We start from the raw sequence: 57,542 nt of genomic DNA on the forward strand, positions 1-57,542 counted from the left end.
TCGATGAATTCCGTGCGGCGGCCAAGGCTCTCACGAAGGGCGATGTCTCGGGCTTCGGCTTGCGTGGCGGCGCAGGTGGCTTCGACCACTGGGGGCCGTTCGTGCTCGGCGGCGGCGCCAGTTTCGAGAAGGGCGGAATGGTCAGCGACAAGGCGCTCGCAGCCAACCGCTGGTTCGTGGACCTCACCGTCAAGGACAAGGTGGTGCCGGCCTCGGCACCGACCGACAGCTTCCGGCAGATCGTCGATACCTTCAAGGCTGGCCGGACCGCCATGACCATCCACCATGTCGGCTCGGCCAACGAGATCGTCGGCGTGCTCGGCGACAAGGTTTCGGCTGTACCGGTCCCGCGAGGCCCGGACGGCAAGGGCTGGACCTATTTCGGCGACGAGTCCAACGCCGTCTTCGCCGCCAGCAAGGCCAGGGAGGCAGCCTTCAAATGGTGCGCCTTCCTCTCCACGGCCGAGAACAACGTCGTGCTGAACAAGTTCACCGGGCAGTTGCCGATCGCGACGTCGGCGGCGAAGGACTGGACGCTGCACCCCAAGCGCTTCGTCGATGCGAGCGCGGCCTCGCTGCCATTTGCGGCCTCGTTGCCGGATTCGCCCAAGACGCCGGATTTCATCGCCCGGATCTGGCCGGCCAACATGCAAAGGGCGCTGCTCGGCCAGATCCAGCCTGACGAGATGATGCGTGCGATCGAGCAGCATTTTCACGGCTGACGGGTTTGGCGGCAGACGGGCATCCGGCTGCCGCCTCCAGCCCTCGCTTCGACAGGTTTGAAACGTGACGTCGCTCACCCTCGCGCACAGGCAGCCTCTCGGCCGCAGCCTGACGCCCTTCTGGTTCCTGCTGCCGGCGATCCTGGTCACGGCGGGCGTCGTCCTGATTCCCGTCGCGCAGACGGCCTGGCTCAGCCTGCAGGACTACCTGCTCTACGATCCCGACAACGCCCGCTTCGTCGGACTGGGCAATTTCTCCAGGATCGCGCGAGACGAGGTTTTCTGGATCTCGCTGGGCCAATCCTTCATCTGGATCACTGGCGTTGTCGGACTGCAATTCCTGCTCGGGCTCGCGGCCGCCCTCCTGCTCAACCAGAGCTTCTGGTGGCGCGGACTGGCGCGCTCGCTCGTCATCATTCCCTGGGCGCTGCCAAGCGTCATCATCGGGTTGATGTGGACCTGGATGTACGACTTCAATCTCGGCGTCATCAACGACATCGCGATGCGGCTCGGCCTGATCGCAGCGCCGATCGCCTGGCTGGCCCGGCCCGATACCGCACTCTACGCCATCATGCTGGCGCTGATCTGGCAGGGCTTCCCCTTCTTCGCCGTCACCATTCTGGCCGGCCTGCAGACGGTGCCGGCCGAACTCTATGAGGCAGCCGAGATCGACGGCGCCACCGCCCGACAGCAGCTCTTCTACGTCACCCTGCCCTCGATCGCCGATGTCATCGCAACCGCACTGCTGCTGCGCACGATCTGGGTGGCGAATTCGCTCGACGTCATCCTGGTCATGACCGGCGGCGGACCAGGCTACGCCACCCATACCCTGCCGCTCTACGCCTTCCTGCGCGCGTCGAGCAGCATGGAATTCGGCTATGGCGCGGCGCTGGCATTGATCCTCACGGCGATGCTGCTGGGTGTGGTCTATCTCTATGTCAGGCGGGCGGCCCGGGGCATCGAGACATGATCGAACGACGCACCCGAAGCCGGCGGATTCTGGAGGTGGAGCTTCCCGTCCTCCTCATCGTCCTGTTCGCGCTCGGCCCCTATGTCTGGATGATCCTGACCTCGCTGAAGCCGCAGGCGGAGCTTTCCGCCTGGCCGCTCCACTACTGGCCACGAGAGGCGACACTCGAGCATTACCGCGATCTGATCGCCCGCACGAGCTTTGCCGGCAGCCTGGGCAACAGCCTGATCATTGCAGTCGGCGCCAGCGTACTTGGCCTCGGCGTCAGCATCCCCGCGGCCTATGCCTTCTCGCGCTTCCGCTTCTCCGGACGCAGGGGCCTTCTGACCGGCTTCCTCGTCATCAACATGTTCCCGGTCGTGCTGCTCATCATCCCGCTCTTCCTGATGATGCGCCGGCTCGGGCTGATCGACACCTATCTCGGCGTCATTCTCGGTCATTCGACCTTCTCGATTCCCTTCGCGATCTGGATGCTGACGAGCTATTTCAATGCGATCCCCAAGGATCTCGACGAAGCGGCGATGATCGACGGCGCCAGCCGCCTGCAGACCATCCGCCTCATCATCCTGCCCCTGTTGATGCCCGGCGTCGTCACGGCCGGCATCTACATCTTCATCACCTCCTGGAACGAATACCTCTTCGCAATGATGCTCTCGGGCCAGGCGGTGCGCACCGTCACGGTCGCGCTCCAGCTCTTCATCGGCGAGTTCACCATCCAGTGGGGCCTTCTCACGGCCGGCGGCACGCTGATCGCGCTGCCGGTCACCTTCCTCTTCCTTCTGGTGCAAAGGCGGCTCGTGGGCGGGCTCACAGCCGGTGCGGTGAAATCATGACGACAAATCCGATCGGGGTTATCTCGATGTTCTATGCGCGGCCGTTCACGCGCGAGCATTTCGGCTGCTTCCAGCGGATGAAGCGGGCCGGAGCCGATGTCGTCGAGTTGCTGGTACCGGAGCCGGGTGAACTCGATCTGGGCGAGACCCGCGCCGCCATCGCCGATGCCGGCCTCTCCTGCGTGCTCGCTGCCCGGGTCAACCTCAACCGCGACCTCGCCAGCGCCGATGCCGGCGCCCACCACGCGGGCGTCACCTATCTCGAAACATGCGTCGATGTGGCCGCAGCCCTCGGCGCAGCCATCGTCGGGGGGCCGCKCTATGGCGCCCCTCTCGTCTTCGCAGGCCGAGCTCCCTCCCCCGTCGACGACGAAGAGCGCAAGCGCCGCATCGATGCGATCGTCGTCGGCCTCTCGCAGGCTGGGAAGCGCGCCGCCGACGCCGGCATCCAGTTCGGCGTCGAGCCGCTCAACCGCTTCGAGACCGATATCTGCAATACAACCCGTCACGCGCTCGAAATCGTCGAGCGCGTGAACAATCCCACTGTCGGCGTGATGCTCGATACCTTCCACATGAACATGGAGGAGTTCGATCTCACCGATGCCATCCGGCAGGCAGGATCGAAACTCCTGCATTTCCAGGCCAACGAGAACAATCGCGGCTTCGTCGGCTCCGGCCATATCGACTGGCCGGCGATCGCCCGTGCATTGCGCGACGTCGCCTATCGCGGGCCGATCGTGCTCGAGCCGTTCCGACGCCGCGACGAGCGAGCCGGCACTCCCCTGGCCCAGTGGCGCGCGCCCAGCGAGAACGAAGACGAACCGCTGGCCGCCAGCATCGCCTTCCTGAAGGCTGCACTCGCATTCGCCGGGAGGACGGCATGACCGGTTCAAGGACAGGTGGGCTTCGGGTCGGCTGGATCGGCTGCGGCGTCCACGCCAACGAGATGCTGCTGCCGCAGCTGACGCGGCATGATGTCGAGATCACCGCGCTCTGCGACACGGATGATGCGCGGCTGAATACGACCGGCCGGCGCTACGGCGTCCCCGAAACTGGTCGCCTGCGCGACTGGCGCAGTCTCCTGTCCCGTGGCGATCTCGACGCGGTCGGCCTCGCTGTCGGTCCTGCCCTGCATCACGAGATCGGATTGGCAGCGATCGCGCGCGGCTTGCCGCTCTTCATCGAGAAGCCGCCGGCGCCGACGGCGCGACAAGCGGCCGAACTGGCCGAAGCCGCCGCGAGCCGCAAGGTGCCGGTCGTGCTCGGCTTCATGAAGCGCTATTCGACGGCCAACCGCATTGCCGCCAACGTCATCCGCACGACGGAGTTCGGCGCAACGGCGAGTTTTCTCGGCGAGTACATGACCGCGCCGACCTATTTCGCCGGGGATCCGGATTATTCCGGCTTTTACCTGCATCATTGCGTGCATTATTTCGACCTCGTGCCGCACCTGATGGGCGAAGTCGCGAGCGTGAGCGCGAGGCGGCACGAACTGGCGCCGGGCAAGCTGCTGCTCCATGTCGATTTCCGCTTTGCCAATGGCGGCATCGGCACCCTGGTCTTGGGCACGCATCAGTCGCGCGGAACGCCGATGGAATGGTGGCAGGTGATGGGCGACCATACCCGCGTCGAGGTCCGCAATGTTCATGAGGTGCGCTATTTCAGGGCGCCCCCCTTCAAGGTCTCACGGGCCGAGGCCAGCCTGATCGACGGTGAAGACACCCTGGTCTGGGAGCCGAATCTGACGGCCGCCGCCAACGAGGACCACAAGGGCTATCACGCGCTTCTCGGCGACTTCGTTCGTGCGGCACGCGGCGAGCCGACGACCGCACCGAACGCGGCCGATGGCGCTGCCGCCATGGCGTTGCTCGAACAGGTCGTCGCCGAGCGTTGAGTCTGTTTGCGCCCCCTTCTGGACGCTGCGCCTCTGCGCCTGGGAGCCTGCTAGGGGGCGAGGAGCGGCCGGATGCTGGATAGGTTCTCGATCGTGTGGCCGAGATGTTGCCGCAGCCTCTCGGCCGCCTCCTCCTGGCGGCCGGCGGCCAGGCTATCGAGAATGGCGAGATGCTCCTCGCATTGCCTCCGATAGCGTTTGCGGTCGAGCATCGAACGATAGGACAGCAGCCGGCGGATGCGGTTGATCCGTCGGATCGTCTCCAGAAAGAACGGATTTCCGGAGCCGGCGACGATCGTCTCGTGGAAGCGGACACCGCGTTCGTGGAGCGCGTCCGCGCTGTCTGTCTCGATCGCCCCTTCGAGGAGCCTCCGCTCGGCAGCCCTGCAAGCAGCGATGCTCTCGGGCGCAAGATGATAGCCGGGTTCGAGCAAGGCGGCAGGCTCCAGCGCCAGCCGCAGACGGTAGGTCTGCTCGAGGCTCTCCGGGGTGGTGAGAACCGGCGTGAAGCTCCAGCCATAGCCGGCGCGGCGCTCGGCCCAGCCCTCCTGGCTGATCCGCGTTAGGACTGCATTGAGTTCGGCACGGGTCAGTCCGTAGCTGTCCCTGAGATCGGACTCGGTGACGTGTTCGGACAACCGGCCGCGCAGATGGTCATCGGCGATGCGGAAATAGGCCTTCGTCACGCCGTCCGGCTCGGCGAGGCCAAGGGCTTCGCCGGAGGGAGGCGTCCCCTGAGCGACAAAATAGCCGCGATTGTGCTCGTGGCTCAGGACGCCCTTGTCGGCAAGCAGTTGCAAGGCCTGACCGACGGGAAAGCGCGACACGCCGAAACGCGTCGCGATATCCTGTGAGCGCAGATGTGTCCCGGCGCCCAGATGCCCCTCTCGGATCTGATCGAGAATCCGAGCTGCGAGCGGGATCGCCAGGTCTCGTCTCCCACTGCCTGCCATCGTCCCAGCCCTGCCGGCGCGAGCGCCCCCGACAGTGGCTCTAGGTGATGACACGTCTCGCAGGCAAGGTGCCTATTTCACCAGACCGATCGTGCGCAGGATGTCACCGACCCGAACCTGCTCTTCCCTGAGGAAGGCTGCGAAGGGCTCCCCGGCAAGATAATAGTTACCGTCCAGCCGCTTGCCCGAGGAAATGGCCAGCGCGCGCAGCTTGCCGGCCTTGATCTGGCCCTCGAATTCGCCATAGCCGGAAACGCCAGCCGTGACACGGCCCCCGAGCATGGCCGCGAGTGCCTCCCCGCCACCGGAGAATGCGACATAGTTGACCTTGCCGGCATCAGCGCCGGCCACCTTCGTTACGAGCGCAGCAAGAATATGGTCGGCGCCTCCCGCGGATCCGCCGGCCCAGGTCACGCGAGCGACGTCGGCTGTGATCGCGGCGAGGAAGTCCTTCATCGACTTGTGTGGAGACGTCTCGGGAACGACGATGACCAGCGGATCGCCGGTGAGACGCGCAAGCGGCGTCACCTGGTCCAGCGTGACCGGCGACTTGTTGGTCAGGATCGCCCCGACCATGGTGATGCCGTTGACCAGGAGCTGGTTCGGATCGCCCTTGGCGCCGTTGATGAACTGGGCAAGCCCGATCGTGCCGCCGGCACCGGTGACATTCGTGACCTGGACGCCGCGGACCACCTTCGTCTCGGTCAGCACCTGCTGGATCGAGCGGGCGGCGCCATCCCAACCACCGCCTGGCCCGGCGGGTGCGATGATCTTGAGTTCCTGCAGCGGCGTCTGGGCCGTTGCCAGTTCTGGCGTCATCGCCATCGCGGCAAGCAGGCCCGCTGCGAAAATTCTGCCGATGGTCATCTCGATCCTCCCCGATCGTGTTGGATTGGGCGCGTTTGCGCCGGTTACGCCCGCGTTTGGCTGGGCAACTCTTCGCCGCTGACGGTGAAGGGCTTGGCGGGTGCCGTCGCGTGGCGCCCGAGGATCAACGGGATGATGCCGCCCGCGCGTAGCGTCGCGCATTCAAGTGCTGTTTCGACGGCGGCGCGCAGAACGAGCGGTTGGGTATGCCCGGCCTTGCGATGGAGCCTTGCCGGAACCTCGCAGCGCGGAAGGATGGCGTGCGGCATGGCTTCGATCTCGATCATGTCGCCTGGCGCAAGCGCCAGCGCTTCCACGCCCTCCCCGGCCGAGAGCGACAGCGGCAAAATGCCCATCCCGATCAGGTTGGACCGGTGGATGCGCTCGAAACTCTCGGCCAGAACGGCCGCGACACCGAGCAGGCCGAGACCCTTGGCCGCCCAGTCGCGCGATGAACCGGTGCCGTACCGCTCACCCGCGACGACGACCATCGCCTCGCCTGACTGGCGATAGCACTCGGCCACTCGCCAGAGCGGCAGGGTCTCGCCGCTCGGAACATGGATGGTCGAGCCGGGCGCGATGCGTGGCGCGAGACGGTTGACGACCGTGCGGTTGGTAAAGAGGCCGCGCAGCATGACCTCCCAATTGCCGCGCCGCGAGGCATAGACGTTGAGGTCCTGGGCATCTTCGCCCTGTGCGATCAGCCATTGCGCGGCCTCGCTCTCAGACGGGATCTGGCCTGCGGGCGAAATATGGTCGGTCGTGATGTCGTCACCGAGCACGATCAGGGGGTGGGCGCTGTAATGGCCGAGCCGGCCTGGCTGATCTGCGCGGGCGAAGGGTGGCGGGCGCAGATAGGTCGATGACGGATCCCAGGGGAAACCCGCACTCGCCGGAGCATCGAGTTCCTTCCAGCTCCTGCTCGCAGAGGCCTGCGCAAACGCCCGTGCGAAATCGACGGGATCAAGCGCTCGCGCAAAGGCGGAATCGATCTCGGCCCCGCTCGGCCACAGTGCTGCCAGGTCGACAGAGGTTCCCGCGGCCGTGGTCGCGAGAGCGCCCTTGGTGATGTCGCGATCGGCATCTCCCGCCAGCGCATAGGCGACGACCAGCGCCGSAGAGGCCAGGAAGCCGGCATCGATCTGGCCATGGACGCGGCCGGGAAAGTTGCGGTTGCCGGACAGGACAGCAACAGGAAGGACTGTGCCCGCGCGAGCGGCTTCATCCATTGCAGGACGAAGTGGGCCGGAATTCCCGATGCAGGTTGTGCAGCCGTAACCAACGATCCCGAAGCCGAGCGCTTCGAGATCCTCGAGCAGGCCGGCACGCCGAAGATAGCGCTCCGCCGCGGGTGAGCCGGGGGCGAGTGATGTCTTGACCCAGGCGGGGGGCTTGAGGCCGAGCTGGCGTGCCTTGCGCGCCACCAGGCCGGCGGCCACCAGCAATCGCGGATCGGACGTATTGGTGCAGCTTGTGATCGCGGCAATCGCGACGGGAAAGCGTGGCAATCCGGCCGCGGGCGCGGGCGTCTTCGCCTGCGGCATCGCCTCGAGCGCGGGAACCACCTCATCCGGCGCGACCAGATCCTGCGGCCGTCGGGGGCCGGCGAGGCTGATCGAGATCGCCGCCAGATCGATCTCGACGATCTCAGTAAAGCGTGGTTGCGCCTGCGGGTCGAACCACAGCGCCTGAGACCGAGCGTAATCAGAGACGAACGCGATATGATCGGGTTTGCGCCCCGTCTGAGCGAGATAGGCCAGCGTCGCTTCATCGATCGGAAAATATCCGGTCGAGGCACCGAATTCCGGCGCCATATTGGCGATGACAGCGCGCTCACCTCCCGACAGCGTCGCGGCTCCTGGCCCGAAGAACTCGACGAATGCGCCGGCGACGCCCTGCGCACGCAGCCGTTGCGTCACGGTCAGCGCAAGATCCGTGGCACTGACGCCTTCACGCAGGCGGTTGATCAGGCGCACGCCGATCACCTCGGGGATGCGCATCATCACCGGCATGCCGAACATCACGCTCTCGGCCTCGAGCCCGCCAACGCCCCAGCCGAGGACACCGATGCCATTGATCATCGGAGTGTGGCTGTCGGTGCCGATCAGTGTGTCCGGGACGGCCCAGACCCGACCGTCGACGGTTTGGGTCGCCACGACCGTCGCGAGTTGCTCCAGATTGATCGTGTGCATGATGCCGGTGCCGGGCGGATGCACCCGGACGCCGTCAAGGGCCAGCGTGGACCATTTGAGAAAGCGATAGCGCTCGCCGTTTCGCTTGTATTCCCGTTCGAGATTGACGCGCATCGCGTCCGGCGACGCCGAAAGATCGACGCCCAGCGAATGGTCGACCGAGACGTCGACCGACAGGACCGGGCTGAGCCGCCTGGGATCACCGCCGCCTTCGGCGATCGAGTCGCGCATGGCGGCGACATCGACCAGCGCAGGCGTGCATGTCGTGTCATGCATGAGAACACGACCTGGCTGAAAGGCGATCTCGCCATCCGAGCGTCCGCCCGCGAGCCAGCCGCGAACGCCCTGCAATGCGGCATTGCGCTCGTCCGCTCCCATGGGCTGGCGAACGACGTTCTCGGCGAGAATGCGCAGGACATGCGGCAGGCGCAGGAGGTCGGTCCCCATCGTCGCCTGCAAGTCCGCAACGACATAGTCACGGCCGGCAAGGCGGCTTGTCCTGGAAATCGAGGATGGGTTTGGAATCATGCCTCATGATGCATATTGACGACTATAAATGCAATATCACCGATGGTGCCTCGACCTTCCCTGAACGCCCTGGCATTGCGGGCGCTGCTACGGACGCAACAGCCATAGATTATCGCCGGGTCGCTGGCGGTGACGGCCTGCAGGGTACAGCGGCAATCGCCGCCACCGTTTCCGTGCCGGACGCATCAGGCGCCCTGTGAAGCCATCGCTTCCTCACGGGGCGCTCGGACATCGGTCCCGGACAGATCAGGCAAGCTGAACCAAGGGTCCGGGATCGCTGAAAGGCGGAAGGCGACAGCCGGAGAATTGATCTGTGCTGGGATCCCGCTCGGGCAGGATCACTTCTTGCAGGCCACGAGGCAGAGCAACTGGAACAGAACCTGCGCCGCCACTTGCGCGGTATTGGTGGTTGGATCGTATTGTGGAGCGACTTCGACGACATCGCCGCCGACGATGTCGACGCCTGCGACGCCACGCAGGATCTCCAGCACTTCGCGCGGCAGGAGCCCTCCCACCTCGGGCGTGCCAGTACCAGGGGCGAAGCCCGGGTCCAGGCTGTCGACGTCGAAGGAGACATAGACGGGTCCGGAACCGACGACGGCCTTGGCCTTCTCGATTACCGCCTGCAGCCCCATGGTCCCGACCTCCTCGGCATGGATCACGGTCATTCCGGAATCGAAGGAGAACTCCCAGAGATATTCGCCGCCGCCCCGAATACCGATCTGGATCGTCCGCGTGGGATCGAGCACGCCGGCCAGGACCGCCTCCCGGAACGGGCCACCGTGATGGAATTTCGAGCCTTCATAGGGCCCGGCGGTGTCGCAATGCGCGTCGATATGGATCATGCCGACCGGGCGCTTGGCGCCCAGTCCCTTCAGGATCGAGCCGGTGATCGAATGATCGCCGCCAACCGAGAGCGGAATCGTCGCGGTTTCGCCGATCATGCGATAGCAGGCTTCGATGTCTGCATGGCAATCAGCCAGACTGTATCGACTGCTGAGCGCGATATCTCCGACATCGGCGACGCGTAATCTGCCGAGCGGCGCAACGCGCAGCACATGCTCATACGGTCCGATGCGCTCGACGGCGCGGACAGCGCGGGGCCCAAGCCGGGCGCCGGCACGGTTGGTCACGCCCAGATCCATCGGCACGCCAATCAATGCGACGTCGAGCCCGGCCAGTTTTTCAGCCGAGAGCCCGTCCGCCAGAAAGGGAGCGTCGAGGAAAGTTGCCGGATCGGCAAACGGCCATTTGCGCCGGTCCGCGCCCTGAAAAATAGTGTCCGCGACGGCCTTGAAATGAGGATCGTACATCTCGCCACCRCCGGCCGAAGCGTAGCGCTGGCGCAAGCGGTCGAGGGCGGCATTGTCGAAGGGCATGGCAACCTGCAGGGAATGATGCGGAAGCCCGGAAGGCTGGCAAAAGAACGAGGCGGCCGGAACGGCGAAAAGGCACGCGGCCCTATAAGCGAAACTGAATAGCGCCCCCTTTGCCTCCTCCCGGCGGCGGGCGGACGACGCTCGGGTCAGGCGGCTGCAGGCCAGCCGGTATGGCTGCGTAGAACCAGCTTCGATGATATGGTGCGGGCGCGATGCTGGAACTGGACCCTTATCTGCTGCGCGCCTTCCTGACCGTCGCTGAAGTCGGAACGGTCAATGGTGCCGCCTTGTCGCTGAACCGCACTCAGGCGGCGGTCAGCATGCAGATTCGCAAGCTTGAAGAACTCCTGGGCAGCGACCTGTTCGAGCGCTCGTCGAAGGGGCTTGAGCTGACCAATAATGGAGTCCTGCTCACGCCCTATGCCCGCGAAATCCTGAGGCTCAACAGCGAGATCGGAAAACGCCTCAACGGCAAGATGATCGAAGGGCGGGTCCGGCTCGGGGTCGTCGAGGATTTCGCCGCGACGCGTCTGATTGAAATCCTGAAAGCCTTTCGCGACCAGAACCCCAAGGTCGACATCGATATCATCGTCGAGCCCAACAAGCGCCTTGCCGCGATGTTCGAGAACGAGAAGCTCGACATCGCAGTCTGTGACACGACACGGCTCAACCGCAAGCCAACCCTGGTCTGGTCGGACCGGCTGCTCTGGGTCGTGCGCTCGGACATGGTGATCTCGACGAGTTCGCCCTTGCCGATCATCATGTTCGAGGAATCCTGCCCGTGGCGCACACCTGCGCTGGCCGCGCTGTCGGGGCATGACCTGCAGTGGAAGATCGTCTGCGAAGCCTCGACGCTGGTTGCCATGGCGACCGCCGTGCGCGTCGGGATCGGCATCGGCCCGATGATCGCGGCAACGATCCCGGAGGATTGCCGGGTGCTCGACCATGCCGCCGGGCTGCCTGAGCCGGTCGAGGTCAGCATCGGGCTCTATTCCCGGACCGGCGCGCCAGGCGAAGCGCGCTACCTCTCGGACTTCATCGCACAGCAGAGCGACCTGCGCCGCCCCTGAACCGGTTCCGGCATTCACGCCCGCTTATAGCCGGACAAGCATTTTCGCCGTACCGCCGCGCCCTGCTTGCGAGTGCAATCGTGCCTCTGAACGGCTCGGGAGCCTGATCGTCCCGCACGATCGGCACAGCCTGTGGCCCCTCGACCCTCTGGCGCGAAGGACCTGACACCATGACGATGACACGCCGACATCTTTTGTCCCTGATAGGCGCGAGCGGCGCCRCAGGGCTCGCCTGGCCGCATGTGGCCGGGGCCCAGACTGCGAGCGGCCTCACGGCTGTCGAATGGGGCGGCGACGTCGTCGAGGCGATGAAGCAGGTCGCCGCCAGGCAAACCGCCGCCCAGTTCAACTGGGTCCTGCATCAGGGCGGAGCCGGAGCGATCCTCCCCAAGATCAAGGCGGGTTGGCCCAGGGTCGACTACGACTACATCGCCGGCTGGGAGGGCTCCTTCAACAGCATGATCACCGAGGATTGGGTCGAGACCATCACGGCGGCCGACGTCCCCAATCTGGCCGATATCCCGGAAAAGATCATGATGAGGGACGCCAAAGGCAATGTGAAAGCGGTGCCTCGCGCCATCGGCGGCATGTATTTCGGCTACCGGACCGACACTGCCCCCTTCGCCATCAGCAAGGTGGACGATCTCTTCGACAAGCGCCTCAAGGGCGCGATCTGCTGGCCCGGACCGACCCAGAGCATGRTGCTGCAGATCGTCGCCCTGGCCCTGCAGGGCGGCGGCAACGAGTCCAATATGGAGCCGGGCTGGAAGCTGATGAGGGACCTGGCGAAGTCCGGCAATATCGGCCGCATTGCCGTGACCGACGTCGATTTCACCAACTCTTTCACCTCCGGCGAGACCTCAGTCGGCTTCTTCGCCGAACCGAGCTGGGCTGCCGTCGCCAAGAACTTCAAGATCACCCGCCTGACCAAACAGGCCGGCATGGCGACCTTCCTCTACCAGAGCGGCTTTGCCGTCATGAAGAACCGGTCGAACCGCAAGGCGACCTGCGATTTCATCAATTTTGCGATCAGCCCCGAAATGAGCACGCTCTACGCAAAGGTGGCTGGCGAAGCGCCGCTTAACAGCAAGGCAGCCATCCCGCCGGAGCTGGCTCATCTCTCCTTCACGCCGAAGGAGTTTGAGAGTTTCGTGCATGTGCCGGACTACAAGGTCGTGCTCGGCCAGCAGGATGCCTGGGCCAAGCGTTGGGAGTCCGACATCGCGCCACTGCTGTGAGTGTCATGACCGCTATCCCAGCCCAATACGCGCCGCTCGCGATCCCTGCGCCGCCCCGCACGACGCTCTTCTTGCTCGCACCGGGCTTGCTGCTGCTATTCGCCATCTTTGCACTCCCCCTGTTCGGGCTCGTGCTGGAAAGCCTCAAGCAATATGTGCCGGGCCGGGTCGGCTCGGCCGTCGATGCGCCTCTGACGTTGGAGAATTATCGCGAGCTCGCGACGCCGTCATTCGCCGGCGTTCTCTACGAAACCTTCAAGCTGAGCGCAGCGGCATCGTTTGTTGGACTGCTGGCGGCGTTTCCACTGGCCTATTGCATCGTGCGGCGGTTTTCGCCGCGCCAGCGCGCCGCCTGCATCGGCTTTCTGGTGATGCTGGTCCTGCTCAGCATGCTGGTGCGCACCTACGCGCTGGAACTGGCCTTCGGCTCGGTCGGGGTTGCGCGCCCACTGCTTCTGGCGCTCGGGATTTCGCCGACAAGYCGCTGGTACACTGAAACCCTGGTCGCGGCCGGCCTACTCCATGCGGTCGTGCCGATGTGCACGCTGACCCTTCTGGGAACGATCCAGAATATCGATCCTCGCTTCTGCGATGCGGCGCAATCGCTGGGCGCTCCGGCCTGGAAGGCGCATCTCGGCATCACCGTTCCGCTGGCCCTGCCCGGGCTGGTATCGGCATTCCTGATCGCCATGACCTTTTCGATCAGCGCCTTCGTCATTCCGATGGTGCTCGGAAAGGGGCGCGTATTGTTTCTCTCGAACACGATCTACACGCGCTTCAGCGATGTCGCGAACTATCCCAGCGGCGCCGCGGTCTCGATCGTGATGCTCGTCATCACGCTGTTCGTGCTGTCTCTGGTTTCGCTGGTGCAGCGTCGTAGGGGCTCGCGCACATGACCGGTACCACAAAGCGCCTTGGCGACCGGCTCCTCGGTGGCGCGATGATCGCGATGCTGGTTCTGGTGCTCGCCTTCCTGGTGACGCCGCTTCTGGTCACCTGCCTGCTCGCCTTCGACGCCCGCAGCTTTCTTGGCCCGTTGCCGCCGCCGGCGCTGTCCATGCGCTGGTTCGAGAAGCTGGTTTCGCTCGACTACGTCACCACCGGCCTGGCGACCAGCCTCAAGATCGCCGTCCTCACGACAGCGGTCGATGTGCTGGTCGGCACGGCCGCCGCGGTCGCGCTCGATCGCAGTAATTTTCACGGTCGCTCGCTGCTGATGGCCGCGTTCCTTTCGCCACTCATCGTGCCGGCGGTGGTGATCGGTTTTGCCTTGCTGCTGTTTCTGTCGCGCATCGGCATCGTCGATGGCTTCACCAGACTGCTCTGCGGCCACATCGTGATCACCCTGCCCTATGTCGTGCGCACCGTGCTCGCCAGCCTGACCGGTCGGGACAGGCGCCTGACAGAAGCGGCGCTGGTCCTTGGCGCGACGGAACGCCAGGCCTTCTGGAACATCACCCTGCCCCTGATCCGGAGCGGTATGATCACAGGCGCAGTCTTCGCCTTCGCCGTGTCGTTGGACGACGTTGCAGTCAGCATGTTCCTGACGGACMCGTCGACCTACACCTTGCCGGTCGCCCTCGTCAGCAACATGCGCGCGTCCTTCGATCTCACGATCGCAGCCGCTGCCGTTCTCCTGATGGCGGTCAGCGCCGTCCTCATCATCGTTCTGGAGCGCTTCGTCGGTTTCGACCGCCTGTTGGGCCAGGGGCTGTTTCGTTCATAGGGGTCAAACCGTGAGCAACGCCGTCGAATTTCACAGAGTCAGCCGTCGCTTCGGTGCCGTTACGGCCGTCGATGACGTTTCCTTCTCGATTGCCGCTGGCGAAACCGTTGCCCTGCTCGGGCCGAGCGGCTGCGGCAAGACCAGCATCCTGCGGGTCATTGCCGGCTTCGAACGGCCCGACCACGGCACGGTCAGCATCGGGGGGCGCGACGTCACTGCGCTCAAGCCCTATGAGCGCAATGTCGGGCTGCTGTTCCAGCACTATGCCCTGTTCCCGCACATGACCGTTGCGGAGAACATTGCCTACGGACTGCGCCACCGCGGCACTGACAGGCGCGAGATTCCCGATCGTGTCGAGGCGATGCTGGCGCTCGTGAGGTTGCAGGGTTTCGGCAGCCGCCGGCCGCATCAGCTCAGCGGAGGCCAGCAGCAGCGCGTCGCCCTCGCCCGCGCCCTGGCCACGCGGCCAGGGCTCATCCTGCTCGACGAACCGCTTTCGGCGCTCGACGCCAAACTGCGTCAGGATCTGCGCGCCGAACTCAAGCAGGTTCTGGCCGCCGTCAATTCGACGGCGATGGTCGTCACCCATGACCAGGAAGAGGCGATGAGCCTGGGTGAACGCGTCTTCCTGATGCAGGCGGGCCGTATCGTCCAGGTCGGCGCCCCGTCAGACGTCTATGGTCGCCCAGGCTCGCGCTTCGCCGCCGATTTCATGGGGCGCRCCAACTGGATCGAAGCCCAGGTGACGCGGCGCGAAACCGGCCTCGCCCGGGCCCTGAGCCGATCGGGCCTGTCGCTCACCGTGCCGGACTGCCCATCGGACGCCATCGACATCTGTGTCCGCCCCGAGAACATCATCCTGTCCACCGCCGCCGACGCTGATCCGGCTGGAATGGCCAACAGTGCGAAGGGCCGGATCCTCAATGTCGCCCTGCTCGGCTCCACCCGCCAGATCCTGGTCGAGATGGCCGGCGGCGAGCAGATTCTCGTGATGCAGGCCAACCGTGTCGGCGACGGTCTAGGCCCAGGTCAGGCCGTGACGATCGGCTTTCCGGTCGATGCCTGCATCACCATGCCGTCCGGCAACGCGACCGGGCTTGCCGCCGCACTCTAGCGTTCTCAGGGAAGGATGAACGATATGACCACGACCTCCTCGATCAAGACATCGCTGCTGGCACTCAGCCTGCTGGCCGGCATCGGCCTTGCGACGGCCCCGGTTCGTGCCGACGCTCTCGACGACATCACGAAGGCAGGCACCCTGAAGGTCGGTGTCTTCGCGGATTTTCCGCCCTTCTCATCGGCCAGCGCCGATATGAGTCTCAAGGGCTATGACATCGACATCGCCGAGACCATAGCCAACGCGCTGAAGGTGAAGCTCAACCTGGTCAACGTAACCGGCCAGAACCGCATTCCGTATCTGACCGAGCGTCGCGTCGACATCCTGCTCAGCGTCGGCCACAGCGCCGAACGCGAGAAGGTCATCGATTTTACCGCCGCCTACGCCCCTTACTACATCGCCGTCATCGGACCGCAGGCCGTAAAGGTCGAAGGCAAGGCAGACCTCGCCGGCAAGTCGATCGCGGTGAGCCGCGGCACGCTGGAAGACACCTCGCTCACCGAGGCTGCGCCGCCCTCCGCCGACATCAAGCGCTTCGATAGCTACAACTCAGTCATCCAGGCCTTCATCTCGGGCCAGGCGCAGCTGATGGTCGTCGGCAACGATGTCGGCGCCCAGGTGCTCTCGCGCCAGACCACGTTGAAGCCAGAGCAGAAATTCCAGCTGATGACGTCGCCGGACCATATCGCGCTGAACAAGGACGAGCCGCGTCTCAAGCAGGCACTCAACGAGATTGTCGCCAAGCTGCTTGCCGACGGCACGCTGAACAAGGCCTCGCTCAAGTGGCTCGGCAAGCCGCTTGATCCCAAGGATCTCTGAAGCTTGGCCTACAGCCTCAACTTCGACTGGCTGAGCCAGGCCTCCGAACCCATCGCGCGCGGCGCGATGGCGACGGTGGGGTTGATCGCCGTCACGACCGTGCTCGGTACAGTCTGCAGCGTGTTGGGGGCAGCGGCGGTGCGCAGCCGCTCTCCCTGGCTGCGCGGCATGGTCGGCAGCTATGTCGAGCTGATCCGGAACACGCCGTTTCTGGTCCAGCTGTTCTTCATCTTCTTCGGCCTGCCCAGCCTTGGCCTGCGGCTTGATCCTGCAGTCGCAGCAATCCTCGCGATGACGATCAACCTCTCGGCCTATGGCACCGAGATCGTCGCCGCGGGGCTGGATGCCGTGCCCAACGGTCAGAGGGAGGCGGGCTGCGCCCTTGGGCTGCGACCCGCGCTGGTCTTCGTCAAGATTGTCCTGCCGCAGGCGCTGAAGGTGATTTTCCCGGCGTTGCAGAGCCAGGTCATCATCATGATGCTCGAATCCGCGGCGGTGTCGCAGATCTCGGTGCGCGAACTGACCTATGAGGCGGACATGCTGCAGGCGCGCAGCTTCCGCGCCTTCGAGACCTATTTCGTCGTCACCATGGTCTATCTGGCGTTGAGCATTGGGTTGCGCCGCATCCTCGGCCTCTCCGGACGGAAATTCCTGATCGGGGGGGCATCCTGATGGACTTCACCTTCTGGGACATCCTGCGCAACCTGCTGCTCGCGACACGCTGGACGGTCCTGCTCTCGATTGTCGCTTTCATCGGCGGTGGCGTGGTGGGGATGGCGATCCTGCTGGCGCGGGTCTCATCCCGTCACTGGCTGCGTCATGTCGCCGATCTCTATATCGGGCTCTTCCAGGGCACGCCCCTGCTGATGCAGCTGTTCCTGGTCTTCTTCGGGCTTCCGCTGATCGGTTTCCGCATCGAACCCTGGTCCGCTGCCGTCGTCGCCCTGACCCTTTGCGCCAGCGCCTATCTCGCGGAGATCTGGCGCGGCGGGGTCGAGGCCCTGCCGAAGGGCCAATGGGATGCCGCCAAGAGCCTCGGCCTGCACTATCCCCATCAGATGCGGCTGGTGATCCTGCCTCAGGCCTTTGCGATCACACGGGCGCCCGTGGTCGGCTATCTCGTGCAGCTCGTCAAAAGCACGGCGCTGACCTCGATCATCGGTTTCGACGAGTTGATGCGAACCTCCAACGCCATCTCCAACGCGACCTTTGAGCCTCTCACCGTCTACGGCCTGGTTGCATTGATCTATTTCGTCCTCTGTCTGCCGCTCACCCGCTACGCCCGCCATCTGAAGGCTCACGCCCCGGCCTGAACAACGACAGCCTGGCTGACGCCCTCGGAGCGCGGTGTCTATGCAATGCCGAGCGCGAAGCGTTAGATCTGTCCCATGTGGATCCCTACGCCGCAAAGGCTTCCAGCGAGATGAGCGAGCGCATCATTCGCAAGCTCGAGATGCTCGAAGTCGAGCAACTCATGGACTGGGCTGCCGCGGAGGGCTGGAATCCCGGCCTCAATGACGCGGCCGCGTTCCGTGCGACCGACCCTGAGGGTTTCATCGGCGGCTTCGTCGATGGCGAGATGGTCGCCGGCATCTCGGCGGTTGCCTATGGAACGACCTATGGGTTCATCGGCCTCTACATCTGCCGCGCGGACATGCGCGGCCAAGGCCATGGCAAGGCCGTCTGGAACGCAGGCATGGCGCGGCTCGATGGGCGCATAATCGGGCTCGATGGGGTCGACGAGCAATTCGAGAATTACCGACGAAAGGGCTTTGCGCCCGCTTACCGAACCATTCGTTTCGGAGGCACTTTTGCGCGCGGCCTGGCTGATAGCCGGACGGTGGACGGCGTCACCCCGGATCTCCTGCGCGAGATCATGGCCTTTGATCGCAGGAGCTTTCCGGAGACGCGGGAAACCTTCCTGACGCACTGGCTCATGCCMCCGCATCATGCGCGCGTCGCAATCTCGGATGGCGCGGTCACCGGGTACGGCGTGATGCGCAAGTGCCGCTCGGGCTGGAAGATCGGTGCGCTCACAGCAGTCGACGACGCGACGGCCACCGCGCTGGTGCAGAATCTGGGTTCTTCTGCCGAAGGTGATCTCCATATCGACGTTCCAGCCGCGCGGCAGCGGTTCATCGACACGTTGGTCGGTGCCGGCCTTCGGCCTGGTTTCGAGACGACGCGAATGTATCTGGGCACACCGTTTCCTCTGGCGCCCGAGCTGTTCGGCGTGACCACCCTGGAGCTCGGATAGGCGCACCGCACTGCGAGCGCGGCGGCGATATCGGCGAAACCGGTCTCGACCTTGCGCCAGGCAAAGGGCCTGCGGCTGCGCGGTCGCAGGATCTTACCCTCGACGCTTGCCTGAACCGCGAAAATAGAGTGCCATCTCCACGCCGGCAGTGGCCGGGCATTGGGAGACCAGACCATGGCTAGACAAGTGATCCTGGCAGCCGCGTCGGCATTCGTGCTCGCGACCGTCTTTTCCTCACCGTCCCAGGCACTGACGATGAAGGAATGCAGTACGAAATATCAGGACGCCAAGAAGGCGAATACTCTGAAGGGCCAGAAGTGGAACGATTTCCGCAAGGCTCAGTGCGGTGATGACGATGCCGCAGAGAGCGATGCGGCCGCAACTGTCCAGGATGCTCCCGTAGCTCCGGCTCCAGCTGCCGCGCCGACAACGCCCGGAGCCAAGCCGACCGCCGCTCCTGCGCGGGCAAAGGCGGCAGTGTTCCCCAAGACCGTCGCGCAGAAATACTCGGATGAGTCGCCCGGCAAGGCTCGGCTGAAGACCTGCGCGGATCAATACAATGCCAACAAAACCGCCAACGCCAACGGCACCCTGAAATGGATCGAGAAGGGCGGCGGCTACTGGAGCCAGTGCAACGCCAAGCTCAAGAGCTGACCCAATCTGGCGGCGGCCCMGGCCGCCGCCATTTTGCCAACTGTTTCCATGTAGAAGCGCGCTTTTGCGCGATCAGAACATGAAGTCTTGAGTTCATCGCAACCAGGCCGCCCCGGCGCGCCAGCTTCCCTGGATTGGTGCCCGGTCCACGGCAGCATCGTTGCAGAAGATCGCGTGATTGCGATGGTCATTTACCTCTCATTAACCCTTTTCGCCCCCTTTTGGATCGTCTTCTGAGTTGGAGCTGGGGGCTCACAAAGGGAAGATGACATGCAGGCTTTCGACCCTGAGAACGGTGCCGAACATCTCGTCGGACGACCTGTCGCAGATGTCGAGCGCGATCTGATCCTCGCTACCTTGAAGGAAACCGGCGGCAATCGCACCCATGCAGCCGCCATGCTTTGCATATCGATCAGAACGCTCCGCAATAAGCTGGGCGCCTATGCCTCTGACGGCTACGAGATTCCAGAGGCCGGCCAATCCGCGCATTGAGGGATTTTGCGGCGATAAATGGGCTGCTCGCATTGGCGCGGCAGCCCATCTAGCCATATCTTGGCCATCAATGCGGCAAAAGCTGTCAAGCCGTTGCCTGCGTAGGAGCCGCATCATGAAGAGAGCCTCGTTACTCGCCATGGTGTTGATCTCCGGCGGCCTCGCTGCCTGCCAAACCATCACTGCGGCAGAACAGCGTAGCGCCGACGAAGTGCGTTGCCGATCCTATGGCTTCCGGTCAGGCACCGACGCATTTGCCAAATGCCTGCTCGACGTCGATTTGGCACGCTCGGCTGCACGCCTCTATCGCTTCGAACAAGCAGGAGGGCCCGGGTGGGGCTATTATCCCTATGGGGGACGCCCCTTGTACTGGTGAGTGCTGCTTCGAGCCCCCTGCACACGCGGCGCGGCGTGCGTTGGGCCTAGCCCTGGAACTGCTTCCACAGCACCATGCGCTCGCGCAGGTCGATGATCTTGCCATCGACCGCAAAGGTACCGTCGCCGCGATGATGCAGGGTCCGGCGTTCCTTCCGTTCCGGGTCAACCCAGATCCGCACGGCTTCGAGAATGAAGAGATTGTAGCGCTCGATCATACTCCGATCGGCAACGCGGCACTCGATATTGGCGAGGCATTGGCCGATCAACGGCGCCGTGACGTCCTTCGCGGGCCTGGCAGTGAGCCGGAAGCGCTTGAACTTGTCGATCTCACCGCCCGAGCAATTGCCGATATCGACCGCCTTCCTGGCTAGGTCGACGGTCGGGATCGCTATCACGCACTCGCCGCTCGCGCGCAGCGCCTTGTAGCTGTGATCCCACGGGCCGATGATGCAGCCGATCAACGGTGGCGCATGCTGCATCACCATGTGGAAACCCATGGTCATGACGTTCGGCCGCCCCTCGTCCGATGTCGTGACGAGAACGATCGGTCCGGCCTCAAGCAGGCGATAGGCCTTTGATGCCGGCATCTCCTGAATGGTCATGACCATCGCTCCGCGGGCCCCTGCAAGGCCCAACGCCAGTGACCAGCGAAAGATCGTTGCTGCAGGCGATCTTTATGGAACCCTTATGCCTCTCCCCTGCCTTTCCCCTCGACCCCTTACTGCCCCAGGCACCACATCTCCGGTCTAACCTGACTGGAGATTGGCCATGGCCGACATCGTCTTCATTGCGCTCGGGCTCGGAGCCTTCGGGCTCTTCGCGGCCTATGCTGCGCAGTTGCGCAAGGTCTGACGACCATGGCGCTCACCTGGCTTTACGGGGCCGCGGCGCTTGGGCTCGCGGTCTACATGGTCGCTGCGCTGCTGCGCCCCGACCGCTTCTGACACAGCTTTCATAAAGGAGACCTCGCATGGACTGGCGGGGCTGGGCCGAGATCGTTTTCACGATCGCGCTGACTGTGGCCGTGGGTTGGCCACTTGGAATCTTCATGGCTCGCGTCTGGGCGGGCGAACGAACCTGGCTCGATCCGGTGCTGAAACCGGTCGAAGCCGTGGCCTATGCAGCCTTCGGCGTCGACCGCAGCCGGCAGCAAGGGTGGTTCGGCTATGCCGGCGCGCTGATTGCCTTCAGCGCCGCCGGGTTTGCGCTGCTCTACGGGCTGCTGCGCCTTCAGGGCGTGCTGCCGCTCAATCCGCAAGGCTTTGACGGGCTGTCGCCGCACCTCGCCTTCAACACCGCCGTCAGCTTCGTCACCAACACGAACTGGCAGTCCTATGGCGGCGAGACAACGATGAGCAATCTCAGCCAGATGGCTGGGCTCACCGTGCAGAATTTCGTCTCGGCCGGCGCTGGCCTCGCGGTCGCCGCTGCATTGTCGCGCGCCTTCGCGACGGATCGCGGCGAGGGCCTCGGCAATTTCTGGGTCGATCTGACCCGTTCGGTCCTCTACGTCCTGCTTCCGCTGTCCATCGTCACGGCCCTCGCGCTGGTCGCGGCCGGTGTGCCGCAGACACTGCTCGCCAATGTCGAGGCTTCGACCGTCGAAGGCGCGAAGCAGGTGATCTCGCTGTTCCCGACCGCGAGCCAGGAAGCCATCAAGCAATGGGGCACCAATGGCGGCGGCATCTTCAACGTCAACTCGGCGCACCCGCTCGAGAATCCGACTCCGCTGACCAACCTGATCGAGGTGGTTTCACTGAACGCGCTCGCCTTCGGCACGGTCATCGCCTTTGGCCGTGTCGCCGGTGCACGCCGCGAGGCGCGCGCGCTGATTGCGGTCATGGCGATCCTCGTCGGCGTCGCGGCCTCGGCCATCTACGCGTCCGAGACGCTGACGCCGCAGCCGGCAATGATCGCCGCTGGCATCCCCGATGCCTCCGCCAACATGGAAGGCAAGGAAGTCCGCTTCGGCGCCGCCACGTCGGCCATGTGGGCCGCCCAGACCACGGGTGCCTCGAACGGCTCGGTCAATTCCATGCATGGCAGCTACATGCCGCTCGGAGGCGGCGTTGCGATGTTCCTGATGCAGCTCGGCGAGATTCTGCCCGGCGGCGTCGGTTCCGGCCTTTACGGCATGGTGGTGATGGCGCTGCTCGCGGTCTTCGTCGCCGGCCTGATGGTCGGGCGCACACCGGAATATCTCGGCAAGAAGGTGGAGGCACGTGAGATCAAGTTCGCGATGCTGGCGGTGCTCATCCTGCCTCTCTCGATCCTCGGCTTCTCCGCAATCGCTGCGGTGCTGCCGGTCGCGCTCGAGGGACTGCTCAACAAGGGGCCGCGCGGTCTGACCGAAATCCTCTACGCCTACTCCTCGGCGACGGGAAACAACGGCTCGGCCTATGCCGGCCTGACCGCCAATGCGCCCTGGTGGAACACCACGCTCGGCATCGCGATGCTGCTCGGCCGCTTCGCCTATGCCATTCCGGTGCTCGCCATCGCGGGCGCCATCGCGGCCAAGCCGAAACTCCAGCCCACCGCCGGCACTTTGCCTTCTGACAGCCCGCTCTTCGTCGGCCTGCTGATCGGCATCATCCTGATCCTGGGTGGCCTGCAATTCTTCCCGGCGCTCGCGCTCGGACCAATCGTCGAGCACTTCCAGGTGCTTGCGGCGGCTCGTTGAGCCGACAAAGGAAAGCTTCCATGAGTATGTCCTTCGTCAAATCCTCCAGCTTCGATCAGGGCGTCGTGCTGACGGCGTTGAAGAGCGCCTTCGTCAAGCTCGACCCGCGCAAGCTCACCGGAAATCCCGTGATCCTGGCCACGGAGGTCGTCGCGGCGCTCGCGACGGTTTCCGCCGCGGTCGCCCTTTCCACCGGCGCTCCTGCCGGATTTTCGATCCAGATCGCGGCCTGGCTCTGGCTCACCGTGCTCTTCGCCAATTTTGCCGAGAGCATTGCCGAGGGGCGTGGCAAGGCGGCGGCGGATTCGCTTCGTGCCGCCCGCGTCACCACCAAGGCCAAGCTGATCATCGACCCTGAGCGGAATGCGATGATCCCGACCCCGGCCCACAAGCTCGTTCCGGGCGATCTCGTGCTGGTCGAGGCCGGCGATGTGATCCCGGCCGATGGCGAGATCGTCGAGGGTGTCGCGTCGGTCAACGAGGCCGCGATCACCGGCGAGTCCGCTCCGGTGATCCGGGAGAGCGGCGGCGACCGCTCGGCCGTCACCGGTGGCACCACGGTGGTCTCCGACTGGATCAAGATGAAGGTCACGTCGCAGCCGGGCTCCTCCTTCCTCGATCGCATGATCGCGATGGTGGAAGGCGCCGACAGGCGCAAGACACCCAACGAGCTCGCGCTTGCCGTGCTGCTCGCCGGCCTGACGCTGGTCTTCCTGGTGGCCGTCGTCACGCTGACCGGCCTTGGTGCCTTCTCGGGCATCTCGCTCGATCCCATGGTGCTCGGTGCGCTCTTCGTCACGCTGATCCCGACCACGATCGGCGGATTGCTCAGCGCGGTCGGCATCGCGGGCATGGACCGGCTGCTCAAGGTCAACGTGCTCGCGACCTCCGGGCGCGCAGTCGAAGCCGCGGGCGACATCGACACGCTGCTGCTCGACAAGACCGGCACGATCACCTTCGGCAACCGCATGGCGGTCGAGGTCATCCCGGCGCCGGGCGTTCGCCCGGACAATGCGCTGCGCGCCGCGCTCATGGCCTCTCTCGCCGACGAGACCCCCGAGGGCCGCTCGATCGTCGAGCTGGCGCGGGAGCAAGGCATTACCGCCAGCATTCCGGACCATGCGACCGCGATCGCGTTCAGCGCGACGACGCGTCAGTCGGGCCTCGACGATAACGGGCAGTCCTGGCGCAAGGGCGCTGTCGATGCCGTGCTGACCATGCTCGATCTGCGCGACGGCCAGGTTCCGACCGAGATGCGCCACGCGGTCGACCGCATCGCCCGCTCGGGCGGTACGCCGCTCGCGGTCAGCGAGAACGGTGCGCTGGTTGGCGTCATCCACCTCAAGGATGTGGTGAAGCCTGGCGTCAAGGATCGCTTCGCCGATCTTCGCCGCATGGGTGTGCGCACCGTGATGATAACCGGCGACAATCCCGTTACCGCTGCGGCCATCGCCTCCGAAGCCGGCGTCGACGATTTTCTCGCCGAGGCAACGCCGGAAGACAAGCTGCGCATGATCCGCACCGAGCAGGCCAAGGGCCGTCTCGTCGCGATGTGCGGCGACGGCGCCAATGACGCCCCGGCGCTCGCGCAGGCCGATGTCGGTGTCGCCATGCAGACCGGTGCGYAGGCCGCCCGCGAGGCTGGCAATATGGTCGATCTCGACAGCGATCCGACCAAGGTCCTGGAGATCGTCGAGGTCGGCAAGCAGCTCCTGATCACGCGTGGAGCACTGACCACCTTCTCGATCGCCAACGACGTCGCCAAATATTTCGCGATCATCCCGGCCCTGTTCGTGGCCGCGCTGCCGGCCTTGGGCGCCCTCAACGTCATGGGGCTCACGAGCCCGCACAGCGCCATCCTCTCTGCCGTGATCTTCAACGCGCTGGTCATCATCGCGTTGATCCCGCTGGCCCTGCGCGGCGTGCGCTATCGCGCCATCGGCGCCGCCAAGCTGCTTTCGCGCAACCTCACCCTCTATGGCATCGGCGGGCTGATCGCGCCCTTCGTCGGCATCAAGCTGATCGACATAATCGTCACAGCCCTGAAGCTCGCCTGACGCCGCGGACAAGGAGCACCACCATGTTGTCCCATCTTCGTCCCGCCATCGCCTCGATGGTGTTCTTCACCCTCCTCCTCGGCCTCGCCTATCCGCTCGGCGTGACCGGTATCGCCGGCGCGGCCTTCCCGTCCCAGGCCGGCGGTTCTCTGATCCGCAATACCCAAGGCGAGATCGTCGGTTCGCAGTGGATCGGCCAGAACTTCAAGGGCGACGCCTATCTGCGTCCTCGCCCCTCCGCCGCCGGCAAGGACGGTTATGATGCCGCCGGTTCGTCGGGCTCGAATTTAGGCCCCTTGAACGAGGACCTCGCTGCGCGGATCAAGGCCGATGCCGACGCGCTGCGGGAGGCGGACGGGAAGAGTTCCCTCCCGGCCGATGCGGTTACCGCTTCCGCTTCGGGTCTGGATCCCCATATCTCGCCGGAGAACGCGGCCCGCCAGGTCGCTCGCATCGCCAAAACCCGCGGCATCGCCCCGGACGAGGTTGCGGCGATCATCGCAGCGAACACGCAGGAGCCGACCTTCGGCTTTCTCGGTCGCTCGCGTGTAAACGTGCTGACCGCGAATCTCGCCCTCGACGCGCGTTATCCGAAGCCGCAAGCTAAGGTGCCATGAGCCCAGAGTTATGACTGCAGACGAGACCAGATTCCGGGAGCAGGGACGCCCCGATCCCGATGCCCTTCTGGCGCAGGCCGGCCGCAAACGCGGCCGGCTCAAGATTTTTCTGGGCATGGCTCCAGGYGTCGGCAAGACCTACGAGATGCTGTCCCAGGGCCGCCGCGCCCAGGCCGAGCATGGCGAGGTCCTTGTCGGCGTGGTCGAGACCCATGGGAGGCGGGAGACAGAGGCCCTGCTCGACGGTCTCGAGGTCATGGCGCGCCGACCGATCGAGCATCGCGGCCGGACCTTGCTGGAATTCGACCTCGATGCGGCGCTGGCCGTCAAACCGCGCCTCCTGCTCGTCGACGAATATGCCCATTCCAACGCTCCCGGCAGCCGCCACCCGAAACGCTGGCAGGATGTCGAGGAACTGCTCGAATCCGGTATCGACATCTGGACGACGCTGAATGTCCAGCATCTGGAGAGCCTCGTCGACGTGGTCTGGAAGATCACCGGCGTGCGCCAGCGTGAAACGGTGCCGGACAGCGTCCTCAGCCGGGCGGACGAGATCGAGCTGATCGATATCACCCCGACCGAACTGCGCCAGCGCATGGCAGAGGGCAAAGTCTATCTGCCCGAGACGGCGCGGCTCGCCGCCGACAATTTCTTCAAGCCCGAGAACCTGACTGCGCTGCGCGAACTGGCCTTGCGCCGCGCCGCCCAGACCGTTGATGACCAGCTCAGCCAGGCGATGAAGCGTGCCGGCGTCGAAGGCCCCTGGGCGGCCGGCGAGCGCATCCTGGTCCTGATCGGGCCGGACGCCATGGCGAGTTCGCTGGTGCGCGCGGGACGGCGCCTCTCCGACATGATGATGGACGCGCCCTGGACGGTGGCGCATGTCGAGCGACCGAACCGCGTCGAGCCGGATTCCGCTCGCGGCCGCAGCCTGTCGGAAGCGCTCAAGCTCGCAGAACAGCTCGGCGCAGCCAATGTCGTGCTGACAGGCGACGATCTCGTCGCCACCGTGCTGGACTATGCCAGGCGCAACAACGTCACCCAGATCGTCGTCGGCAAGTCGCACCGCCGGGGCTGGCGCGCCTGGTTCCACCGGTCGCTGGCACCAGCCCTGCTCGAGGCACAGAACGGCGCGGCGCTGCACATCATCACCGAGAGCGCGTCCGGGCCTGCCGTCCCGTCGTCCCCAGTTCCGAAGCGCGCGCTGCAATGGGGCGGCCACCTCGCCTCCGCTGCGCTGGTCGGTGGCACGATCCTTATCGGGGAGATGATCCAGAACCGTGTCGAGAATGCCAATCTCGCCATGCTGTTCATGGTCAGCGTGCTGATATCGGGACTCGCATTCGGTCTCTGGCCAGCCGTCACGGCCGCAGCCTTCGCCGCGGTTGCCTATAATTTCTTCTTCCTCGAGCCGCTGCTGAGCTTTTGGATCGGCCATCCAGCGGATGTCCTGACATTCCTCGTCTTCTTCGCGGTGGCGATGACGACGGGTGGCCTGACGGGTCGGGTTCGCGATCAGGCCAGGGCGACGGCGCGACGAGCCTCGGCGATCACCGCATTGCTCGCCGCGAGCCGGCGGCTGTCGGGAGCCGCGCGCAAGGAGGATGCAGCCACGATCCTGGCCGAGCAGCTTTCGGCCGCGACGTCCGGCAAAATCGTCGTCTTCCTGCCGCATGGCGAGGAAATCGCCGCGGCGGCCGGAGCGCCTGCGCTCGAGGCGCTCAGCACAGCAGACATGACCGCGGCGCGCTGGACCTGGACGCGCGGCGAGCCTGCCGGCGCCGGCACCGGCACCTTGCCCAATGCTGCCTGGACATTCCGCGCGCTGCAGGGCGTGCGCTCGCGCTCGGGCGTCGTCGGATTCGAACCGCAAGCGCTGCTCGATGCCGAGAACGAACGCTTCGCGCTGGCGCTGCTCGATCAGGGGGCTATCGCGCTGGAGCGGGCCGAACTGGCCGCCGCGGCCGTCGATGCCGAGGCGCTCCGCCGCAGTGATCGGCTGCGCTCGGCGCTGCTCAACTCCGTCAGCCATGATCTGCGCACGCCGCTGGCGACGGTGCTCGGATCGGCGACGACGCTGATCGACTTCGGCAAGACGGTCGAGCCCGCGGTGCGCGACGACCTGCTGCTCTCGATCCGCGAGGAGGCCGAAAGGCTCAATCGTTATGTCGGCGATCTGCTCGACATGTCGCGGCTGGAAGGCGGAGCGCTGGTGACGCGCCGCGACTGGACGGATGTGCGCGACGTGATCGCGGCTGCGATCGAGCGCGTCTCGCGCCGCCTCGATCACCGCCGCGTCCAGCGCGATTTTCCCGCTGCGCTTTCGGCCGTACGGGCCGACCCCGGCCTGCTCGAGCAGGCTCTGGTCAACATCCTGGAAAATGCCATCACCTATAGCGAGGACGGTTCGCTGATCGAGACGGCGGCCTATGAGGACAGGGGCAATGTCGTGATCTCGATCGAGGATGAAGGTCGCGGTATCCCCACTGCCGAGCTGGAACGCGTCTTCGAGAAGTTCCGCAGGCTCGAGGAATCGACCGACCGTGGCGGGGAACGCGGCAAGGGCGCCGGCCTCGGCCTCGCCATCTCCAAGGGCTTCGTCGAGGCGATGGGCGGGCGGATCGCAGCCGCGAGCCCGATCCAGGACCGTCCGGACGGAACACCCGGCGGCACCCGCATCCTGATCAGCTTGCGCAAGGACAGCGCGCCCGGAGTCACGACATGACAGCCTTTCGCCCTCGTATCCTCGTCATCGACGATGAACCTCAGATCCATCGCTTCCTGGCTCCGGCGCTCGATGCCGCCGGTTACGAGCCGGTTCGCGCCGATGACGCCGCAGCCGGCCTGCGCGAGCTTGCACGAAAGCCGCCGGATGCGGTGGTGCTCGATCTCGGTCTGCCCGACATGGACGGCAAGGAGGCGCTGGCCAAGGCGCGGGCCTTTTATGACGGCCCGGTGATCATCCTCTCGGCGCGGGATCGCGAGACCGAGAAGATCGATGCGCTCGATGCCGGTGCCGATGACTATGTCGAAAAGCCGTTCGGGGTCGGCGAATTGCTGGCACGGCTGCGCGTGGCGCTGCGTCACCGCATCGAGCGTCAGGGTGCGGACGCGGTGATCCGCTCGGGTGCCGTCGAGATCGATCTCGTCAATCGACGCGTCAGCCGCGACGGTACGCATGTGAAGCTGTCACCAAAGGAATATGACCTGCTCGCCTCGCTCGCCGGCGGCAATGGCCGGGTACTGACCCATCGCCAGATCCTCACTGCCGTCTGGGGGCCGGCACATGAGCACGATGTGCAGTATCTCCGCGTCTTCGTCGGTCAGCTCCGCCAGAAGCTCGAGCAGGACCCGACGAGCCCGAAGCTGATCGAGACCGAACCCGGCGTCGGTTACCGGCTCGGCGGACTGGTCTAGCGTCATCTTGGCGGTGAGAGGATTATTTCGCCCCCGCCCCTTCTGCAGCTGCGGCAAAGACAAATATCCTCCTTTTCCACGGGAATAAGAAAAAACACGCTACCAAACGTGAATTGAACCCACCGCTGCGCTGCCGTATTTGAGATGTTCGGAATAGCGAACAAGGTGAGCGCTGAAGGTGGCCATTCTCAACGTCATCGACCGGCAGGGTCAGCCGCATGARCTCGAGGCCGTCGAAGGCTGGCGGGTCATGGAAATCCTGCGCGACTATCGCGTCGGGATCGAAGGCGTCTGCGGCGGTTCCTGCGATTGCGCCACCTGCCATGTCATCGTCTCGCCGGAATGGGCCGAGCGCCTGCCCGAGCCGCGCGAGGACGAGATCGACGCACTCGATACGCTGCCGCTGATTGAACGGACCTCCCGGCTCTCGTGCCAGATCATCTGGTCCGATGATCTCGACGGCCTGACGCTGACCCTGGCGGAGGCTGCGTGATGGCCGCTGCCCCCAAGCGCCCGCCTCTTCCGGCAATCCTTCTCGCCAATGATCTGCTTGATGGCGATGTCGTTTTCGCTTCGGTTGCTGCCGCCGGTGCGCTCGCCTGGACGCGCGATCCCGCGCTTGCGCTGGTCGCAGCCGACGATGCGGCAGCGGCGCGGCTGGAGGCCTATGCCGTCAGCGAATTCGCAGCCCAGCATGTCGTCGATGCCTACCTCGTCGATGTCGCGATCGAGGCCGGCGGGCCGGTGCCACGGCATTATCGCGAACGCATGAAGACGCTCGGACCGAGCAACCGTCCCGATCTCGGCAAGCAGGCCGGGGACGGTATCGCAGCCGAGCGGAGGGCCTGAGACATGTATCGCTACGATGAATTCGATGCGCGCTTCGTCCGCGAGCGGGTCGCCCAGTTCCGGGATCAGGTCGGCCGCCGGCTCAATGGTTCGCTGACCGAGGACGAGTTCAAGCCGCTGCGGCTGAAGAACGGTGTCTACCTGCAGCTCCACGCCTATATGCTGCGCATTGCGGTGCCTTACGGCACGCTGTCTTCGCGCCAATTGCGCCAGCTCGCCCTGATCGGCGAACGCTATGACCGCGGCTATGGCCATTTCACCACGCGCCAGAACCTGCAGTTCAACTGGCCGAAACTGCGTGACATCCCGGAGATCCTGGATCTCCTTGCCGAGGTCGAGATGCATTGCATCCAGACCTCGGGCAACTGCATCCGCAATGTCACGGCCGATCATTTCGCCGGCGTCGCGCAGGACGAGATCGAGGACCCGCGCCCGACCGCCGAACTGATCCGGCAATGGTCGAGCCTGCATCCCGAGTTCAGCTACCTGCCGCGCAAGTTCAAGATCGCGGTGACAGGGGCCGAGCATGACCGGGCCGTGATCAAGGCGCATGACATCGGCCTGCGCCTGCGGCGGCACCCGGACACCAATGCCATCTCCTATGAGGTCAGTGTCGGCGGCGGTCTCGGCCGCGCGCCGATGATCGGCAAGGTGGTGCGCGACTATCTGCCCAAGGCCGACCTCCTCGCCTATCTCGAGGCGATCATGCGGGTCTATAATCTCGAAGGCCGCCGCGACAACAAGTACAAGGCTCGGGTCAAGATCCTGGTCCACGAGATTGGCGCCGAGGAATTCACGCGGCGCGTCGAGGAGGAGTTCGCACGGCTCGACGGTCCCTCCGTCAATGCCGACCCGGCGGAAGTCGCACGCATCGCCGCCTATTTCGCTCCGCCAACCTACGAGGCCCTGCCCGCCGTCAGCCGCGTGCTGGAAGCGACCAAGGCCACCAATCCGGCCTTCGCGCGCTGGGTKGAGGTCAACACAGCTCCGCACAAGGCCCCTGGCTATGCAGCGCTGACCATTTCGCTGAAGCCGATAGGCCAGGCGCCGGGCGACGCGACCTCTGAGCAGATGCGGCTCGTCGCCGACCTGGCCGAGCAGTATTCGCATGACGAACTGCGCGTCACCCATGCGCAGAACCTCGTCCTGCCGCATGTGCGCCAACGCGATCTCTTTGCGATCTGGCAGAAACTCGGCGAAGCGGGCCTGGCCTCCGCCAATGTCGGGATGATCACCGACATCATCTCCTGCCCCGGGCTCGATTATTGCGCGCTGGCGACAGCGCGCTCGATCCCGATCGCCCAGGCCATCCAGCATCGCTTCGCGGATGCCGAGCGTCAGCGCCAGATCGGAGAGCTGAACATCAAGATCTCCGGCTGCATCAATGCCTGCGGCCACCACCATGTCGGCCATATCGGCATTCTCGGCCTGGAGAAGCGCGGCATCGAATCCTACCAGATCACGCTCGGTGGCGACGCAACCGAGAACGCGGCCATCGGCGAGATTCTGGGCCCAGGCCTTGCCGCCGAGGACGTGCCCGATGCGATCGAACGCATCGTCAATGTTTATGTCGAGACGCGCCAGGCGAACGAGAGCTTTATCGATGCCGTCCGCCGGCTCGGCCTTGGACCTTTCAAAGCCGCTTTCCAGGAGACCGCCCATGCTGTTGCTTGATCGCTCCGGCACCAAGACGGATGTCTGGACGCGCAGCGAAGGGGCTGCCATCGACAACCTCTCGCATGCCCTCGTCGACTGGGAGGCTTTGCCGGACGCGCTGCGGCAGAAAGCCCGTGACCAGCGCATCGGCGTGAGCGTGCCCAATCATATCCGGATCGCCGAACTCAAGCTTGTCCTCCGGCAGCTCTCGCTGGTGAGCGTTGCCTTCCCGGCCTTCTCGGACGGGCGCGGCTTCAGCCTGGCCAAGCTCATTCGCAACCACGGCTTCACCGGAACCCTGCGCGCCAGCGGCCCCTTGATCGCCGACCAGTTCGCCTATGCGCTCTCATGCGGCTTCGACGAGATCGAACTGCCGGAGACCAGTGCAGCGCGCCAGCCGGTCGATCAATGGCTGAGCGCGGCCGGCCGGATCAGCCATGGCTATCAGCGCGGCTACGGCGACGGCCGCAACATTCTCGACCAGCGGCGCGCGGCCCGCGCTGCGGCAGGTTGATTCATGGCCAGGTTCTCGCAGAGCGAGGCAGGCTGCCAGCGCGCCCGCGAGGGTGAGGATTTGAGGGAGGACTGCATGGACGGCGACCTGTTGCGCGCGATTCCGCCTCGCCCCTATGAACGCTGGTTCGATATTTGCTTTCGGCTTATCATCCTTGCGCTTGCCGGATTCTGGTTGTTGATGCCGCCGGCTGGCGCACCGGATCGGCCGGTCGACCTGAAGGCGGCAGAAACCACGCGATGACGCAAAGAGCGCCCGAACCGACGACTGCGCGCCGCATCGAGCGGCTGGCAACGTTGCCGCTGTTCCACAAGCTGGACGGGCGCAAGGTCTTGCTGGCGGGCACGGGCGAAGGTGCGCTCTGGAAGGCCGAGCTGCTCGCGGCGTCTGGAGCCGRTCTCCTCATTCTTGCGGGTGTGGAGACGGACCTGTTCGACAGTCTCGTCGCTGACCCGCCTGCTGCCGGGATCACCCTGTACAGCCGCCACTGGCAGCCGGGCGACTTCGATGGCGCGGCGCTGGCCATCGGCGAGATCGAAGAGGACGAGGAGGCACACGCCTTCGCGGCCGCCGCACGGCAGGCCGGCGTGCCGGTCAACGTCGTCGACAAGCCGGAATTCTGTGACTTCGCCTTTGGGTCGGTCGTGAATCGGTCCCCGCTGATCGTCGCGATCTCGACCGACGGCGCCTCGCCCGTTTTTGGCCAGACCATCCGTACCAAGATCGAAGCCCTGCTTCCCGCCGGTCTCAAGGACTGGGCGCAGGCCGCCAAGGAGTGGCGGCCTGCAGTTCAGGCCCGCGACCTGCCCTTCGCGCTGCGTCGTGCCTTCTGGGAGAAATTCACCCGCCGCGCCATGGCGGAACCGGAACGCGCGCCGCAATCCCACGACGAAGCGGAGCTCTTTACCGAACTCGACCGTCTCGAGAGCGGCCATCAGGGCATCGGCAGGGTCACGCTCGTCGGCGCTGGCCCCGGCGATCCGGAATTGCTGACCCTGAAGGCGATCCGCGCGCTGCAGAGCGCCGACATCATCCTCTATGACGACCTCGTCTCCGCGGGCGTGCTGGAATTCGCCCGCCGGGAGGCCAAACGCATGCTGGTCGGCAAGACCGGCTATGGTCCCTCCGTCAAGCAGGACGACATCAACACGCTGATCGTTTCGCTCGCGAGCCACGGCAAGCATGTCGTGCGGCTGAAGGGCGGCGATCCCGGCATTTTCGGCCGCGCCGGCGAGGAGATCGAAGCCTGCGCCCGGGCCGGTATTCCCGTCGTCATGGTGCCCGGCATCTCGGCGGCTCAGGGGGCGGCGGCATCACTCGGCCTCTCCCTGACCCACCGCGACCATGCCAGGCGGTTGCAGTTCGTGACCGGCCATGCCCGCACGGGGACGCTGCCCGAGGATCTCGACTGGCGAGCTCTTGCCGATCCTCATGCGACGACCGTGATCTATATGGCGCGGAACACCCTGGCCGCCTTCCGCGAGCAGGCGATTGCCGCTGGTCTCGCCCCCGAGACGCCGGCGATCGCAGTGGTCGCCGCGACGCAGCCCGGCGAAGCGCGTTTGCGCGCAACGATCGCCACCCTGCCGGAGCGGCTTGGCGAGCTGCCGCCCAAAGGGCCGCTGCTTGTGCTGATCGGACGCGCGCTCGAAGGTGTTGCAGCCGAGGCGCTCGATCTGCAGACTCTGCGCAGCGCCTGACCGGCCGATCGAATCGGCGGACGCCCGATATGCGGGTTTGTGTCCGGCCTCGCCTGAACGACGCGATTGCCGCATCTGCCTTGGAACGCCTTGAAAGGAGAGACGTTTTCTCCGGACGGGGCAAAGTTTGGAAGGGGCTACCTGCACCGGTAGGTTGAGGAAATACCGCCAATTCAGTACGCTTTGTTTGTTATTCAGAACGGTTGCCCGCTCATATGAGCTGACGGCATTGATTTCGACGGAGCACTGACATGACGCAAGAGCGCATTCGCCGGATAATCCAGGCAGCCCTGATCGTCGGCGCCTTTTCCATCTGCTTCGGTATCGTCAGCGGCGCTCGCGCCCAGAGCGAGTTGCTCAACGTCTCCTATGATCCGACCCGCGAACTCTACCGCGCCATCAACACCGCCTTCACCGCCGAGTGGCAGAAGAAGACGGGGCAGAAGCTGACGATCCGCCAGTCGCATGGTGGTTCGGGCGCCCAGGCCCGCACCGTGATCGACGGGCTCAATGCCGACGTGCTGACATTGGCGCTGGCGGGCGATATCGACGCCGTTGCCGAGCGCTCGAAGAAGATCCCGCTCGACTGGCAAAAGCGCCTGCCCCAGAACTCCTCTCCCTACACCTCGACGATCGTGTTCCTGACCCGCAAGGGCAACCCCAAGGCCGTCAAGGACTGGGGCGACCTCGCCAAGCCCGGCATCAGCGTCATCACCCCGAACCCCAAGACTTCGGGTGGCGCACGCTGGAACTATCTCGCGGCCTGGGCCTGGGCCGAGAAGGCCTATGGCAAGGACGAGGCGAAGGTGCGTGACTATATCGCCGMCGTGCTGAAGAACGTGCCGGTGCTCGACACGGGCGCGCGCGGCTCGACCACGACCTTCGCCCAGCGCGGCCAGGGTGACGTCTTCCTGTCATGGGAAAACGAGGCCTTCCTCGTGCTGCAGGAATTCGGCGCCGACAAGTTCGACATCGTCGTGCCCTCGCTTTCGATCCTGGCAGAGCCGCCGGTGACGATCGTCGACGGCAATGTCGATGCCAAGGGAACGCGTGCCGCAGCCCAGGCCTATCTCGAATTCCTCTATACGCCGGCTGCACAGGCCATCATCGCGAAGAACTTCTACCGGCCGCGCAATACGGAGGCCGCGGCAGCTGAGGACCTCGCGCGTTTCCCCAAGCTTGAGCTGATCACCATCGACACCGTTTTCGGTGGCTGGACCAAGGCACAGAAGGATCATTTCGCCGATGGCGGGACCTTCGATCAGCTTTACAAGCCGGCGCGGTGACCGCGTGGCGGTAACGGCCAGCTCCTGGCGGCAGCCTAGCATCCTTCCCGGTTTCGGGTTGTCGCTCGGCATCACGATCAGCGCCTTGTCGCTGATCGTGCTCATCCCGCTCGCGGCACTCTTCCTCAAGGCGGCAAGCGCTGGCCCCGCTGATATCTGGGCGATCATCACCTCGGCCCGCACCCAGGCTGCCTTGAAGCTGTCCTTTGGCGCTGCCCTGTTTTCCGCGATCCTCAACGCCATCTTCGGGCTGATCATCGCCTGGGTTCTGGTGCGCTACCGCTTCCCCGGCCGGCGGCTGCTCGATGCCGCGGTCGACCTGCCCTTCGCGCTGCCGACCGCTGTCGCAGGCATCGCCCTCGCCTCGATCTACGCGCCGAACGGCTGGATCGGTGCCCTGCTGGCTCCCTACAACATCAAGGTCGCCTATACCCCGCTCGGCGTCATGGTGGCGCYCGTCTTCATCGGCCTGCCCTTCGTGGTGCGGACCGTGCAGCCAGTGCTGGAGGAAGCCGATGCGGATATCGAGGAGGCCGCCGCACTGCTTGGCGCCAGCCGGTTGCGCACCATTTTCAGGGTCATCCTTCCCGGTATCGTGCCAGCGTTGCTGACCGGCTTCGTCCTCGCCTTCGCCCGTGCCGTCGGCGAATACGGCTCGGTGATCTTCATCGCGGGCAACGTGCCGATGTTCTCCGAGATCGCCCCGCTCCTGATCGTGATCCGGCTGGAACAGTTCGACTATGCGGGGGCTTCCGTCGTCGCGACGATCATGTTGATCGTCTCCTTCGCGCTGATCCTGGCGATCAATGGAATCCAGTCCTGGAGCCGCGGGAGACTGGGTCATGTCTGACACGCCGCTGCCGGCCGCCATCTACAAGACCGACCGCGCGCTGCGCGACGGCTTCTGGATCCGCGCCCTGCTGTTGAGCCTGGCACTGGGCTTTCTGCTGCTGTTCCTCTTCCTGCCGCTGATCGCGGTCTTCATCGAAGCCTTTGCGAAGGGATATGGGCTCTTCCTGGAGAGCATTACGGAGCCGGATGCCCTGAGCGCCGTTCGCCTGACCCTGCTGGTCGCCGCCATCGCGGTGCCCTTCAATCTGGTCGTCGGCGTCGCCGCCGCCTGGGCCATCGCCAAGTTCGAGTTCCGGGGAAAGAGCCTGCTGATCAGCTTCATCGACCTGCCCTTCTCGGTCTCTCCGGTGATCTCGGGCCTGGTCTATGTTCTGCTCTTCGGCGCGCAGGGCTTTCTCGGGCCCTGGCTCAAGGCCCATGATATCGAGATCATCTTCGCGCTGCCCGGGCTGGTGCTGGCGACGATCTTCGTCACGTTCCCCTTCGTTGCGCGCGAGTTGATTCCGCACATGCAGGCGCTCGGCTCGAGCGACGAAGAGGCGGCCCTGACGCTGGGCGCCTCGCCCTGGCGCACCTTCCTCACCATCACGCTGCCGAATGTGAAGTGGAGCCTGTTCTACGGCGTGCTGCTCTGCAACGCACGCGCCATGGGCGAGTTCGGCGCCGTCACGGTCGTGTCCGGCCGGATCAGGGGGCTGACCACGACGATGCCGCTGCATGTCGAGATTCTCTACAATGAATACAACAGCGTCGCTGCCTTTGCCGTCGCCTCGTTGCTGGCCGGGCTTGCACTGGTGACGCTCGCCCTCAAGACCTATCTCGAATGGCACTTCGCGGATGCGATCTCCGCCAAGTCGCGCCATTGACGGAGGCTACCAATGTCCGTTGCCGTAACCATCGAGAGCGTCCAGAAGAGCTTCTCGAATTTTGCCGCCCTCCGCGGCGTTTCGCTCGACGTGCAGCCCGGCGAACTCGTCGCGCTGCTCGGCCCATCGGGCTCGGGCAAGACCACGCTGCTGCGGCTGATCGCAGGGCTCGAACAGGCCGATGATGGCCGCGTGCTGTTCGACGAAACCGATACGCGCCGACTCAGCCTGCGCGAGCGGCGGATCGGCTTTGTCTTCCAGCACTACGCGCTGTTCAGGCATATGGATGTCGCGTCCAACATTGCCTTCGGCCTCAAGGCCCGGCCGCGGAGCGAGAGGCCGAGCGCGAGCGAAATCTCCAGGCGCGTCAGCGAACTGCTCGAGCTCGTCCAGCTCGGCGGGCTTGAGCGGCGCTTCCCGACGCAACTATCCGGTGGCCAGCGCCAGCGCGTCGCCCTTGCCCGCGCGCTCGCCATCGAGCCGCGCGTGCTGCTGCTCGACGAACCCTTTGGAGCGCTCGATGCCAAGGTCCGCAAGGATTTGCGCGGCTGGCTGCGCGACCTTCACAGGCGCACCGGCCACACCACCCTCTTCGTCACCCATGACCAGGAAGAGGCCCTCGAGCTGGCCGACCGCGTCGCGATCCTGAACGACGGGCGGCTGGAGCAGGTCGGTTCGCCCGATGACGTCTATGACCATCCAGCGACGCCCTTCGTCTGCGAATTCCTGGGCGAGGCGAACAAGCTCCCTGTCGAGGTCGTCGGCGGGCAGGCCTTCTTCGGCAATCGGCCGGTCCTTGGCGGCCTGCAGCAGAACCAGGGCGGGGCCGCCTCGCTCTATGTCCGGCCGCAGCATATGCGCATCGTTGACGATACCCCGCTCGCCCTCCCCGGCGTGGTCGAGGATTTGCGCCGCAACGGGCCRCTGCGGCGCGCCGAGATTGCCGTTGAAGGCTTGATCCGGCGGATCGATGTCGATCTCGCAAGCCAGGTCGCACCGGCCATCGGCGAACGGGTGCGCTTGCGGATCACCCATGGCAGCCTGTTTGCCGCGGCGTGACACCACCCTCGCCTCATCGCCGCCGACCGTTTAAGTCTTTCGCCGAGTCAGGCTTTGAGAGGACACGACGATGAAAGCACGGGCAAGCTGGGTCGAGGGCATGGCCTTCATGGGTGAGGCCGGCAGCGGCCACGCCATCATCATGGATGGCGCTCCGGAATATGGCGGGCGCAATATCGGCATCCGGCCGATGGAGATGCTGCTGATCGGTCTCGCGGGCTGCACCGGCTTCGATGTCGTCTCGATCCTCAAGAAGGGCCGCGAAGCCGTCACGGGGTGCGAGGTCGAAGTCGAGGCCGAGCGCGCGACTGAAGACCCGAAGGTCTTCACCAAGATCCATCTCTCCTATCGCGTGACCGGCCGCGGGCTGGCGCAAGCCAAGGTCGAGCGCGCTGTCACATTGTCGAAGGAAAAATACTGCTCCGCCTCGATCATGCTCGGGGCGACGGCCGAGATGAGCTACGCGCTCGAAGTTGTCGATGAACTGCAGCAGGTGGCGGCGGAATGAGCGATACCTTCTCCGGACTGACCACGCCTGAGGCCCTGGCCCGGCGCCTGGCCGACAGCAACCTCGTCGTTCTCGACATCCGCTCATCGGTCGATGGTGGCGGAAAGGCGGCCTATGAGGCGGGACATATCCCAGGCGCCGTGCACACCAATTACGTCGCCGACGGCTGGCGCGCCAAGGTCGGCAATGCACCGGGCATGCTGCCGCCGCTCGATCATCTGGCCGGGCTGGTCGGCAGCCTCAGCATCAAGCCGCATGACGATGTCGTCATCGTACCGGCAGGCGTCAGCGCGACCGACTTCGCCGCAGCTGCGCGGGTCTACTGGACCTTGAAGCTGATCGGCCATGGCCAGCAGGCCATTCTCGATGGCGGATTCCGGGCGTGGAGCGCCGACCCGTCGCGACCGATCGAAGCCGGTCCATCCGCGCCAAAACCGGCCGAGCCTTATCCCGTCGTCGTGCAGCAGCGGCTGCGCAGCACTGCCGATGCCGCCCTCGTCGCCTCGAAGAGCAGGCTCGCGACCCTGGTCGACGCCCGTTCGGCGAGCTATTTCGAGGGCCGCGAGAAGGCTGCGGAAGCGACGCGCGCCGGGCATATTCCAGGCGCGATTTCGCGTGACTACGCAGAGGCCTTCGATCTCTCGACCGGTCGCCTGAAACCTGCAGGCGACCTGTCGGCCCTGTTTTCCAGCGTGCCGAACGGACCTGCGATTTCCTATTGCAACACCGGCCACACTGCAGCGCTGAACTGGTTCGTGCTTTCCGAACTTCTGGGGAACGACGAGGTGTCGCTCTATGACGGCTCGATGACCGACTGGACGCAGGATCTCGAACGCCCGGTTGCAACGAGGGATAGTCAGGCGGCCTGATGACGCAGAGCGGAGGCGCGCGTTAACTGTCGTTCGACCTTTTCAGACCAGACTCGACCGCGAGGGGCGATGCCGGGCAATCCGGTAAACTGCCGCCGGCGGGATGTTGCGCAATGTCGAGCCGATCCGTGTTGCGCGAAGGCCGAGGCGATCCAGGATTGGCTTCGGGATGGGGCAGCGCGTCGTATAGGTGACCTGATAGAAGGCGCCGCCCGGCCGCAAATAGCCAAACGCGCCCCTGAGAATGGCGATGACCTTTCGTGGCGGCATCGAAAGCACGGGAAGGCCGCTGATCACGGCGCCAACCCCTCCTGCTTCGTAAAGAGCGGCTTCGCGAAGGCGTGAAGCGTCCATCCAGCGCACACGGGCCTCGGGAAAGCGCATTTCGAGCAGCCGCGCAAAATCGGGCCCGAACTCGACGAGGGTCAGGTCGTGCTCGGGCACGCCTCGCCTGATGAGCGCCTGGGTAAATGCGCCGGTTCCAGGTCCAAGTTCAATGACAGGCCCGGTTTCCGGCGTGACCTCCTGTGTCATCAGATCCGCCAGGGCGGTGCCCGACGGCGTCACCGAAGCGACACGCAACGGCGCACCGATCCAGGCGCGGAAGAAAGACCAGTTGTCGGAGGCCAGCATGCCGGTCCTCCGTCCCAAGGCGTCTTCAGGCGCAACGCGGAGGCTTCGCCCGGCGCCGGGTAGCATTCTCGATGACATGTGCAGTCCATCCCAGTGGCGGCCACCGCAATGGTTGAGCGGGCCCGGAGCTTCCATGAGTGCACCGCTCTGTTTCGCGGCGCCGTCGGCATCGATGCCACGACGGGGTTGAGCCAGCCTGTCATGCGGAGGCGCAGGGGCGTGCCGGGCTCGATTAGGCCGGAATGAGCTCTCGCCGGCGAGGTCGGGACCGACCTTCCATGCAAGGTTGGCGCAATCCGCACTCGATAGGCGGTTACCCCCGAGGAGCGGGAGATTCCGCCTTGCGCATCTTGTTGGTCGAGGATGAGCCGGCAATGGCTTCAGCGCTGCGCACTGCGCTGACCCGTCAGGACATGGTCGTGGACCATCTGCCAACCAGAGCGGATGCAGAGGCAATGCTGAGCGAAAGCTGCGGCATCTATGATGCAGTGCTGCTTGACCGCCAGTTGCCCGATGGCGACGGCCTGGACCTGGTCCGAAGGCTGCGGGCAAAGGGCGACACGGTGCCGGTCCTCATGCTGACGGCGCGTGGGGACTTGAACGACCGGGTCGCGGGTCTTGACCATGGAGCCGATGACTATCTCGGCAAGCCTTTCGCCTTCGAGGAACTTCTGGCGCGCCTGCGCGCACTCCTGCGCCGGCCTGCCGGCATGCGCTCCGATACGGTGCGGATCGGTCGCCTTTCCTTCGATTTCGTGCACCGCGAGACCCGTGTGGCAGGCCAGATGCTCGCCATGCCGCGGCGCGAATTGCTGGTGCTGGAAGCCCTGATGCGCCGGATGGGGCGAATGGTCTTGCGAACCTTCCTGATGGAGGCCGTGTTCGGTCTGGATGACGAGATCCAGTCCAACGCGCTCGATACCCATGTCTCTCGCCTGCGCCGCAAGCTTGCGGAAGCTGATGCCGGCGCGACGATCGATGGGATTCGCGGAGTCGGTTACCTCATCCGCGAAACCGCCTGACGATGGATGGCGGGTATTCCCTCAAGCGCCGGCTGATCGGGCGGCTCATGGCGTTCCAGGCTGCCGCCATCATGCTGATCGTCGCTGGCTTGTTCGCCACAGGGGCGTTGTTCGACTTCTCATCGGTCGAGAGCACCATTGAGACCCTGCGAGGCGCGGTGGCGCGCGGGCCGACTGGCAAGCTGGTGCTGCGGCCAACGCGCCAATTGACCCGGATGCGGGCTTCTAATCCAAATCTCTGGTTCGTCATCCGGGACCGCACGGGCCACCGCGTGTCCGAAGGAGCCGTTCCTGCGGATTTCAGCCAGCTCGGCGACAGCCTCGACCATATCGGCCAGGCCCGGCTGGGCTGGAATATCGGCGATCCTCCCCGCGCCACGGCACGGGTCAGATGGGTGAACAGCGCAGCTGGCGAGGTCCAGGTCGTGACGGGCACCGAGACCCGGGCATCGCTCTATCTTGTGGCCCTGGGGATGAGCCTCGTGTTCCTCAAGGAGGTTCTGCCCGTTCTCGCCGTGATGGCGGTCGCGGCCCTGCTCGTCACTCCGCTGGTGGTCCGAGGAGCCTTGGCCGGATTGGGCCGGGCAGCGGCGCAGGCCGGGCGCATCGAGATCGACCGGCGGGGTGTTCGTTTGCCCCTCGATGACGTGCCGGTCGAGATCACGCCGCTAGTCACGGCGGTGAATGCCGCCCTTGGACGTCTCGACAGGGGCTACGAGCAACACAAGCGCTTCCTGGCGGCAGCCGCGCATGAACTGCGGACGCCCGTCGCCATTCTCAATACGAGGCTGGCATCCCTGCCGGCGGGCGAAGAGAAGACGCGCCTCCTCCAGGATGTTGCGCGGCTGGCGACCATGATGGAGCAGCTTCTTGACCTTGAGCGGCTCGATCAGCAGACGGACACGTTCACGCCCATGGACCTCAACGCGATTGCGAAGCGGGTCGTGGTCGACCTCGCGCCCCTGGCCTTCGCCGCCGGCTATCAGATGGAGTTCAAGCCCGAGGGAGATCCGGTCACGGTCATTGGAGATCCGCTATCGGTCGAGCGGGCCCTGACCAATCTGGTCCAGAACGCGATCGAGCATGGCGGCCGGGCTGGAACGATTGCCGTCCGCGTCGGTCACTCCGCGATCATCGACATCCAGGACGACGGATGCGGCATTCCGCGCGAGCAACGCGAACGTGTCTTCGAGCCCTTTCAAAGGCTTCATGCGCAAAGCCGCGGCTCGGGCCTCGGTCTCAACCTTGTTCGCGAGATCATGCATCGTCACGGAGGCGAGGTGCTCGCGCTCGATTCAGCATCGGGCGGTGCCTGTCTCAGGATGGTCTTCCCCCAGCCAGGCCTGGCCGCCTGAGCACGCAGCTATTTCCAGAAGCCGTTGTCCTTCGCCCGTTCCCGCCACCTCCAGGGCTGGTACTCCGCATGGCAGTCATACGCCTCGCCTGAACTGTAGCGCCCGTCCGTGCAGGGGTCGGAGGGCGCGCGGCCTGCGTGCCAGCGTCGCAGTTCCGCCTCGCAATCGACCGGTCGGCCGAAGCTGAAGCGCCCATCCCTGCAGGGCGAATGGGGCGCTCCTTCGTCCTGGACCGGCCGCACGCGCGGCGCACTGGCGGGCAATGGCGGCGCCAAGCCGGCCTTTGGATGCGCCTGTGCCGAAGCGGCGGCACCTGAAAGCGCCAGCATGGTCGCGACGCCCCTGGCGATGCTGGTGCGGGCCCTGTTCATCGTGATCTCCATCCGCGACGACGCAACGGCTGCCTCGCCCGCCGGCATCGTCCCGGGGCTCGATTGAATGAACATTGCAAGGGATAGGGAATCCGGCGGCTTTGCCTGCGATCTCGGCTGCAATTTGCAAAACCTCTAAAAACACGTCAAAGGAAGCGCCATATGCGCCGGCCCCGCCGCGCCCCTTCCTGATCCAGTGTCCGAGCTTGTCGCCGATGAACGCCGTCGCGCCGAAGATTTCTTTCGTCTCCCTGGGCTGTCCCAAGGCCCTCGTCGATTCCGAACGCATCATCACCTCGCTGCGCTCGGAAGGCTATGAGCTCAGCAAGAGCCATGCGGGCGCTGACCTCGTCATCGTCAATACCTGCGGCTTCCTCGACAGCGCCAAGGCGGAGTCGCTGGAGGCGATCGGCTCAGCCATGGCCGAGAACGGCAAGGTCATCGTGACCGGCTGCATGGGCGCCGAGCCCGAGCAGATTCGCGACGCCTTCCCGAACGTGCTGGCGATCACCGGTCCCCAGGCCTATGAGAGCGTCGTCTCGGCCGTGCATCAGGCGGTGCCGCCCAGGCACGATCCTTTTGTCGACCTGGTGCCGGACCAGGGCATCAAGCTCACGCCGAGGCACTACGCCTATCTCAAGATTTCAGAGGGTTGCAACAATCGCTGCAGCTTCTGCATTATCCCGAAGCTGCGCGGGGACCTGGTCTCGCGACCGATCGGCGATGTGCTGCGCGAGGCCGAGAAACTGGTCAAGGCTGGCGTCAAGGAACTGCTGGTCATCTCCCAGGACACCAGTGCCTATGGCCTCGATGTCAAATACGCCCCCTCGCTCTGGAAGGATCGCGAGGTCCGCACGCGCTTCTTCGAGCTGGCGCGGGAACTCGGCCAGATGGGGGTCTGGGTGCGGATGCACTATGTCTATCCCTATCCGCATGTCGACGAGGTCATCCCGCTGATGCAGGAAGGGCTCATTCTGCCCTATCTCGATATTCCCTTTCAGCACGCATCTCCCAGCGTTCTCAAGGCGATGAAGCGCCCGGCTCATCAGGACCGCACGCTCGACCGCCTGCGCAAATGGCGCGAGATCTGTCCCGATCTCGCCATCCGCTCAACCTTCATCGTCGGCTTCCCCGGCGAGACGGAAGAGGATGTCCAGTTCCTGCTCGACTGGCTGAGGGAAGCAAAGCTCGAGCGCGTCGGCTGCTTCAAATACGAGCCGGTCAAGGGTGCGCCTGCCAATGATCTCGGCCTGCCGCTGATCCCGGAGGACGAGAAGGAAGCGCGCTGGCATCGTTTCATGAAGGCGCAGGCCGAAATCAGTACCCGGATCGTCAAGAGCCGGGTCGGCAAGCGCATTCAGGTGATCATCGACGAGGCGGGCCCGACGGTCGCCAAGGGCCGCTCCAAATGGGATGCGCCCGAGATCGACGGCAATGTCTATGTTGCGAGCCGCCGGCCGCTCCGGGCCGGCGAGATCGTGATGGTGAAGATCGAGCGGGCCGACGCCTACGATCTGCACGGAATCGCGGTCTGATCGGGCCTGTCCACTTTCGCAAGGGCGCGCATGATCTGGTCGCCGCGCCCGCGATAGAGGAAGACCTCGCTACCCCAAGGCAGGTCTGTTGGAACGCGACGGCAGGCGCCGTGACGGAGGCGGCTCGCTGCAGACATGATCGATCCGGTTGGCGCCCCCGCCACGGAGCGCGACTGCGCGGGTGAGGCGTGCCTTCCCCCCAGGGAATTCGCGCAGCAGCTGAAACACGGACCGAGCGCTTCCGCCTGCTGCGCCCTTGCCGCTCCGACCGCCATCGTCGCCGCCATGCCCGCTGCCGTTCTGCTGCGACATTGCGACCGTCGAGATGGTGAGAGAGGCCAAGAACAGACCAGTGAAACGAAGTGTCCGGTTCATGACATGCTCCCGAATGAGGATCAGCGTCCGCTGGCCCTCATTGGTCGCGTCGTCTCCGCAGCAGGTTCACAGGCGTCGGAACGATGATCGGCCCTGCTCTCAGATAGCCGGCTTTCGCCGGGCTGAACCGAGGCGCCCGAGCCACCAGCCAAATCTCTGCGCGAGCATGGCCAGCGCCACCGCATAGCCGATCAGGGCGAAGATCCAGCTCATGGTCGTGAGACTGAGCGCGCCCAGCACCAGCGCCGAACGTCCGAGCACCTTCAGGACCGCACGGGTGGTGGACCCCTTGGCGGCGCTCAGCCGTGCCGCGCGCCCAATATCGCCGGCCTCGTCTGCAACCGCGAGAACCTGGCGCAGACCGGCCTGGCCGGTCCGGGCATAGACTGCGCCGGCATCCTGCCCAAGCGTTGCCAGGCGCGTCATTGCCGCCGGCCGCACGATCGCAGCCGAGGATGCGCGGGCTGCTGCCAGGTCGAAGCGCGCAGCAGCGGAGAGACTGGCTGTCAGAGCCGGACGATCGACGGCTCCCGCGGCCATGCGCGTGAGATTGGCCGTCAGCTTTGGCGACAGCATGCCTGCCTTCGCCGTTGCCTTGACGACGCTGAGACCACCGCGTGCCGGCAGGCCGCTGCCGAGGCTCGCCCATGTCGCAACGCTCAGAGCGAGCCCGCCGGCCGCCAGCACCAGGACAACATGATCCGTTGCCTCGCCGCGGAGCAGCTTCTGGCCTTCACCGGCGATGTCCCGCAGGTCGCCGACGCCGACAACGTCGCTGACCACCGCGCCGGCGAAGCCGGCATTGCTCGCGCGTTCGCCCGACAGGAAACCGGAGCCGAAATCCTTGAGCGCGCGCGTCGTCGCCTCGTCCTTCAAGCGCGCGAGGCGCTTGCGCTGGTCCTCTGTGACAATGAGGCGATGCTCGGCGGCCAGATCGACAAAGCTGCCGGCAAGGTCGGTGTCGCCAGCGGCAATCGCCGCATCGATCTCGTCTGCGATGCGCCCGGACGCAAGCACGCCCTGCAGACGCAGGTCCGACAGGGCCACGGGGTCATTGGCCGCCACCTGCAACTGCAGGCCATTCCACCCGCGCGGCAGCACCAATACGCCCGCGCCGATCAGCGCCGGCACGACACATAGTGCCCGAATCGCCTTCTTCATCTTGCCCAGCCACCCATCCTGCCGCCCCCGGCGGCAGGAGATCTAGGCAACAATCTGGGCGAGATTGCTGCGACGAGGCGGCGAACGCTACGGAATGAGGACCGTCGAGCCCGTCGTGCCGCGGCTCTCCAGCGTGCGATGTGCCTCGGCTGCATCCTTCATCGGGAAGGTCGCGTTCACCGGTATCGTGACCTTGCCCGAGGTGACGGCGCCGAACAGGTTCTTCGCCATCTCGACCATCGTTTCGCGCTTTGCGGTGTGGGAGTTCAGTGTCGGACGGGTGACGTAGAGCGAGCCCTTTGCAGCCAGGATGCCGAGATTGAACGCTTCGACCGCGCCCGACGCATTGCCGAAGCTCGCAAGCACGCCAAAGGGCTTGAGCGAGTCGAGCGAGGCCATGAACGTGTCCTTGCCGACGCCGTCATAGACCACGTCGCAGAGCTTTCCGCCGGTGATGTCCTTGACCCGCGCCGCGACATTCTCGTCACGGTAGAGAATGACCTCGTCGGCACCATGCGCCTTGGCGAGCTCGGCCTTGTCCCTGGAGCCTGCGGTGCCGATCACGGTCGCGCCGAGCGCCTTGCCCCACTGGCACAGAATCAGGCCGGTGCCGCCAGCGGCAGCATGCACAAGGATCGTGTCGCCCGGCTTCACCTTGTAGGTCCGGTGCAGCAGATATTCGGCGGTCAGGCCCTTCAGCATCATGCTGGCCGCAGCCTCAAAGGAGATCGCAGCCGGCAGAGCCACCGTCGATGCCGCCGCCACGATGCGCTCCTCGGCATAGGCTCCGAGCGTCGCAACGCAGGCGACGCGGTCGCCCGGCTTGAACTCGGTGACATCGGGGCCGACGGCAAGGACGTCACCGGCCGACTCGTTGCCCAGCACGAAGGGCAGCTTGGGGGCCGCGTAAAGGCCCGATCGAAAATAGGTATCGATGAAGTTGAGGCCGATCGCGCGGTTCCTCACCAGCAGCTCGCCTGGCCCGGGCGCCGGCAACGCAACGTCCTCGTATTTCAGAACCTCGGGTCCGCCGGTCTGGTGAACGCGTATCGCCTTGACCATTGACATTGCTCCATCACGTGAAGGCCGGACCATAGGGACTTGCATCGCATCAACGCAACGGCCGGACTGCTGGGCGGGTCGGCGCCCAACGCCGGGTCGGCAGATGATGGTGCGGGATCGGGGCGCGGCATGAACGCTTCCGTCCTTCGTCAGGGCCCATTTCACGCAGTCTCTGTGCGGGGCTGCGACGCAGCGCGGACTGGCCAGACGCCTTCGGGTCGGCTAGCCAAGTGCCATGACTTCGCGTGCTACGCTCCCGCATTCTGATCAGGCCGAGATCGCCATCATTGGCGCCGGCGCCGTTGGGCTGGCCGCCGCGCTCGCTTGTGCGGCAGATGGCTGGCAGGTCACCGTATTCGGCCGCCCGGTCGCCCCGCGAGACGGTCGCACCGTGGCGCTGCTCGACGGCTCCTGGCGGATGCTCGCCGAGCTCGGCCTGCTCCCGGCCCTCGACGGCAAGGCTGCTCCGCTCGCGGTGATGCGCCTTGTCGATGACACCGGCAGCCTGTTCCGGCAGCCACCGGTCGAGTTCTACGCGTCCGAACTCGGGCTCGACGCTTTCGGCTGGAATGTCGAGAATGCCGATCTCGTTGCGGCGCTGGCCGAGCATGTCCAGGCCAACCCGAACATCCGGAGCGTGCCCCATATGGTTTCGGCGATCGAAGCCCAAGATGATGCGGTCAGGATCTCCGGAGCCGAGTTCGAGCCCTTCTGCGCCCGGCTGGTGATCGGCGCCGATGGTCGCCAATCCCGCGTGCGGGACGCTGCCGGTATCACCACCAGGGACTGGCGCTATCCGCAGATCGCCTTGACGGCGATCCTCGGCCATCGCCGCGACCATCGCGAGACCTCGACGGAATTCCACACGCGCAGCGGCCCCTGCACGCTCGTTCCCCTGCCCGGCCACCGCTCTTCGCTGGTCTGGATGCTCGAGCCGAGAGAGGCCGAGCGGATCGCCGCGCTGGACGATGCCACGTTCGCCCGCAGCGTCGAGAGGCAGACGCATTCCCTGCTCGGGGCCATGACCGTCGAGGGGGCGCGTGGGCGCGTTCCCATGGGCGGCCTCTCGGTAACACGTTTCGGGGCGAACCGGATGGCATTGATCGGGGAAGCGGCCCATGTCTTCCCGCCGATCGGCGCTCAGGGGCTCAATCTCGGTTTGCGCGACGTCGCAGCCCTGCGTCGCGTCCTGCATGACGCCGAAGACCCGGGCAGCGACGCGGTGATTGCCGCCTATGATTCGGCGCGGCAGACGGATGTACGGCTGCGTACCGGTGCGGTCGATGCGCTGAACCGGACCTTGCTGACCGACCTGCTCCCCGCCGACCTAATGCGTGGCGCCGGCCTGCTCGCGCTCTCGCAGATCGGGCCGTTGCGCCGGATCGTCATGCGCCAGGGCCTGGCTGGCGGCATGGCCAACTGAGCGGCCCGCGATCAGTCGCCCCTGTCGGGTTCTGTCTGCAGCAACTCCTGATCACCACCGCTCGACGGCACGCGCAGCAGTGCGGGCGCGTGCTCCCGGAAAACCGGGGCCAGTGGCAAGGGGGTCGAGACAAGGCGCCTGCCTCCCGGCTCCTCCGCCTGGTYGTCGAGCTGGCCGCGCGCAGTCAGGTGCGGGTCGGCCAGCGCCTCCTCGAGGCTGCGCACGACTGTGCAGCAGCAATCGCGCGGCTCGAGATAGCTCCGCCAGTACGACGCCGGTTCCGATGCGATGATGGAGGCGATCGCGGAGCGCGTCGCCTCCGGATTCATCCGATCATCGCTCAAGCCGGGATCGAGCGAGATCGCCTCGCAAAAGACCTCCCAGAATTTCTGCTCCAGGGCTCCAACCGCGAGAAACCAGCCATCGCCGGTGGCATAGAGCCCGTAGCGCGGGCTTCCCCCGGTCAGGAGCCCCTCGCCGCCTTCCGGCCAGTTTCCCGTCACCTGCCCTTGGGCAAGGCTGTACCAGGTGAAGGTCGGCATAGCGTCGCTCATCGCGATGTCGAGATGGCAGCCTCGACCGGTGCGCTCGCGCTGGCGCAGCGCCAGCAGAATGTTGAGCGCCGCCGGCATCGCCCCGCCTGCGATATCGGCAACGAGCGTCGGCGGCAGCGGCGGAGGCTCGCCACGCTTCAGCGATTGCCCGAGCAGCCCGCCGATCGCCTGGTAATTGATATCGTGCCCGGCATCCTGGGAGCGCGGCCCGGTCTGGCCATAGCCGCTGATCGAGCAATAGATCAGCCGGGGATTGATCATGTGGAGGGCTTCGAAACCGAGACCGAGCCGCTCCATCACGCCAGGGCGGAACTGTTCGATCAGGATGTCGGCGCGCTCGACCAGAGGGCGCAGCAATTCGGCGGAATCGGAGGATTTCAGGTCGATCTCGATGCTCTTCTTGCCGCGGTTGAGCGCAGCGAATGGAGCCGAGGTCTCGCCGAAGCGCGGTGGGAAGCGGCGGAGGTCCTCACCACCCGGCCGCTCGATCCGGATGATCTCGGCACCCGCCTCGGCCAGAAACAGGCTCGCGAGCGGGCCCGGCAGCAAAGTCGAGAAATCCAGAACCAGAAGGTCGTCGAGCGGCAGCATCGCGATCCCGGGGATTGGACGGGCGCAGGGCAGCCGTCAGGGAAACAGGTCTGCCGCCATCCTGCCCGTCTTCACCAGCCACAGGAAGCCCGTCAGCGTCACCATCGAGACGATGGTGCCGACGAGGATGCAGGCCGAGGCGCGCTCGACGCCGACCTTGTACTGCGTCGAGATCACGAAGATGTTCAGGGCCGGCGGCAGCGCCGCCATGATCACCGCCGCATAGACCCAGGGGTCGGCGAAATTTCCGAGCGCCGAGAGCAGCACCCAGACCAGCAGCGGGTGGAGGACGAGCTTGACCGCGACCAGGGCCGGCACTTCCGCGGGCATCGACCTCATCGGCCGCAGCGCCACCGTGACGCCGAGCAGGAACAGCGCGCAGGGAGCCGCCGCCTGCGACAGCCAGAGCGTCATCTTGTCGAGCGCAGTCGGCAATTCGAGCTTGGTGTAGCTCGCGATCACGCCGGCCAGGGTCGCGAGATTGAAGGGGTGCGTCACCACCTTCCAGAGCACCTCGCCGGCTGTCGCGAGAAAGCCCTTCTTCTCGACGCCGGCCAGGGCCATCAGGAAGGGCACCAGCGAGAACAGCAGAATATTGTCGAAGACAAAGATCAGCGCCACCGGCGCGCTCGCGACCGGCCCGAGCGCGGCCAGGATCAACGGTGGGCCCATATAGCCGATATTCGAGTAGGAGCCGGCGACCGCCTGCATCACCGCCTGGGGCATATGCCCGTGCGTGGATTTCAAGCCGATGAGGAAGGAGAGCGAGAAGACGCAGAAGGTGGCGAGCGTCGTGGCGCCGACAAAGCCCCAGTTCGAGAGCTCGCTCAGCGGCTTGTCGGCAATCAGGCGGTAGAACAGCGCCGGGAGGGCGATGTAGATCAGGAAGTACTGCATCCACGCCAGCCCCTCTTCCGGGAGCCGCTTGTAGCGCMCGACAGCGAAGCCAAGGACGATCAGGCCGAAGAACGGCGCGACCAGATTGAACAGGCTGGCAAGTTCGGCCATACGCGCTGGAACCTCGGGCGGGTGCACCTCCCGGGTAACAGGCAGGCGCATCGCGGCGGTGTAGCGGGTCGAGGGCCAACGGCAAAGCCGCGCAGCGCATCGCTCGCAGCCCGGCAATGCAACAGGCATGAATGCCTAGGAATATTGTCTGACGCGCGCCCTGGAATTTCATCCTAGGCTATCATTCTCAGTTCGACGCCCGGCGCGCTGCGAAAGCCCAATAGACGGGCGCTGCATGGTCCGGCACATTCGCTGCAACGCACCATGGAGCCCACCATGCCAACCAAGACGCCGCGCCAGTTCTTCCGCCCGCTCGCCATCGGCGCGCCGGAGCCCTTGCGGGAGCTGCCGCTGAAACTGGAGCGCATGATCCATTTCGTGCCGCCACATCTTGAAAAGATCCGCGCCAAGGTCGGGGAACTCGCCGGTCAGGTCGATATCGTGCTCGGCAATCTCGAGGATGCGATCCCGGTCGACGCCAAGACGGCTGCGCGCGACGGATTCATCATGATGGCCAAGTCCGTCGATTTCGGCGCGACCGGCCTATGGACGCGGGTCAACGCCCTGAACTCGCCCTGGTTTCTCGATGATATCAGCACGATCATGTCCGAGGTCGGCGGCAAGCTCGATGTCGTAATGGTGCCAAAGGTCGAGGGGCCCTGGGACATCCATTATGTCGATCAGCTGCTCGCCCAGTTCGAAGCGCGGCATCAGSTCCGCAAGCCGATCCTGATCCATGCCATTCTTGAAACAGCCGAAGGCGTGAAGAATGTCGAGGCCATCGCCACGGCCTCCCCCCGCATGCACGGCATGAGCCTTGGCCCAGCCGATCTGGCCGCTTCGCGCGCCATGAAGACGACGCGCGTCGGCGGCGGGCACCCCGAGTACAAGGTGATCGCCGACCCCTCCCCCGAAGGCGGCGCTCGCGCCGTCGCTCAGCAGGATCTCTGGCATTATACGCTGGCGAAGATGGTCGACGCCTGCGCGTCGGCCGGGTTGAAGCCCTTTTACGGCCCCTTCGGCGACTTCTCGGATGCAGCCGCCTGCGAAGCCCAGTTCCGCAACGCCTTCCTGCTCGGTTGCGCCGGCGCCTGGACCTTGCATCCCTCGCAGATCGAGATCGCCAAGCGCGTCTTCAGCCCGGATCCCGGAGAGGTCGCGTTCGCCCGACGCATCCTGGAAGCCATGCCCGACGGCTCGGGCGCGGTCATGATCGACGGCAAGATGCAGGACGACGCCACCTGGAAACAGGCCAAGGTCATCGTCGATCTGGCCCACCAGGTTGCCGCTCGCGATCCGGCTCTCGCCGAGCGCTATGGATTGCCGCCGAACTAGCGACTTTCAGCCGTTGATCTTGACCTATTTGCGACGCAATCCTACCGCATGCGCGAGATGGCGACGTTAGCCGGCAGTATGAGAGCCTGCCGGCTTGAGGACGGGTCAAGGCGAGACATGGAAGCGCGTTCAGCGAAATTCCGGATCGGGCAGGTGGTGAAACACCGTGTCTATCCGTTCCGAGGGGTGATTTTCGACGTCGACCCCACCTTCTCCAATACGGAGGAATGGTGGCTGGCGATCCCGGAGAACCTGCGCCCGTCGAAGGACCAACCATTCTACCATCTCTTCGCGGAGAACGAGGAGACGGAATATGTCGCCTATGTTTCCGAGCAAAATCTCGTGATCGACGAATCCGGCCGGCCGATCCGCCATCCGCAGGCCAAGGAGTTCTTCAGGCGCGACCGCAAGGGCCGCTATCTCATCGACAAGGCCGACCTGAACTGATCCCGCCGCCCGACGCCATTGGAGTGCCCGCCCGAAAAGTGGGTTCCGGCTCTCGGGAAAGCTGATGCAAACGCAGAAGGCCCATGAAAAAGGCCCGCCCCGAGGGGCCGGCCTTTTCTGTTTGTGCGAACGGCAACCCGATCAGGGCTTGGGAGCAGCCGGAGCGCCGGGAGCGGGAGCCGCGCCGGGAGCCGCCGGAGCGCCCGGAGCCGCATTGGCTCCGCCGCCGCCAAGACGCTGGCGCAGCTCTTCCTGGCGCTTGGACAATTCGTCCTGCAGTTGCTTCTGCTGTTCTTCCAGCACCTTCGGGTCGATCGGGGCGCCATCGAAGCCCTTGCCGAAATCGGCAAGCGGAATCGAGAAGGTCACCTCGCGGCCGGTCTGATTCTGCACGCTGATATTGAGCGTATTGCCCTTCTTCATCGCGTTGATGACATCGTCCTTCACCTGCGCCTCGGCGAAGCAGCCGTTCGGGAAGCAGATGGCGTAACGGCCGGGCACCGGCTGCGCCGCGTCTACGCCGAAGCGGACACCAGGCTGCAGCATCAGGCCGAGCGGCATCAGGAAGCGCACAATCCGGGTCGCGTCGCCCTTGACGTCATAGACGGCAACCGCAAGCACCGGCTGGCCCTGATCCGAGACGAAATCGCGCGTCGTGTAGCAGATTTCCTTGTTGGCGGCCTGATCCTTGCCGCAAACCTTGGTCCAGCTGGTCTGAGACGGCTCCGGCTTGACCTGAACGACGGTGGGACCACCCTGCTGAGCTTGTCCGGCCGGCGGCTGCGCGGGCTGCTGCTGAGCCGGTGGCTGGGCCGGGCGCTGGGCGGGACGCTGCTGCTGAGCGAAGGCGGCGACCGGGCTGAGGCCGATCACGGCGCTCATGGCCAGGCCGAACGCTCGGGCGGACAGGCGCTGAGACGGGCTGAACGAAGCGGTCATATGGTTTTCCTTACCAGGCGAATCTCGAAACACGACTTCGCAAGCCGCGCGCATCATTGTCGACGGGCTCAATCGCTTACGCGCGCCAGCCCCTGGAAGGCCGTGCACATCGGTTGCGATTGCGGCGTTTGAATGACACCTCGCGCTGCGTTTAGCGAGTTCTGCTGCAGGTTTCCAGTCTGAACAGCTTACGTGACGGCCGGCAAGCCGTGTTATTCTTGCCGCTGGGAATCAGGTCAGGCAATGGGTTCATATCTTGCGCCGGCTGCAGCGATTGGCGTTGCGGTACGGCATATCTTCGCAATTCTTGCCGCCGTTCTGGCGGCGGGCGCGGTTGCGCGCGCCGAATCGCCATCGGTCGATCATGCCATCGCCATGCATGGCGAGCCCTCCCTGGCGAAGGGCTTTGCGCATTTGCCCTATGCCGATCCGGCCGCTCCCAAGGGGGGGCGAATCATTTTTGGCCTGCAGGGCACCTTCGACAGCCTGAATCCGCTCGTGGTGCTCGGCGTCGCCCCGGACGCCGTGCCCCGCTATGTGCAGCAGAGCTTGCTCTTCCGCTCGGCTGACGAGCCCTTCACGTCCTATGGCCTGCTGGCGAGCAAGATCGAGCTCAATGACGACCGCACGCGGCTCGCCTTCGAGATCGATCCGCGGGCCACCTTTTCGGATGGCCAGCCAGTCACTGCCGAAGATGTGCGCTTCACCTTCGACATGCTGAGGACCAAGGGCAAGCCGTTCCACCGCTCCAGTCTCGGGCGCGTGACCAAGGTCGCAGTGCCCACGCTGCGCCGGATCGAGTTCGAGCTCGGCGACGGCTCCAATCGCGAATTGCCGCTGGTGATCGGCGCCATGCCGATCTTCGCCAAGCACGCGACCAATGCGGAAACCTTCGCAGAGACCAGCTTCAAGCCCGCTCTCGGCTCCGGTCCCTATCTCGTGAGTGACGTGAAGCCGGGCGAGGCACTGACCTTGAAGCGCCGCAGCGGCTTCTGGGCCGAGGATCATCCGCTGACCCGCGGTCTCTTCAATGCCGACGAGATCCGCTACGATTTCTATCGAGACGCCAATACGCTCTTCGAAGCGTTCAAGGCCGGCCTCTACGATATCCGTCTCGAAGGGGACCCGACACGCTGGATGACGGGCTATGATGTTCCCGCCGTGCGCGATGGCCGCATCGTCCGGGAGGCGCTGCGCTTCGAGGCGCCGAAGGGCATGACGGGCTTCGTCTTCAACACGCGCCGCACGGTCTTCGCCGATGTCAGGGTGCGCGAGGCGCTCGGCATCCTGTTCGACTTCGAATGGGCCAACCGCAATCTGTTCCATGGCGTCTATCGACGGGCCGGCAGCTTCTTCGCGGATTCGGAGCTCTCCGCGCTCGGAGTGGCGGCGGATGCGCGCGAGAAGGCACTGCTCGCAGGCTTCCCCGGGGCCGTCCGGGAGGACGTTCTCGCGGGAACCTGGATGCCCTCGGCGACCGACGGTTCCGGCCGTGACCGCGATCAGGCGCGCAAGGCGCTCGATCTGCTGCAGAGCGCTGGTTACGCACTTCAGGACGGCGTGCTGCGCCAGAGCAAGAACGGCGAGGCGCTGAGCTTCGAGATCACCGTCACCAGCCGGCCGCAGGAGCGGCTTGCGCTGAACTATGCGAAGTCGCTGACCAGGCTCGGCATCGCCGTCACGGTCAGGTTGATCGACGACGTGCAGTATTGGCGCCGCCTTTCCACCTTCGATTTCGACATGATCCAGTGGACATGGCCGGCCTCGGCCTCTCCCGGGAACGAGCAGGTCGGGCGCTGGGATTCGAGCAATGCCGAGCGCAAGGGCTCGTTGAACTATGCAGGCGTGAAATCGCCGGCCGTCGACGCGGTATTGAAAACGCTGCTCTCCGCCCGCGAACGCGCCGATTTCGTTGCCTCGGTGCGCACGCTCGACCGGCTGCTGATCTCCGGGTTCTATGTCGTGCCGCTCTATTATTTGCCCGAGACCTGGCTCGCTCGTTCACGCGATGTCGTGCTGCCGGCCCGCAGGCCGGCCTATTTCCTGTCCACCGAAGTTCTGGCCCGCGTCCCGGCGCCGCCCGCTCCGGCGAACTGAAGGATCGTCGATGCGGGCTGACTACGACGACGCTGCTGCCCTGCTAGACGGCCTCGATCTCGATACTTTGCTGAAGGCCCTGGTGCGCAGCCGCGGCTACGAGGCGGCGCTGCGCGATCCCCCCGGACGCCGCAGCTGGAGCGACGAGCAGCCGCGCTCCCTCAGTTTCGTGGACCTGGACGACCGGGTTTCGCGCCTCGCCGGGCTTCTGAGCACCAATCATGCCCAGCCCGGYGCGAGCGTCGCGATCCTTGCACCGCTGGGGCCCGAGGCACTGGTTTCCATTCTGGCCGCCTTGCGCTCCGGCCTCTCGCCGCTGATGTTGCCGCTGCACGCCAATGAGCTGGATCTGCTCCGGTTGATCGAGGCATCGGGGGCGGTGATGGCCCTCGGCGCCGGCCGCATCGGGCACGTTCGCCCATTGCTGATGCTGCGGACACTTGCCATGCGTGCCTTCGGAACGCGCTTCGTCGGCGGTTTCGGCCGTGACATTCCCGACGGCGTCGCTCCGCTCGATACCCTGATTGCGAATGGCGTGCGCCACCCCCTGCCGGAATCGACGGAACGCCCGGCCCTCCAGGTCGTCGACAGCAGGAGCTTTGCGGGACCGCAGGCCATCTCGGAACGCGCATTGCTGAGCAAGGCGCTGGAGATTTCGCGCCTGCTGAAACCGCTGGCCTCGTCACGGATCATCACCACGCTGGTCGGCGGGGACCTCGCCGCGCTCGCCTCCGGGCCCGGTATGGCGATCCTGACAGGTGTCGAGCTGCTGCCGCTTGGCCTGTTCAGCCTCGGCGACCTGCATGCCTGCCTCGAAGGAGGCAGAAAGGCACATCTGGTGCTTCCCGGCGCCATGGAGCCAGCCTTGGCACGTTCGAAACTGGCGAGCCACCCTGCCCTCGCCAGCCTGGTCTTCGTGCAACGGCCAGGCGAGACGCGCGCCTATCCGGCCATCGATCGCCCCGACCTCGCGATTGTCGATGTCGATGTACGCTCGGCGACCGAGGTCGATGTCAGCAGGCGTTAGGTCCCCGGACCGGGTATCGCATCGGGCCCGATGATCGAACCCTCTTTCCGGCCGATGCCTTAGCCCGCCGCGACCTCGTGCTCGCGGCCGAGCAGGCGGGCGAGCTGCTTCAGCCGCCCGGTGACCCGTTCGCTCGACAGCGCCTTGAGGTCTGCCGGGAAGCGCAGCACGAGCCGGCGGTCGACGCAGGTCAGCGAAATGCGGGTCAGGATATCGGGCATGCCCGCAGAAAGCAGATAGGCCACGCGGAACGTCGCCGCGAGCAGCAGCGCGCGTTCGAGCTGCCGGGGTGTCAGGAGGCGCCGCAGCTCGGATGCCACCGGCGTGTCGCTCTTGGCGCCGGCATAGCGATGGAACACGGCGAGCGCCAGGAAGGCGCGGCCGGGGTGATCCACGCCGTTGAAGGCGGCATGGGCAATGACATTGAGGCTCTGCTCGCCGCGATAGTCCGGATGGGCGCGCCAGCCGATATCCGAGAGCAGGCAGGCGACGTCCTGCAAGCRGCGGCTTGCCGCATCCTCATGCATGCCAGCGCTGGCGAAGAGCTTTGCGACCCAGGCAATCAGGTCGATCGCATGCCGCGGGTCGCGGGCCCTGAGCTGGTTGTAGTCCTGTGCCCCCTGAAGCAGCGGATCGACCCTGCGCTMCTCGTCGGGGAGCTGTTCGTGCAACAGTCCCTCGCGGACACCGTTGGCCGAAATCACAACAGACCTGGGACGGCCGCGCTTGATCAACTGGTCGAGCACCAGTGCGCCATAGGCCAGGAGCGGCCGGCGCGCCGAGGACACTGCTTCGATCGATTCCAGCACGGCGCTGTCGGCCCGCTCGACCAGCTTGGCGAATTCCGTCACGTCCCGCGCCGGCACGGTGTAGGCGTGCATCACGCTCAGCGGATAGACCGACTGGCGCTGATGCAACGTTGCGAGCGCACGCCAGGTGCCACCGACGGCGTAGAAATCGCGTCCGCGCATYGCGGCGAGCTGCGGCAGGTTGTCGAGTGCCTCGCGGACGATCTTCTCGGCGAGCTTGACCGAGCCTTTCGAGCGGTCGAGCAGCGCCAGCACGCCAATCGGCAGGCTGGCCCCCTCGCCCACCCGGTCGTTGTCGACGGCGGCAAGCTCAAGCGAGCCGCCGCCAAGGTCGCCGACGACGCCACGCGGTGCGTCAAAGCCCGAGATCACGCCGAGAGCCGACAAATAGGCTTCACGCCCCCCGGAGATCAGCTCGATCGGCTGGCCGATCGCCCGCTCGGCAAGCGCAATGAACGCAGGTCCATTGGCGGCGTCGCGTGCCGCAGCCGTCGCGATGACCCGGATATCGCGGACGTGCATCGCCTCGCAGAGAATGCGGAAGCGCACGAGCGCGCCAAGCGCCTTCTCGATGGCGTCATCGGCAAGCCGCCCGGTTGTCGCGACCTGACGGCCGAGGCCGGCCATCTCCTTCTCGTTGAAGACCTGCGCCGGCGAACGCGACAGCATCTCGTAGACGACGAGACGCACGGAGTTCGAGCCGATATCGACGATGGCGAGCGTCTCGCCGAGGCTCAGCCGCCCCGGGATCAACGCCGGGTCAAGCCTTTCTGCCGGTC

The 57,542-nt window shown here is 65.4% G+C and carries 57 protein-coding genes and 1 pseudogene (1 of these 58 running past the window's edge); 45 read left to right on the top strand and 13 right to left on the bottom strand.

The window, feature by feature from the left end:
• The 5 genes from AC1D34_RS04695 to AC1D34_RS04715 all read left to right on the top strand — a co-directional run.
• Positions 1–722 (top strand): extracellular solute-binding protein (locus AC1D34_RS04695; RefSeq protein ID WP_476823618.1); only part of this gene is annotated, 722 nt, incomplete at its 5' end.
• Between the two features lie 64 nt (positions 723–786).
• Entirely contained in the window at positions 787–1,692 is a 906-nt protein-coding gene (locus AC1D34_RS04700) for a carbohydrate ABC transporter permease (RefSeq protein ID WP_441491667.1), read from the top strand.
• A complete protein-coding gene (locus tag AC1D34_RS04705) occupies positions 1,689–2,525 on the top strand; it encodes a carbohydrate ABC transporter permease (protein WP_441491668.1) in 837 nt (278 codons plus the stop codon). Before AC1D34_RS04700 ends, AC1D34_RS04705 begins: the two co-directional genes overlap by 4 nt.
• Positions 2,522–3,409, top strand: coding sequence for a sugar phosphate isomerase/epimerase family protein (locus AC1D34_RS04710; RefSeq protein ID WP_476823619.1), 888 nt, complete (start codon positions 2,522–2,524; stop codon positions 3,407–3,409). The genes AC1D34_RS04705 and AC1D34_RS04710 overlap by 4 nt, the downstream gene beginning before the upstream one ends.
• Entirely contained in the window at positions 3,406–4,419 is a 1,014-nt protein-coding gene (locus AC1D34_RS04715; protein WP_476823620.1) for a Gfo/Idh/MocA family protein, read from the top strand. The genes AC1D34_RS04710 and AC1D34_RS04715 overlap by 4 nt, the downstream gene beginning before the upstream one ends.
• A 50-nt stretch (positions 4,420–4,469) precedes the next feature.
• Here AC1D34_RS04715 and AC1D34_RS04720 read toward each other — a convergent pair whose 3' ends face one another.
• From AC1D34_RS04720 to acnA, 3 genes are all read right to left on the bottom strand, one after another.
• Positions 4,470–5,372: a GntR family transcriptional regulator gene (locus AC1D34_RS04720; RefSeq protein WP_476823621.1), complete on the bottom strand. Its 903-nt coding sequence runs from the start codon at positions 5,370–5,372 to the stop codon at positions 4,470–4,472.
• Positions 5,373–5,444: 72 nt separating this feature from the next.
• Complete coding sequence (locus AC1D34_RS04725) at positions 5,445–6,239, bottom strand: Bug family tripartite tricarboxylate transporter substrate binding protein (RefSeq protein ID WP_476823622.1); 795 nt, start codon at positions 6,237–6,239, stop codon at positions 5,445–5,447.
• A gap of 44 nt (positions 6,240–6,283) precedes the next feature.
• Positions 6,284–8,959 carry an aconitate hydratase AcnA gene (acnA, locus tag AC1D34_RS04730; RefSeq protein ID WP_476823623.1) on the bottom strand — a complete coding sequence of 892 codons (2,676 nt, stop codon included), beginning with the start codon at positions 8,957–8,959 and terminating at the stop codon, positions 6,284–6,286.
• Between the two features lie 5 nt (positions 8,960–8,964).
• Here acnA and AC1D34_RS04735 point away from each other — a divergent pair, with 5 nt between their 5' ends.
• A complete protein-coding gene (locus AC1D34_RS04735; RefSeq protein ID WP_476823624.1) occupies positions 8,965–9,159 on the top strand; it encodes a hypothetical protein in 195 nt (64 codons plus the stop codon).
• A 138-nt stretch (positions 9,160–9,297) separates the two neighbouring features.
• Here AC1D34_RS04735 and speB read toward each other — a convergent pair whose 3' ends face one another.
• Positions 9,298–10,338 carry an agmatinase gene (gene speB / locus AC1D34_RS04740; protein ID WP_476823625.1) on the bottom strand — a complete coding sequence of 347 codons (1,041 nt, stop codon included), beginning with the start codon at positions 10,336–10,338 and terminating at the stop codon, positions 9,298–9,300.
• 212 nt (positions 10,339–10,550) lie between these two features.
• On the opposite strand from speB, the gene AC1D34_RS04745 reads away from it, so the two are divergent.
• The 12 genes and pseudogenes from AC1D34_RS04745 (at position 10,551) to AC1D34_RS04800 (ending at position 20,087) form a co-directional block, all read left to right on the top strand.
• Positions 10,551–11,408 (top strand): LysR substrate-binding domain-containing protein, encoded by an 858-nt coding sequence (locus AC1D34_RS04745; protein ID WP_441491675.1) that lies wholly within the window; start codon positions 10,551–10,553, stop codon positions 11,406–11,408.
• A gap of 170 nt (positions 11,409–11,578) precedes the next feature.
• Positions 11,579–12,646, top strand: coding sequence for an ABC transporter substrate-binding protein (locus AC1D34_RS04750; protein ID WP_476823626.1), 1,068 nt, complete (start codon positions 11,579–11,581; stop codon positions 12,644–12,646).
• A gap of 5 nt (positions 12,647–12,651) precedes the next feature.
• Positions 12,652–13,542, top strand: a complete 891-nt coding sequence (locus AC1D34_RS04755) for an ABC transporter permease (RefSeq protein ID WP_476823627.1) — start codon at positions 12,652–12,654, stop codon at positions 13,540–13,542.
• Entirely contained in the window at positions 13,539–14,372 is an 834-nt protein-coding gene (locus AC1D34_RS04760; RefSeq protein ID WP_476823628.1) for an ABC transporter permease, read from the top strand. The genes AC1D34_RS04755 and AC1D34_RS04760 overlap by 4 nt, the downstream gene beginning before the upstream one ends.
• 10 nt (positions 14,373–14,382) lie before the next feature.
• Positions 14,383–15,486, top strand: a complete 1,104-nt coding sequence (locus AC1D34_RS04765) for an ABC transporter ATP-binding protein (RefSeq protein WP_476823629.1) — start codon at positions 14,383–14,385, stop codon at positions 15,484–15,486.
• 24 nt (positions 15,487–15,510) lie between these two features.
• On the top strand, positions 15,511–16,308 hold the full coding sequence (locus AC1D34_RS04770; protein WP_441508755.1) for a transporter substrate-binding domain-containing protein: 798 nt from the start codon (positions 15,511–15,513) through the stop codon (positions 16,306–16,308).
• Positions 16,309–16,311: 3 nt separating this feature from the next.
• Positions 16,312–16,980 carry an amino acid ABC transporter permease gene (locus tag AC1D34_RS04775; RefSeq protein WP_441491681.1) on the top strand — a complete coding sequence of 223 codons (669 nt, stop codon included), beginning with the start codon at positions 16,312–16,314 and terminating at the stop codon, positions 16,978–16,980.
• Positions 16,977–17,621, top strand: coding sequence for an amino acid ABC transporter permease (locus tag AC1D34_RS04780; protein ID WP_441491745.1), 645 nt, complete (start codon positions 16,977–16,979; stop codon positions 17,619–17,621). The genes AC1D34_RS04775 and AC1D34_RS04780 overlap by 4 nt, the downstream gene beginning before the upstream one ends.
• 110 nt (positions 17,622–17,731) lie before the next feature.
• On the top strand, positions 17,732–18,565 hold the full coding sequence (locus AC1D34_RS04785) for a GNAT family N-acetyltransferase (protein ID WP_441491682.1): 834 nt from the start codon (positions 17,732–17,734) through the stop codon (positions 18,563–18,565).
• A gap of 174 nt (positions 18,566–18,739) precedes the next feature.
• Entirely contained in the window at positions 18,740–19,219 is a 480-nt protein-coding gene (locus AC1D34_RS04790; RefSeq protein WP_476823630.1) for a hypothetical protein, read from the top strand.
• Positions 19,220–19,522: 303 nt separating this feature from the next.
• A pseudogene (locus AC1D34_RS04795) lies at positions 19,523–19,711 on the top strand (helix-turn-helix domain-containing protein); the annotation flags it as partial.
• Positions 19,712–19,826: 115 nt separating this feature from the next.
• The gene (locus AC1D34_RS04800; protein WP_476823631.1) at positions 19,827–20,087 is read left to right on the top strand and encodes a hypothetical protein; all 261 of its coding nucleotides are present in this window, start codon (positions 19,827–19,829) and stop codon (positions 20,085–20,087) included.
• 46 nt (positions 20,088–20,133) lie between these two features.
• On the opposite strand, the gene AC1D34_RS04805 is transcribed toward AC1D34_RS04800, so the two are convergent.
• Entirely contained in the window at positions 20,134–20,685 is a 552-nt protein-coding gene (locus AC1D34_RS04805) for a flavin reductase family protein (RefSeq protein ID WP_441491746.1), read from the bottom strand.
• A gap of 261 nt (positions 20,686–20,946) precedes the next feature.
• Here AC1D34_RS04805 and kdpF point away from each other — a divergent pair, with 261 nt between their 5' ends.
• From kdpF to AC1D34_RS04895, 18 genes are all read left to right on the top strand, one after another.
• The gene (gene kdpF / locus AC1D34_RS04810) at positions 20,947–21,033 is read left to right on the top strand and encodes a K(+)-transporting ATPase subunit F (protein WP_069880828.1); all 87 of its coding nucleotides are present in this window, start codon (positions 20,947–20,949) and stop codon (positions 21,031–21,033) included.
• 26 nt (positions 21,034–21,059) lie between these two features.
• Positions 21,060–22,769, top strand: coding sequence for a potassium-transporting ATPase subunit KdpA (gene kdpA, locus AC1D34_RS04815; RefSeq protein WP_441491685.1), 1,710 nt, complete (start codon positions 21,060–21,062; stop codon positions 22,767–22,769).
• Positions 22,770–22,789: 20 nt separating this feature from the next.
• Complete coding sequence (gene kdpB, locus AC1D34_RS04820) at positions 22,790–24,826, top strand: potassium-transporting ATPase subunit KdpB (RefSeq protein WP_476823632.1); 2,037 nt, start codon at positions 22,790–22,792, stop codon at positions 24,824–24,826.
• A 23-nt stretch (positions 24,827–24,849) separates the two neighbouring features.
• The gene (gene kdpC / locus AC1D34_RS04825) at positions 24,850–25,443 is read left to right on the top strand and encodes a potassium-transporting ATPase subunit KdpC (protein WP_476823633.1); all 594 of its coding nucleotides are present in this window, start codon (positions 24,850–24,852) and stop codon (positions 25,441–25,443) included.
• A 10-nt stretch (positions 25,444–25,453) separates the two neighbouring features.
• Positions 25,454–28,168: a DUF4118 domain-containing protein gene (locus tag AC1D34_RS04830; RefSeq protein WP_441491688.1), complete on the top strand. Its 2,715-nt coding sequence runs from the start codon at positions 25,454–25,456 to the stop codon at positions 28,166–28,168.
• Complete coding sequence (locus tag AC1D34_RS04835; RefSeq protein ID WP_441491689.1) at positions 28,165–28,860, top strand: response regulator; 696 nt, start codon at positions 28,165–28,167, stop codon at positions 28,858–28,860. The genes AC1D34_RS04830 and AC1D34_RS04835 overlap by 4 nt, the downstream gene beginning before the upstream one ends.
• A 178-nt stretch (positions 28,861–29,038) precedes the next feature.
• Positions 29,039–29,353 (top strand): 2Fe-2S iron-sulfur cluster-binding protein, encoded by a 315-nt coding sequence (locus AC1D34_RS04840; protein WP_441491690.1) that lies wholly within the window; start codon positions 29,039–29,041, stop codon positions 29,351–29,353.
• Positions 29,353–29,709 (top strand): DUF2849 domain-containing protein, encoded by a 357-nt coding sequence (locus AC1D34_RS04845; protein ID WP_441491691.1) that lies wholly within the window; start codon positions 29,353–29,355, stop codon positions 29,707–29,709. The genes AC1D34_RS04840 and AC1D34_RS04845 overlap by 1 nt, the downstream gene beginning before the upstream one ends.
• Before the next feature lie 3 nt (positions 29,710–29,712).
• The gene (locus AC1D34_RS04850) at positions 29,713–31,383 is read left to right on the top strand and encodes a nitrite/sulfite reductase (RefSeq protein WP_476823634.1); all 1,671 of its coding nucleotides are present in this window, start codon (positions 29,713–29,715) and stop codon (positions 31,381–31,383) included.
• Positions 31,370–31,879, top strand: coding sequence for a DUF934 domain-containing protein (locus AC1D34_RS04855; protein WP_441491693.1), 510 nt, complete (start codon positions 31,370–31,372; stop codon positions 31,877–31,879). Before AC1D34_RS04850 ends, AC1D34_RS04855 begins: the two co-directional genes overlap by 14 nt.
• A gap of 75 nt (positions 31,880–31,954) precedes the next feature.
• Positions 31,955–32,122: a hypothetical protein gene (locus AC1D34_RS04860; RefSeq protein ID WP_176733396.1), complete on the top strand. Its 168-nt coding sequence runs from the start codon at positions 31,955–31,957 to the stop codon at positions 32,120–32,122.
• On the top strand, positions 32,119–33,579 hold the full coding sequence (gene cysG / locus AC1D34_RS04865) for a siroheme synthase CysG (RefSeq protein WP_476823635.1): 1,461 nt from the start codon (positions 32,119–32,121) through the stop codon (positions 33,577–33,579). Before AC1D34_RS04860 ends, cysG begins: the two co-directional genes overlap by 4 nt.
• 251 nt (positions 33,580–33,830) lie before the next feature.
• A complete protein-coding gene (locus AC1D34_RS04870; RefSeq protein ID WP_476823636.1) occupies positions 33,831–34,865 on the top strand; it encodes a sulfate ABC transporter substrate-binding protein in 1,035 nt (344 codons plus the stop codon).
• Positions 34,825–35,715 (top strand): sulfate ABC transporter permease subunit CysT, encoded by an 891-nt coding sequence (gene cysT, locus AC1D34_RS04875; protein WP_476823637.1) that lies wholly within the window; start codon positions 34,825–34,827, stop codon positions 35,713–35,715. The genes AC1D34_RS04870 and cysT overlap by 41 nt, the downstream gene beginning before the upstream one ends.
• Positions 35,708–36,583 carry a sulfate ABC transporter permease subunit CysW gene (gene cysW, locus AC1D34_RS04880; RefSeq protein WP_441507659.1) on the top strand — a complete coding sequence of 292 codons (876 nt, stop codon included), beginning with the start codon at positions 35,708–35,710 and terminating at the stop codon, positions 36,581–36,583. Before cysT ends, cysW begins: the two co-directional genes overlap by 8 nt.
• A gap of 12 nt (positions 36,584–36,595) precedes the next feature.
• Entirely contained in the window at positions 36,596–37,642 is a 1,047-nt protein-coding gene (locus AC1D34_RS04885) for a sulfate/molybdate ABC transporter ATP-binding protein (RefSeq protein ID WP_441491698.1), read from the top strand.
• A 70-nt stretch (positions 37,643–37,712) separates the two neighbouring features.
• Positions 37,713–38,150 (top strand): OsmC family protein, encoded by a 438-nt coding sequence (locus AC1D34_RS04890; protein WP_441491699.1) that lies wholly within the window; start codon positions 37,713–37,715, stop codon positions 38,148–38,150.
• Positions 38,147–39,019 carry a sulfurtransferase gene (locus AC1D34_RS04895; protein WP_476823638.1) on the top strand — a complete coding sequence of 291 codons (873 nt, stop codon included), beginning with the start codon at positions 38,147–38,149 and terminating at the stop codon, positions 39,017–39,019. Before AC1D34_RS04890 ends, AC1D34_RS04895 begins: the two co-directional genes overlap by 4 nt.
• A 42-nt stretch (positions 39,020–39,061) precedes the next feature.
• Here AC1D34_RS04895 and AC1D34_RS04900 read toward each other — a convergent pair whose 3' ends face one another.
• A complete protein-coding gene (locus tag AC1D34_RS04900) occupies positions 39,062–39,652 on the bottom strand; it encodes a class I SAM-dependent methyltransferase (RefSeq protein ID WP_476823639.1) in 591 nt (196 codons plus the stop codon).
• 341 nt (positions 39,653–39,993) lie between these two features.
• Between AC1D34_RS04900 and AC1D34_RS04905 the strand changes: the two genes are divergently transcribed.
• The 4 genes from AC1D34_RS04905 (at position 39,994) to rimO (ending at position 43,935) form a co-directional block, all read left to right on the top strand.
• Positions 39,994–40,674, top strand: a complete 681-nt coding sequence (locus AC1D34_RS04905) for a response regulator transcription factor (RefSeq protein WP_441491702.1) — start codon at positions 39,994–39,996, stop codon at positions 40,672–40,674.
• On the top strand, positions 40,671–42,029 hold the full coding sequence (locus tag AC1D34_RS04910; protein WP_441491747.1) for a sensor histidine kinase: 1,359 nt from the start codon (positions 40,671–40,673) through the stop codon (positions 42,027–42,029). The genes AC1D34_RS04905 and AC1D34_RS04910 overlap by 4 nt, the downstream gene beginning before the upstream one ends.
• Before the next feature lie 108 nt (positions 42,030–42,137).
• Positions 42,138–42,467 carry a hypothetical protein gene (locus tag AC1D34_RS04915; RefSeq protein WP_441507656.1) on the top strand — a complete coding sequence of 110 codons (330 nt, stop codon included), beginning with the start codon at positions 42,138–42,140 and terminating at the stop codon, positions 42,465–42,467.
• A gap of 148 nt (positions 42,468–42,615) precedes the next feature.
• On the top strand, positions 42,616–43,935 hold the full coding sequence (gene rimO, locus AC1D34_RS04920; RefSeq protein ID WP_476823640.1) for a 30S ribosomal protein S12 methylthiotransferase RimO: 1,320 nt from the start codon (positions 42,616–42,618) through the stop codon (positions 43,933–43,935).
• Between the two features lie 474 nt (positions 43,936–44,409).
• Here rimO and AC1D34_RS04925 read toward each other — a convergent pair whose 3' ends face one another.
• Both AC1D34_RS04925 and AC1D34_RS04930 read right to left on the bottom strand, forming a co-directional pair.
• Entirely contained in the window at positions 44,410–45,471 is a 1,062-nt protein-coding gene (locus tag AC1D34_RS04925; protein ID WP_476823641.1) for a hypothetical protein, read from the bottom strand.
• 87 nt (positions 45,472–45,558) lie between these two features.
• On the bottom strand, positions 45,559–46,533 hold the full coding sequence (locus AC1D34_RS04930) for a quinone oxidoreductase family protein (RefSeq protein ID WP_441491706.1): 975 nt from the start codon (positions 46,531–46,533) through the stop codon (positions 45,559–45,561).
• A 235-nt stretch (positions 46,534–46,768) separates the two neighbouring features.
• Between AC1D34_RS04930 and AC1D34_RS04935 the strand changes: the two genes are divergently transcribed.
• Positions 46,769–47,956 carry a UbiH/UbiF family hydroxylase gene (locus AC1D34_RS04935; RefSeq protein ID WP_441507654.1) on the top strand — a complete coding sequence of 396 codons (1,188 nt, stop codon included), beginning with the start codon at positions 46,769–46,771 and terminating at the stop codon, positions 47,954–47,956.
• Between the two features lie 11 nt (positions 47,957–47,967).
• On the opposite strand, the gene AC1D34_RS04940 is transcribed toward AC1D34_RS04935, so the two are convergent.
• Together AC1D34_RS04940 and AC1D34_RS04945 are read right to left on the bottom strand one after the other, a co-directional pair.
• Positions 47,968–49,101 carry a CaiB/BaiF CoA transferase family protein gene (locus tag AC1D34_RS04940; protein WP_476823642.1) on the bottom strand — a complete coding sequence of 378 codons (1,134 nt, stop codon included), beginning with the start codon at positions 49,099–49,101 and terminating at the stop codon, positions 47,968–47,970.
• 36 nt (positions 49,102–49,137) lie between these two features.
• Positions 49,138–50,109, bottom strand: a complete 972-nt coding sequence (locus AC1D34_RS04945; RefSeq protein WP_476823643.1) for an AEC family transporter — start codon at positions 50,107–50,109, stop codon at positions 49,138–49,140.
• Between the two features lie 276 nt (positions 50,110–50,385).
• Between AC1D34_RS04945 and AC1D34_RS04950 the strand changes: the two genes are divergently transcribed.
• Positions 50,386–51,444, top strand: coding sequence for an HpcH/HpaI aldolase/citrate lyase family protein (locus tag AC1D34_RS04950; protein WP_476823644.1), 1,059 nt, complete (start codon positions 50,386–50,388; stop codon positions 51,442–51,444).
• A 117-nt stretch (positions 51,445–51,561) separates the two neighbouring features.
• Positions 51,562–51,891: a heat shock protein HspQ gene (gene hspQ / locus AC1D34_RS04955; protein WP_043242591.1), complete on the top strand. Its 330-nt coding sequence runs from the start codon at positions 51,562–51,564 to the stop codon at positions 51,889–51,891.
• Positions 51,892–52,032: 141 nt separating this feature from the next.
• Here hspQ and AC1D34_RS04960 read toward each other — a convergent pair whose 3' ends face one another.
• Complete coding sequence (locus AC1D34_RS04960; RefSeq protein ID WP_441491711.1) at positions 52,033–52,830, bottom strand: invasion associated locus B family protein; 798 nt, start codon at positions 52,828–52,830, stop codon at positions 52,033–52,035.
• A 243-nt stretch (positions 52,831–53,073) separates the two neighbouring features.
• Here AC1D34_RS04960 and AC1D34_RS04965 point away from each other — a divergent pair, with 243 nt between their 5' ends.
• Entirely contained in the window at positions 53,074–54,927 is a 1,854-nt protein-coding gene (locus AC1D34_RS04965) for an extracellular solute-binding protein (protein ID WP_476823645.1), read from the top strand.
• Positions 54,928–54,937: 10 nt separating this feature from the next.
• Positions 54,938–55,954, top strand: a complete 1,017-nt coding sequence (locus AC1D34_RS04970; RefSeq protein ID WP_441507650.1) for an AMP-binding protein — start codon at positions 54,938–54,940, stop codon at positions 55,952–55,954.
• Positions 55,955–56,013: 59 nt separating this feature from the next.
• Here AC1D34_RS04970 and ppx read toward each other — a convergent pair whose 3' ends face one another.
• Both ppx and AC1D34_RS04980 read right to left on the bottom strand, forming a co-directional pair.
• On the bottom strand, positions 56,014–57,516 hold the full coding sequence (ppx, locus tag AC1D34_RS04975; protein WP_476823646.1) for an exopolyphosphatase: 1,503 nt from the start codon (positions 57,514–57,516) through the stop codon (positions 56,014–56,016).
• A 7-nt stretch (positions 57,517–57,523) separates the two neighbouring features.
• On the bottom strand, positions 57,524–57,542 hold the 3' end of the coding sequence (locus AC1D34_RS04980; protein WP_441507649.1) for an RNA degradosome polyphosphate kinase. The gene runs 2,177 nt beyond the window's last position; only the last 19 of its 2,196 coding nucleotides appear in the window; its start codon lies beyond the right edge, outside the window — the gene reads right to left on this strand; the stop codon is at positions 57,524–57,526.

Source organism: Allobosea sp. P1_A7 (genome assembly GCF_056406775.1).

What these genes read in the sequence shown, in the direction of transcription:
- AC1D34_RS04960 (WP_441491711.1), bottom strand. Translation starts at nt 52,830, where the DNA reads ATGACCGCTTCGTTCAGCCCGTCTCAGCGCCTGTCCGCCCGAGCGTTC.
- AC1D34_RS04745 (WP_441491675.1), top strand. Translation starts at nt 10,551, where the DNA reads ATGCTGGAACTGGACCCTTATCTGCTGCGCGCCTTCCTGACCGTCGCT.
- AC1D34_RS04855 (WP_441491693.1), top strand. Translation starts at nt 31,370, where the DNA reads ATGCTGTTGCTTGATCGCTCCGGCACCAAGACGGATGTCTGGACGCGC.
- AC1D34_RS04735 (WP_476823624.1), top strand. Translation starts at nt 8,965, where the DNA reads ATGATGCATATTGACGACTATAAATGCAATATCACCGATGGTGCCTCG.
- AC1D34_RS04725 (WP_476823622.1), bottom strand. Translation starts at nt 6,239, where the DNA reads ATGACCATCGGCAGAATTTTCGCAGCGGGCCTGCTTGCCGCGATGGCG.
- AC1D34_RS04895 (WP_476823638.1), top strand. Translation starts at nt 38,147, where the DNA reads ATGAGCGATACCTTCTCCGGACTGACCACGCCTGAGGCCCTGGCCCGG.
- AC1D34_RS04900 (WP_476823639.1), bottom strand. Translation starts at nt 39,652, where the DNA reads ATGCTGGCCTCCGACAACTGGTCTTTCTTCCGCGCCTGGATCGGTGCG.
- AC1D34_RS04715 (WP_476823620.1), top strand. Translation starts at nt 3,406, where the DNA reads ATGACCGGTTCAAGGACAGGTGGGCTTCGGGTCGGCTGGATCGGCTGC.
- AC1D34_RS04790 (WP_476823630.1), top strand. Translation starts at nt 18,740, where the DNA reads ATGGCTAGACAAGTGATCCTGGCAGCCGCGTCGGCATTCGTGCTCGCG.
- kdpA (WP_441491685.1), top strand. Translation starts at nt 21,060, where the DNA reads ATGGACTGGCGGGGCTGGGCCGAGATCGTTTTCACGATCGCGCTGACT.
- AC1D34_RS04930 (WP_441491706.1), bottom strand. Translation starts at nt 46,533, where the DNA reads ATGGTCAAGGCGATACGCGTTCACCAGACCGGCGGACCCGAGGTTCTG.
- kdpF (WP_069880828.1), top strand. Translation starts at nt 20,947, where the DNA reads ATGGCGCTCACCTGGCTTTACGGGGCCGCGGCGCTTGGGCTCGCGGTC.
- AC1D34_RS04705 (WP_441491668.1), top strand. Translation starts at nt 1,689, where the DNA reads ATGATCGAACGACGCACCCGAAGCCGGCGGATTCTGGAGGTGGAGCTT.
- AC1D34_RS04835 (WP_441491689.1), top strand. Translation starts at nt 28,165, where the DNA reads ATGACAGCCTTTCGCCCTCGTATCCTCGTCATCGACGATGAACCTCAG.
- AC1D34_RS04860 (WP_176733396.1), top strand. Translation starts at nt 31,955, where the DNA reads ATGGACGGCGACCTGTTGCGCGCGATTCCGCCTCGCCCCTATGAACGC.
- AC1D34_RS04935 (WP_441507654.1), top strand. Translation starts at nt 46,769, where the DNA reads ATGACTTCGCGTGCTACGCTCCCGCATTCTGATCAGGCCGAGATCGCC.
- AC1D34_RS04890 (WP_441491699.1), top strand. Translation starts at nt 37,713, where the DNA reads ATGAAAGCACGGGCAAGCTGGGTCGAGGGCATGGCCTTCATGGGTGAG.
- AC1D34_RS04925 (WP_476823641.1), bottom strand. Translation starts at nt 45,471, where the DNA reads ATGAAGAAGGCGATTCGGGCACTATGTGTCGTGCCGGCGCTGATCGGC.
- hspQ (WP_043242591.1), top strand. Translation starts at nt 51,562, where the DNA reads ATGGAAGCGCGTTCAGCGAAATTCCGGATCGGGCAGGTGGTGAAACAC.
- AC1D34_RS04965 (WP_476823645.1), top strand. Translation starts at nt 53,074, where the DNA reads ATGGGTTCATATCTTGCGCCGGCTGCAGCGATTGGCGTTGCGGTACGG.
- rimO (WP_476823640.1), top strand. Translation starts at nt 42,616, where the DNA reads ATGAACGCCGTCGCGCCGAAGATTTCTTTCGTCTCCCTGGGCTGTCCC.
- cysW (WP_441507659.1), top strand. Translation starts at nt 35,708, where the DNA reads ATGTCTGACACGCCGCTGCCGGCCGCCATCTACAAGACCGACCGCGCG.
- kdpC (WP_476823633.1), top strand. Translation starts at nt 24,850, where the DNA reads ATGTTGTCCCATCTTCGTCCCGCCATCGCCTCGATGGTGTTCTTCACC.
- AC1D34_RS04800 (WP_476823631.1), top strand. Translation starts at nt 19,827, where the DNA reads ATGAAGAGAGCCTCGTTACTCGCCATGGTGTTGATCTCCGGCGGCCTC.
- AC1D34_RS04720 (WP_476823621.1), bottom strand. Translation starts at nt 5,372, where the DNA reads ATGGCAGGCAGTGGGAGACGAGACCTGGCGATCCCGCTCGCAGCTCGG.
- AC1D34_RS04770 (WP_441508755.1), top strand. Translation starts at nt 15,511, where the DNA reads ATGACCACGACCTCCTCGATCAAGACATCGCTGCTGGCACTCAGCCTG.
- AC1D34_RS04845 (WP_441491691.1), top strand. Translation starts at nt 29,353, where the DNA reads ATGGCCGCTGCCCCCAAGCGCCCGCCTCTTCCGGCAATCCTTCTCGCC.